Raw genomic sequence first — 57,671 nt, forward strand, 5'->3', positions numbered from 1 at the left:
TCTTGTGATTGACGCGATCGCGAAATAGAGCATTGGCTTTAATCGGTTTAGCCGTTGCAAACGTATTATTAGGTTCACGCATTGAACTATGGTAATTCCTCTTTTGTAATAGGCTGCTTCATTAATAAAAACTAGTGTTGCAACCACTAAATTTTGCAACACGGGAGTTTGGGGGATGAAACCCCATCTTGGGGGTGCAGCCCCCTCCACCCCCTCTAAAACTTTTAAGTTGGTGTACTAGCCCTCTAAATCTCCCAATTCTGGGAGACTTTGACTTCAGAACCCCCCAAATTTGGGGGGCAGGGGGGCAATTCGGTTCGTTATTTCAGTGCCATGCAACCATCGGTTCACCCGGATGCAAAGGTTCATCGTCTTCAGACTGAAGCTGTGTTTGACGAGGTGTCATTAGAATAAAGAATCTAAAACTATATGTCCAATACTTTGTTCGCTTAGATACTATATTCTAAAAATATAGTTGTCCCAGTTCATGGAACTTCGCCATCTCCGTTACTTCATTGCTGTTGCAGAAGACTTAAACTTTAGTCGCGCAGCAGAGCGACTGCAAATTGCCCAGCCTCCCCTGAGTCAACAAATTCAAGCCTTAGAAGCAGAACTGGGAGTACAATTATTCGATCGCACAAAGCGCCCCCTCCAGTTGACCCTGGCAGGACAATCGTTTTTAGAAGAAGCTCGGCTCATTCTGGCGCAGTTAGAACAGGGCATCCGCAAAACACAGCGCATCCACCAGGGTGAATTGGGCTATTTAACCATCGACTTTACCAGCTCAATTGCCAATAGCGTTTTGCCTGACATTCTACGCACCTTTCGAGAACAGTATCCTGACGTCAAATTGATTTTGCGAGAAGAGAACAGCGCTTCCCAAATTCGCAGGTTGCGCGATCGCCAGACGGATATTATTTTTGTCTACCAATACGAACCGTTGACTGAAGCCAGTGATTTATCCATCATGCCCCTGGTGCAAGAATCGCTGGTTGTGGTCTTACCCAAAAGCCATCCTTTAGCAATACGACCTGCCCTTTCGTTAGCTGATTTGATGGATGAAGAATTTGTCATGCCCCTCCACAACGTAGTATCTGGCTTATCTGGGCAAATTTATCATCTGTGTTCGCACGTCGGATTTGTGCCAAAAATTGCCCAAGAGGCGGTCTTTATGGTCACCATTTTGGGCTTGGTGGCAGGCGGCATAGGCATCAGCATTCTTCCTGCCAGCGTCCAGACTCTACAACGCGATGGTGTGGTCTATCGTCCCATTCAAGAACAAACGTCTTCTGCAAAATTATCAGCCGTCTGGCGATCGCATTCTCCATCAGCGATCTTGCAGCAATTTCTGGCGATTACCCGGCGGTTTTGCCAACCTGAAGCGTGATGAACTGTCTCGACGGTTGCTACATATAGCAATCCTATTTGATTTGTGAAAATGATCGGTTGTGAAAGCGCCCGCCCTTCGGGCGGGCGCTTTCACAACTGACTCAGGATCGCTATATCATCTAGTGTTGCAACCACGAAATTTTGCAACATGGGGGTTTAGGGGCTGCGCCCCCTCTAAAACTTTTAAGTTGGTGTACTGACCTGCGATCGCTCAGACGTAAAGAAATCTGTGAAATTTACGGGCGATCGCAAATTCGACGTTTAAAATCAGAATTCGTTTTCGATTTAGATCCGTGAGATTCAGAAGCGGTTTCGTCCGTTCCTATCCCGCGCCAGCATCCCTTAACCCGTCGCAGCCAAACAACAGCAATGAGTAGACAGTCCGGTTACTATCGATTTCCAACAGTGCATGGCGATCGCGTAGTTTTTGTATGTGAAGATGATCTGTGGAGCGTTCCGATTAGCGGTGGCACAGCCATTCGATTAACTTCCAATTTAGGTGAAGTTTCACATCCCTTTTTATCTCCCGATGGCACTCAGTTAGCTTTTGTCGGACGCGAAGAGGGTCATGCCGAAATTTATGTCATGCCTGCGGAGGGTGGCACATCAAAACGGTTGACCTTTTTGGGGGCAAATTCGATTGTGGTGGGTTGGAGTGTAGACGGACACTCGATTGTGTTTGCCAGTATGGCAGCACAACCCTTTCGCCGGATTTATAACCTGTATACAGTCAGTCCGCTAGGGGGACTGCCAGAACGTCTTCCGGTAGGTTTGGCACATCACATTTCCTACGGTAAGGATGGCGGTGTCGTATTGGGTAGAAATACGAGTGATACTGCTCGTTGGAAACGATATCGCGGAGGAACAGCCGGAGTGCTCTGGATTGATCCAACAGGGTCAGGACAGTTTCACCGATTACTCAATTTACCCGGAAATTTAACGTCACCCATGTGGGTAGGCGATCGCATTTACTTTATTTCTGATCACGAAGGCATTGGTCATCTCTACTCTTGCACCCCGTCTGGTGACGACCTGCAACAACACACTCACAAACGCGACTATTACGTCCGCAATGCGACCACCGATGGGCAACGGATTGTTTATCATGCGGGTGCAGACCTGTTTTATTTCGATCCGGCAACCCAGACGGCACACACGATTGCGGTCGAGTTTCATAGTCCCCAGGTGCAACGACAACGCAAATTTGTTGATGCTGCCCGTTACTTAGAAGACTATGCCTTACATCCCGATGGGCATTCTGCGGTCGTTACCTGTCGGGGCAAAAGTTTTTGGTTTGGCAACTGGGAAGGCGCTGTAACGCAATTGGGTGAAGCTGATGGGGTACGCTATCGGTTGACCCGTTGGCTCAATGACAAAAAGCGATTCGTCACGATTTCTGAAGCCACGGGGGTCGAAACCCTGGAGATTCACAGTCCGGATTTGGATACGGCACCGGAGCGATTAGAGGGACTGGACTTGGGACGGGCGATCGCCCTGCAAGTGTCGCCAACAGATGATCAGGTAATTTTATCGAACCATCGTCATGAGTTGCTTGTCGTTGACCTGGTTAGCAAACAACGTCGAGTCCTCGATCGCAGCCAACATGGACGGATTGGCGGGTTTTCCTGGTCGCCCGATGGCAAATGGGTTGCCTATGGATTTCCTGAAACCCAACGGACATCGGTGATTAAATTGTGCCACCTGCCAGAGGGCAGCACCCATCGGCTGACCACCCCCCAGTTTGTTGACTTTTCCCCTGCGTTTGACCCCGATGGCAAATTTATTTACTTCCTGTCCTATCGCGAGTTCAACCCGGTCTACGATAGCCTGTATTTTGACCTGGGCTTTCCGCGTGGCATGCGACCGTTTCTAATCACTCTCAAACAAGAAACGCCGTCACCCTTTGTGCCACAGCCTAAACCGCTGGTTGATAAAAAAGATAGTAAAGATAACGCGGCTAAAAAAGCAGAAGAAAAGCCGGAAGCAACGGCTGAAGAATCCGCCACACCGTCTGAATCGGAGCCGTCTGCCAGTGCCGATAATAAATCCGATAGCAAAGCAGTCGCCGCCCTTGAAATAGACCTGGATGGAATCGAACATCGAGTCGTCGGTTTTCCGGTGCCAGAGGGTCGCTATCGCCAGATTTGGGGACTTTCAGGAAAAGTTTTGTTTAGCTCGGTGCCCATTCAAGGTAGCCTGGATCACGATCGCTTTGCGGAGGAAGCGGAAGCGGAAACTCTGCTGGAAATCTACGACTTTGATAAACAAAAGAAGGAAACCATCACTACCAACATCACCAGCTTTAAGGTGGCAAACGATAAGGAAACGTTGATATATCGATCGGGCAATCATCTGCGCGTTTGCACCGCTACACCCCAGGCTAAAAATGGCAAACCCGACGATGAACCGGGGCGCAAAACAGGTTGGCTCGACCTGCGACGCATCAGAGTTTCGGTTGTGCCTGCGTTAGAGTGGCAGCAAATGTTTCGAGAAGCATGGCGATTGCAGAAGGAACATTTTTGGGTCGAAGATATGTCAGGGGTTGACTGGGATCATGTTTTCCAACGCTATCGACCGCTGCTAGATAAGGTATCGACTCGCTCTGAATTTTCGGATCTGATTTGGGAATTACAGGGAGAATTAGGCACCTCCCATGCGTATGAAATGGGGGGCGATTATCGTCGCTCTCCACGATATGTATTGGGATTTTTGGGCGCAGATCTCAGTTACGATGAAGCGTCAAATGCGTATCGAATTGAGCATATTGTTCGGGGCGATTCGTGGAATGAACGCGCCGATTCGCCGCTCAATCGTCCAGGAACAAATGTTAAGGTTGGCGACCTAATTTTAGCCGTAGGCGGACGCCGGGTAAGCCGCGATCGCTCTCCCCATGAACTGTTGGTACACCAGGCAGATACTGACGTTACTCTGACCATTCGCAGTGCTGAGACCGACGAAACGCGCACCGTTACCATTAAAACACTGGGGCATGATATGCGCGCCCGTTACCGCGAATGGGTCGAACGCAATCGCCAAATCGTCCATGCTCGCACGAATGGACAGGTCGGCTATGTCCATGTGCCCAATATGGGACCCGATGGCTATGCCGAATTTCATCGTTCCTATGCCGTTGAAGCCGAACGGGGCGGTTTGATTGTCGATGTTCGTTACAACGGTGGCGGTCATGTGTCGCAGTTGATTTTAGAAAAGCTATCGCGTAAACGAATCGGCTATGATGTCTCGCGCTGGGGCAATCCCGAATCGTATCCTGCCGACGCCGTTGCCGGACCCCTGGTGGCAATTACCAATGAACACGCCGGATCGGATGGCGATATTTTCAGCCATTGCTTTAAGTTGATGAAACTCGGCACCCTGATTGGCAAACGCACCTGGGGCGGGGTAATTGGTATTTGGCCGCGTCATTCCCTGGTCGATGGCAGCATTTTGACCCAACCGGAGTTTTCTTTCTGGTTTGTTGATGTCGGCTGGAAGGTTGAGAACTACGGTACAGATCCCGATATTGAAGTCGATATTGCGCCGCAAGACTGGGCAAAGGGCGACGATCCGCAACTGGAAAAAGCCCTTCAGGTGATTTTGGCACATCTAAACGAAAATCCCGTTACAATCCCTGATTTTGGCGATCGCCCCCAACTCACCTTACCGGACTAAAAATCACAGCGCTATACAAGTAGGATCATTTTTTCCCGTGCGGTAAGAAATCTGCTGTAAAACTACAATAGCCCCTGAAAAACATCTCAATCGGGGGTCGTCACGTTTGCTTGATCCGGTGGAGTTATGCCAGCATAGCCCCATCGGATCAACCGTTTAGGATAAACCTGCTTGGTTATCGGAGGCTTCCTTGAGTTACACGCCAGAGCCGATCGACACATCCCATATCATCCTGTCATCGGAGTATCAACACCTGGCAGAGCAACTCGCCAGCCATAGCCATGATCGTTGGGCAAAAAACTTGATGGAGCAAGGCTGGCAGTATGGCACATCCTACAACGAGCGATCGCACCGGCATCCTAATCTGGTGCCCTATGCAGATCTCCCCGAACCAGAACAAAAAAATCGTGCATTGCCAATTTGGGAAACCTTGAAAACCCTGCTGGCACTGGGATATCGAGTAGAATCGCAAGAGCGACATGACCTCAATACAGCGTTATTAGAAGAAGAAGACCTGGTCACCCTGTTACAACATTTAAAGTCCGAGTCGCATTTGAATCTGGCAATGCTGCTGAACCTGCGGCGAGAAACCATTCACTTGCAACCACGCACACCCGAAATTTATCGAGTCTTGGGAGATTCTTTTTTGCAATTGGGTGAACCGTTGATGGCATACGACCTGATTGCCGAAGGGTTAACCCATTGGTCTACCGACTTACGCTTGCAGCAGTTGTTGGCATTGGCATTAGCCCGCAGTGGTTCGACAGTGTCAGCCAATACGCTGTTACTCAAATTGGTCGCGACCGGACAACGGGATGAAGAAACGTTGGGGCTGTTAGCTCGTACCCACAAAGACCTCTGGCTTCAAGCCAGTGACCCCAGCAGTCGTCAGCAGCACTTGAGATTGGCTGCCGAACGCTATCAACAAGCCTACCAACTCAGCCATAGCGTATGGACGGGGATTAACGCAGCCACGATGGCAAGGGTGATGGGTGAAACGGAGCAGGCGCAGGCATTAGCCTGTGAAGTACGCGATCGCTGTTTGCAGGTACTATCACATCGCTCCAGCTATACCAGTGAAGAGTATTGGCTATTGGCAACTCTGGGTGAAGCCGCTTTGATTTTGTCAGAATGGTCAGCTGCCGAAGATTTCTATCGTCAAGCTGTAGAGGTTGGCAAAGGACGCTTTGGCGATCTGAGTTCTAGCCGACGCAATGCGATGTTATTGGTGCAGCATTTATCTGGCGATCTAGAGCAGGTCAAACGCTGGTTTCAGATTCCTCGCGTGGTGGTGTTTTGTGGGCATATGATCGATCGCCCTCAGCGTACCCAGCCTCGCTTTCCTGAAGAATTAGAACCCGTCGTTTATGCTGCAATTCGCGATCGCCTGAAACAACTCGATGCCCGTCTGGGCTATGCTTCTGCCGCCTGCGGGTCTGACATCCTGTTTTTAGAAGCCATTCGAGAGTTGCAGGGTGAGTTGCACATCATCCTGCCCTACGATCGCCAACAATTTATTCAAGATTCCGTTAATATTATCCCCGACACAACCTGGGTCAACCGCTTTGAGCAACTAACCCAACACGCAACCGAGGTGATTATTGCCTCCACCCAAAAACTTCAAGAAAACAATGTCGTCTACGAATATTCCAACCGGCTGCTGCATGGGTTAGCCAAAATGCGAGCCGACCAATTGGGAACCGATTTGGTACCCATGGCTGTGTGGAATGGTAGATCGGGAGATGGCATGGGCGGCACCGCCGACACGATTGCCCATTGGCAACAATGGACAGATGCCATAGAAATTATCGATCTGGAAACCCTGTTGCACCAAACACCCCTCCAGTCGCCCAGCCTCAATCTAACGCCGATGGCGATCGCCACTCCTGCTGCGGAGCCAACCCTCTCCAGCACACCCGCCTCACCCATCGACCAACAAATACGAGCCTTGTTGTTTGCCGATGTAACGCAATATAGCCAGTTATTAGAAAACCAATATATTCCCTTTGCTCAACATTTTTTGGGAGCGATCGCCACGCTGACGCAACAAAAGACGTACCGACCGCTGCTGAAAAATACCTGGGGAGATGCCTTATACTTCGTCTTTACGACAGTGCAGCAAGCAGGACAGTTTGCCCTCGATTTGTGCGATTTAGTACAGCAGATTGACTGGTCCAGTAAAGGTTTACCCGCCGATCTCAATTTACGCATTGCTCTCCACGCAGGTCCCGTTGAACGCAACATCGATCCGATTACCGGACAAATCAACTACGTCGGCACTCATGTCAATCACACCGCGCGGATTGAACCGATTACACCACCCGGTAAAGTCTATGCCAGCCAAGCGTTTGCGGCGATCGCTGCTTCCGAAGAATTAAAAGATTTTACCTGCGATTACGTCGGACAAATGCCCTGGGCAAAACGCTATGGCACCTTCCCAACCTATCATGTGCATCGCCGTTAAGAATTATGGCTTTAATCACCTGTAAGGTTGTGTTGTGAGGCACTGCGATTCTAAGAGATTTCTGGTTCTAAGGACTGTGGATTAAATCAGATCGAAATTAACTCGTTTGCAAGAGCGAACGGCGGTTCGCCCATACCACAAAAAATCGTTACATGCATACCACTACCCAGGATGGGATGGCTATATTTAGGGTCACAAATTAAATAAAACCCGGAAGTTTATTGTTGGAAGCGCGGCGACGCCGCGCTTCCAACAATAAATCTTCGGCTTTATTAAATCCACGATCCTTAATTTGTGATCTTAGAAGCGTAAATCTATAGATAGAGAGACGGCGTTTGGCAGAGAAAGACGTTTAATGGGGCATGTTGCTTACTTTTTTGAAGCGTAGAGCCTGAAAATCGATGGGTGTCTTAAGCATCGTTGATTTAATCAAGCTTAATTTTTTCGAGAGAGTAACGGCTCTGCTGTTGCTCCCTCGAAAAAATGGCAGGCTAATGAATCTGTGATTCTACGCCTCGATTTTTGCAAGGTTTGCATCAATCTGTATTATCTGTAACCGAGAGTAACCGAGGATCCTTATGTCTGACCTACTCCAGTCTGTTCTAGAAAGTGATGAAAAGACCGATCTGCGGCAATTCCTGATTGAGTTGCATCGCCAGGAACCCCGCTACTTCTTGCGGAATGACATTGTCATTACTTTTACGAACTACTGCGAATCTCAGAACAAGCCCTCTAGCTTTCAACATACGTCGCACTTGGGCAAGCTGATTGATGTTACTCAAGAAATTATCTTAGAGAATGATAGTTCGTGTTTGATTATTCGCCCTGAAATTGCCAGTCAAGAAATCTACCGAATCACGGAAGATTTGCGAATGGAACGGTTGAGCAGCCAGGAATTATTAGATTTGCGCGATCGCCTGGTCAATCGTTCGCACCCCAATGAAGGCAATATCCTGGAGCTAGATTTCCAATCGTTTTATGACTATTCGCCCCGCCTGCGCGACCCCAAAAATATTGGCAAAGGGTTGCAATTTCTTAACCGTTATCTTTCTAGCAAACTGTTTCAAGATGCACGGCAAGGGTTAGAGCAGTTGTTTCATTTTTTGAGTTTACATGCCTATCATGGGGCTCAACTGCTGATCAATGAACGGATTAAAAACCAGGAACAACTCTCGACTCAGGTGAAACGGGCACTAACCTTTGTCGGCAATCGTCCGGCAGATCAGCCCTACGAAGACTTTCGGTTTGACTTGCAATCATTGGGGTTTGAGCCGGGATGGGGCAATACGGCTGGACGGGTGGGCGAAAGCCTGGAGTTACTCGATTCATTATTGGATTCACCCGATCACCAGACTCTAGAAGCCTTCCTCTATCGCATTCCCATGATCTTTCGGATTGTGTTGGTGTCGGTGCATGGGTGGTTTGGCCAAGAAGGCGTCTTAGGGCGGCCCGATACAGGCGGACAGGTGGTTTATGTGTTGGATCAGGCAAGAAGTCTGGAACACCAATTGCAAGAAGATATTACCCTGGGTGGGCTAGATTCACTCAATGTCAAACCGAAGGTAATTATTCTCAGTCGCCTGATTCCCAACAATGATGGGACTCGCTGTAACCAACCTTTAGAAAAAGTCTACGGTACAGACAATACCTGGATTTTGCGGGTGCCGTTCCGAGATTTTAACCCCAACCTGACGCAAAATTGGATCTCGCGGTTTGAAATCTGGCCCTATCTGGAAACCTATGCGATCGATGCCGAAAAAGCATTGCTGGCAGAGTTTCAGGGCAAGCCTGATTTGATTGTGGGCAACTATAGCGATGGCAACCTGGTAGCATTTTTGCTGGCACGGCGGTTGGGTGTGACGTATAGCATCGTCGCTCATGCCTTAGAAAAGTCGAAGTATCTGTTTAGTAACCTCTACTGGCATGATCTCGAAGATCAATATCATTTTTCCTTGCAATTCACGGCTGACTTGATTGCTATGAATGCTGCCAATTTTATTATTAGCAGCACCTATCAAGAAATCGTCGGAACACCCGATAGTGTGGGACAGTATGAGTCCTATAAGTGTTTCACCATGCCCGAACTCTATCATGTTGTCGATGGCATCGAACTATTCAGCCCCAAATTTAACGTAGTACCACCGGGGGTAAATGAGGCATACTTCTTCCCCTATACCAACACAGTCGATCGCTTGTTGTCAGAGCGCGATCGCCTGGAGCAAATGCTATTTACTGATGACGACCCAGAGCATATCTTTGGCAGCTTAACCGACCCCAGCAAACGACCCTTGTTTTCTATGGCACGGCTGGATCGAATCAAAAATCTCACAGGTTTAGCTGAATGTTTTGGTAAAAGTGCAGCCTTGCAAGATCGTTGTAATTTAATTTTGATTGCTGGGAAACTGCGAACTGAAGATACTACCGACCACGAAGAAGCTACCGAAATCGAAAAGCTATACGGCATTATTGAGCAATACAACTTGCATGGCAAAATTCGTTGGTTGGGGGTGCGGCTGTCTAAATCTGACTCTGGCGAGATTTATCGGGTGATTGGCGATCGCCAGGGTGTCTTTGTTCAACCGGCTTTATTTGAAGCCTTTGGGTTAACCATTTTAGAATCAATGATTACAGGGTTACCCACCTTTGCCACTCGATTTGGGGGTCCCTTAGAAATCATTCAAGATCAGGTCAATGGGTTTTATATCAACCCCACCCAGCACGAAGAAATGGCAGAAATCATTGATACATTTGTCAGCAAATGCGATCATCAACCCAATTATTGGCTGGAAATTTCGCAACGAGCGATGGAACGGGTTTACAGTAGCTATACCTGGAAGATTCATACCACTCGCCTGTTGACCCTGGCACGGATCTATGGCTTCTGGAATTATATTTCTCAAGAAAATCGCGAAGATATGCTGCGCTATGTGGAATCATTATTTCACTTGCTCTACAAACCCAGAGCACAAGCCTTAATGGAACAACATATGCATCGATAAAAGCCCCGGGTAAATTGCGTGACGTCCAAATTGTTGAGAGAGAGCCACGCTTCGCGTGGCTCTCTCTCAGCTACCGTAATCTCGGTAGTACCTTTGGGGGAAGGGTCAACAAAATAAGACGGCTTATGTGAAGAGCAATGCACAGGTGGGTTGCGATCGCTCAGCCATTCATTACTGATATCGGCAGGTTTAGCTTCATAGGCAACGGCTAACCCTTTGAGCAACTGCCTGTTAAATAAAGCATATTGGGACAACCACCTGTAGAGTCAAGTATTATATTGCTCAACCATTGCTAATAGTTCTTGTTTGAAGCGATCGCGCACCTCATCGGGCGACACAATCACACATTCAGAGCCGTAACGTCGCACTTCCCGCATCAGCCAAAAGGGATTTACAACCCGTCGCATAACTTGTCGTACACCATCAATTACTTCATCTTTCAAGTCATCAGCTTTAGGTTCATAGGCATTCACTAACCAGCTTTTGAAGTGTAGCTGTACTGTAATTGCATCAAAGCAATCTCGCCACTCTCCACTGATTGGAAAAATAGCCTGGATGCGATCGAGTCTGAGACAGCGGTTATGCCTAAGTTCAGGTAAATCGTTGCTATCCTCGGTTTCATCACACCAAATTTGAAGGTAATAACGTTTTTCGTAAAAAATAACTTCGGCATAGCGAACCCTGTATTCCAGGGGGCGTCCCTGAGAGTTCTGGTAAACCAAATGAAAGGGCTGCTTTTGAGCAATAAGCTGATCGACCTGAATTCGCCAACCTTCTAACGGTTGGCTAATTTGCTGAATAAGGCTCTGACGTAAAGGAGCCTCCAGTTCTCCACGCTCGATTAAAAGTGTAAGTACACTTCTGGCTTCTTCAACGTGTCCCGCATCGATCAAGTCTCGGACACCCTGGCACAAAGCTTTAACTTGAGCCGCATGGAGTCTAAATGGTTGCCCCACTTCAACCTCCTGTTGGGCAATGGCAGCAATTAGACCAGATGCACTGGGATTGTTGCCCCAACGGATATCCAGACGTTTTGCGATCGCTTCCAACTTTTCCTTCGTTCCGGGTGGAACGGATAGGGTTAAGGTTTCCTTTTTTCTAGGCATTTTCTAGGAAAAATTAGAATACAATTGCACTCATGAGAAAGTTATGTAATACTCTCTTGTTAGAATTACATTCTACCACTTTAACACCGAGTTTAAGTATGCTTTTTGGCGTTTGAGCCAGGGAGATTGCAATGACACAGTTAGAAAAGCTGTCTGCGGTGCTGGCGGATGGTCACTGGCACTCAACGGGAGAACTGGTACAGGAGGTGGGACACCGCTTTTCTGCCACTATGTATACGGCTACCAAGAAACACGGCTACTGCTTTGAGAAGCGAAGTGGGGGCGATCGCCAGTATGAGTACCGAATGATGGTGGGGCGATCGGTTGTTTAGCGATCGTTGGTTCTACTGCTCTATTTGATGATTAAGCAGTTGTAATGATTAGAGCTTCTAATCTGAACTGTGGATAAACTGTGTCCACAGTGGATATTGGAAGCGGAGATTTAAAGAGGGCAGGATTGGTTAGACGAGCTTTCGAGATGTAACTATGTCTATCTATTCAATTACACTTAAGCCTGTTTACTCTGAAACTATTGTGACACCAAACAATGTTCATGTTCCTGACGGATGGTCACTATCTTGGCATCAAGTAGAAACGTTAAAAGCTTTACGTGACCCGCAGATTGATGTTGTGTTCAATACAGCAATGACAGGTGACGGTAAGAGCTTAGCGGCTTACTTAGATGTGCTTCAAGGTGAATGTTCCGCCATTGGGCTTTATCCAACCAATGAACTTGCTCGTGATCAGGAAACGCAAACAAGAAACTATATTGCACAATTTCAGCCACTGAATGATCCACGGGTCACTCAATTAAGCGGTGCGGAATTAGAGATTTATGCGGAAAATGAAGGGCTACGAAAAGGAGCAGCGATCGCAACTCGCACGAATCAGTCTGAAGTTCTGCTAACCAATCCTGATATCTTTCATTACTTACACCGAGGTGCGTATTTATTGCCAGATGATAGTCCTGACAAACTCTGGGGACGTATTGATAAAGACTTTGATCTCTTTATATTTGATGAATTCCATGTTTTTAATGCTCCGCAGGTTGCCAGCGTTCTCAACACAATGCTGCTGATCCGATCAACCAACCGCCGCAAAAAGTTTCTTTTTCTTTCAGCTACGCCAAGCAAACAACTTCTACAACGTCTTGATGCTGCTGGAATCCGATATAAACAAATTGACCCTAATTTGGAGGGCAAATATCAGTTCCCTGATTCGCTAGAACAAATTCAGCAGTTGCAAGCACATAACTATCGATTAGTTGCACGGAGTATCCAGTTGAAGTTCGTTCCACTGGAGTCTAGCCCAAAAGCATCTGAAGCATGGTTACGAGAGAATAGTGATTTAATTCTGGCTCAGTTTCTACAGCATCCTGGCACGAAAGGCGCGATCATTCTCAATTCGATTGCAGCAGTTAAACGCCTCACACCATTCTTTCGGCAACTTCTAGAACCCTATGGTCTGACTGTTGGAGAGAATACAGGGCTATCTGGGAAAGAGGAAAGAGCGCGATCGCTAGATGCTGATTTAGTTTTGGGTACTAGCACCATTGATGTAGGGGTTGATTTCAAAATTAACTTTTTAATTTTTGAGTCAGCTGATGCCGGAAATTTTATTCAGCGACTAGGGCGGTTAGGGCGGCATGACGGTTATGAACAAAATGGTCAACAGATCCAGTTTGATGGTTTTACTGCCTATGCTTTAGTCCCCAATTTCTTGATAGAACGATTGTTTGAGGACAGTGCTGCACCCTTACAGGACAATGGCACTTACGATCGCCCGTTTTTCCACAATGCAATTAACGAAAAGTACAGACAGATCAATGATTTTCGAGGGTATTACCGTCGCTGGGGTGCAGTGCAGTCTCTATATCTTGGGCGTAAACTAGGCGATCGCACCATTCAGCAGCAGTATGCAGGTAGCTTGGAACTATTCAAGCAAACGTGTGAGCAAGTGTTTGAAACATCGTTGAATCGAGTAGCAGGTCAGGTGAGCGGTTGGGCAAAAGATTGGCAGCAGCTTTCGGGAAAAAATGGCAACCCAATTTATGAGGATGCGTTGAGTTTTCGGGGTTCTAGCCCATTGCAGTGCGGTCTTTATGATTTGACGGAAGCGAATGAAGCGGAGCGCTTCAAGACGTATGACTTACCAGGAATTTTAGGCAACCTGGAGATCGAAATGATGACAGAAGCAGCGTTTATGCGATCGCTCCAGGAAACGAAAGAACGTACCGGACAGCCCATTCCTAAAGGGCGGTTTGCTCACTGCCTTGCGTTCATGAAGCTGCGATCGTACCGAGAGGAGCGGTTGAACTGGAAGTTTACCTATGCTGGGGATTTACAGCCTATTGCTGATGCTTGGAAAGTACAGGTTTTAACAGGCATCCAGGTTTGGCAACCCGATAACCGTTGGGCTGGTGAAATCAACAAACGGTTATATAAGGAGGGTTTGGTCAGCTACGTTGTTCGTCGCCCTGTGAGTGAGGTACGACAACGGTTGCGCTTGCCAATGCACTTTCAGATTTACCCTATTAGCGATCAGTACAGCGTCCATGATGCGACTGCACCTCATGCGATCGCCTTTGGGCAGAGTGCATTGCTACTCGATACGTTGGCTTTTCAGTTTAAGAATGAGGGAGGCGAATTATGGATCGCCTAGTTTCAATCCCTGAAAGGGTTTTAGTGCGCTTATATGCGAGAAGAGGGCGTAAGCCTCCAAGTTCAGCATCGGAAGTTTCAATCCCTGAAAGGGTTTTGAGAATACTAACAGCATTCTTGCCCTCTTTGTTTCATGATACAACTTAAAGGGGTCTTCCGTAGCTGAACTTCATGAAGCTGTGCTATGGTCTACTTGGTGGCGTAAGCCTTCAAGTACAGGGACGGAGATTCGTAGCTCGAGACGGGTATGTATTACTTTACTTACTTTGTCGATTGCAACGCTAATACGGCTCTAGAAGTCAAAGCCGCCATCTGGAAAACCTTCACTATGAGGTAAAGCCAATGGCTAATTACGAACAGCTTGAACTCTTTGATCTGAAAGCTCATATATCTGGAAATCATCCTCCAGATATTTATGTCGTGGTACAGACAAAGCAGTTTCAAGGAGTTGAGAGTGAGCAACTTGAACTCAACCTCTTCCCAGATGAGCCTGATGAAAGTTACTTCGACTTGAAGCAGGCAGCGTAACTTTTGGATGGGGACAAAGAACTTGACCTGTTCAATGTTCCCTTCTTCAAGACCGTCAGGAAATGAATTTTCTGGCTTATAGCAGAAGTCTTCTAAAGAAGACTGAGATTAAGTTCCAGTCCATTTTAATGGACTTTAGCTCTTAGCCCGGAATTTATTCCAGGGCTGAGGTCGAAGCATTAGACCGCCAGGAAATGAATTTCCTGGCTCATAGCAGAAGTCTTCTAAAGAAGACTGAGATTAAGTTCCAGTCCATTTTAATGAACTTTAGCTCTTAGCTCGGAATTTATTCCAGGGCATTCTGAGGATAGAGAACAATGACAGTCCAAATCTTGCGAAAAAAATTTACGGTGGGGCAGTATCACCAGATGATTGAGTCGGGGATATTGACCGATTGCGATCGCGTTGAACTGATTAAAGGAGAAATTATTGAGATGTCCCCTGTAGGTCGGCGGCACGCGGCTTGTGTTGACCGTTTGACGGAATTGTTTGTTTTGCGTTTGGCATCTAGGGCAATCGTCCGCACTCAAAACCCAATTCGGCTCAGCGATGATTCTGAACCTCAACCTGATTTGGCTCTTTTGAGGAGACGAGATGACTTCTACGAAACGGGGCATCCTAAGCCGGAAGACATTTTTTTAGTAATTGAGGTATCTGACACAACCGTAGACTTTGACAGAGAGATTAAGATTCCAACTTATGCTGAGGAAGGTATTGCTGAAGCGTGGCTCATCGATTTAAATGCTCAAATCATTGAAGTTTATCAGCAACCTGTCCCGTCAGGTTATCAAAGCAAGCAGCAGTTTGATCGGGGGCAATCTATAACACTGCCTGGTTTCTCTGATATTCAGTTTGATATTGAGCAATTGTTAGGTTGATTGACTTCAGCTCAAAACAGATTAATCACTCCATTCACTTCACTGGAGGCATGAGATGGCTAAACAGCCGCAAGGTTCGCATGAGGAAAAACAGTTATCTTTGCTGAATCAGGATGCTGCGGAACTGGTGGCAGAGGGCGATGATTGGTTAATAGATGACTTAGGAGACGTAGAAGCAACTGATCGCACGATAGAACCTGCCCAACGGGAACTTCTAACGTTAAAGCTATTGCGCGAAGCAATTCGATCGCAGAATTTAGACGATTTGGTAATGCAAGATTTTGCAGAATATGTGTTGCCAAATTTGTTAAGAGTGGCGATCGGTGTAACTGCAAAGGGTGGCAAGTTTTTTGATGAACTGGATCAACGGCGAGAAGCTCAAGGCAAAGAAAAAGTTCGACGAGATAATGCGGCTGACCAGTCTCTCAACACTCACTTGCTCAATGGGCTATTCCCAGCGAATTTGATTGAGAAGCGTTTAGAGAAACTAAATACTACTGTTCGACGAGTTGTGCGAGAACGGGAACGTAGGTTAGTAATTTCTGCTTTCATTCTGCATGACTTTGAAAAATTTCCTGACACTCCAGACAATTGTCGCAAATTGCCACTGGAGCAGCATCGTCAAATTATTGATGAAAAGGTTCGTCAACTGGGTTTAGATCGTTTTATTGACCCTAATGATCCAGAAGCATACCAGATGTACCTGGATGACTTGTTGTGTATGGCATATAATGCCCAACGTCGCTGGGACACGAATTGGAACTTTTCAGAGTTTGGGTTAAATCCATCCCTGAAAGACCGTACCCTTCGTAGTCTTTCTGACCTGACTTGTTTGGCAGATTCATTAGCGTCGATTGTCAAACACCCTCAGGATGCGGAGCATCCACGTTTAAAGGAGTTAATTCACAGCCTCAGTGACGGACAGCTTAAATTCACCTATCACAGTATTGCTGAAAATCGGGGTGTTCTCACCAATGTTGTTAACAATGCTTTGATGGAGGCACACACGGGCTTAAATACCCCTGAGCATACTTACTATGAGGCACTGCTGTACTTGCCAACAGGTGTCATTTACTTAGCCGATCGCAATGCTCCTATTATTGATCCAAGAGACTTGCCCGGTCGTGTTGTGGCTAGCATCAAAAATCTCTGTGCAGGTCAATTGCGTCTTCGGCTAACAGGCTTTGGACGAGATGGCAAGGGGATGAAATATGCAGAGTATTACAACTTGTTTTTTGATGATCCAGGATTGATGCAAGTTGCTTTGGATGCAACCCTGCGGATTCTCAATCCAAATAAGGGTTCTGTTGCCAAGAGTCGTAGCCAAAATCTAACCAAGTTTCAACAACAGAACGTCTTACCAGCCAACTACAGCTTTGAGTTTGAAGACGATATCCGGATTGACCAACTTGCAGAATTTGGTGATTTGGTTAGCCGTAAGATTTGGGGTGAGCGGTTTATACGCCTTGAAGAAGCTCGTAAAAAATATGAAGCCGAACGCAAGAAGAAGAAAGAATTACCCGAACTTAACCCAGTTGATTTATTGCCGGAGCAATTAGTTCATAAAGTTGCTGAGTTTTGGCAGTTAGGCGAGTATTCACCTCAAATTGAGAAGATTCAAAAAATTAATGAGAGCTTGAAAGCTAATAAATTAACAGGCAACACAGGGGGAGTACCTTATGAGTGGTATTATCTGGCAGCAAAATACTTGGAACGTAATCCTGGAATTGAAAATTTACGAGACGTTTGTAGCCAGATCATTACTTATCTCTCTAGCCTGACTCAGCCATTTGTAGAACAGTATCAATTACCGGATGGTTGGAATGATTTGCGCCTGTGGGTTGAACGCATTGTTATGCTTCCTGCTGCAATTCAAAACCAAACGGTTGCTGAGCAGGCATCTCCTTTCTTGAAAGAACTAGCAGGCTACAACGCTGCTAAAAAGCCTGGTCGGGGAAGACAGCTGATCTGTTCTATCTCAAACTCTGCTTATACCGTGACTGAGCAGATGGAATCGGCTGTTCTATTTACTCCACAGGTTTATACCAACAAGCAGCATTTGGGTGGCTCCAATGCTAAACGCAATATCTCCAGCATCGCTGGGATCGAGATGATGTTGCGGCAGATTTTGATGAATCAAACGCAAGCTGTGGGTAAGCGATTTGAGGATGGAAAATATCGTTATCTCTACTTCTATCCAACGTATTACTTCACTCCAGAAACGAATAAGTTTTTGCAAAAGGCATACAGTGGCATTGCCCAGACCCGCTTTGATACAAGCATTCGTAATCACTTTGTATCCAAGGATATGCAGGCTGACTTAGGGCGCGATCGCTACCAAACAGTTGATGCCTTTTTGATTGACGAGGACTTGGAGCGCAAGAAACAACTTCCTGAAAGTGACCCACAGTTTAAGCGCGATCGCACCTTCAAATTGTCTTACCCCGATGATCAGCCTTTGACCTTCTACTTCATGGCACTTCCACCAGGGAAAGACCCCACGGACACCGAATCATGGGTGATGCCAGCTTGGTTAGCTTTTGCATTTCCAATGATTTTAGATGTCAAAACAGTCGTTTCAGAATCTCCAATTCCTCCCTTCAATGATGGGGCTGAATTTGAAGAGAGCGTCTTTCTTGATAGTGCGCCTCAGGCATTTCGAGTACTAACAGGGAAAGATCGATTTCGGCTTGATCATATTTTAGAAGGCTGGAATTCGCCAGATGGAATAAAGCAACCTGCACCACTCAACGTGCTAACAACTACTTACGCAATTCATCTTGATGTGAATGCTAAACAAGGAAAAGGAGGTTATGACGCAAACTGGGGCAGGCTGGCTGAACTTGCTAAAGATTTTGAAACAAGCCCCCTTTACGTTTTTAGTTACTTAAACCGTTGGGTGCGAAATCAGGGAGTCGAAACCGCTCGAATTGAAAAGATTCGACTTTATGCTTACCACTTCTATCCCTGTTTTGACCCTTATGCTCAATTTGATTCCGATTTGGAGGCACTAATTGTGGGAGAAGAATCACCATTGAACCATCCACAAAAATTGACAGAACTCTACCGCCGCTTCTACCGAGCGGGAAAACGGTACAACCCAAAATCTAATGCTGTATTAAAACCAATTGATATTGCGGCTGAAACCATCTTGAAAGCAGATTCAACTGTTTTTCAAGGGGAAACATTAGTCGCTGCTGTCGCTGCTGAAGTCTTTAAGCTAATGGATCGGGTTCATGCTTCAACTGCTGAGGGACGTTGGGTGATCAGCAAGCGCGAAGAGGAACGGCAGGCAGTTTTAGATTTTGCTCAGTATTTTGTGAAGGACGTTTTTGAGCTTGCTTTTGCAGGAGACCGTGCTCGTTTAGCAGGTCGGCAACTCAATCTGATTCGTGATACTTGCGAGTTTCTGTATCGCCTTGAAGATGATAAAGAGAACCAATCAAAAGGCGATCGAGCATCTCAAGAAATAGAGGAATAAGCCAATGGCATTTTGGCGGTTGTACTACCACTTTGTTTGGGCTACGAAAGAACGCAATCCAATCATCACTGCTGATTGTGAAATCAAGCTACACCAGTACATGATTGGTAAAGCTGATGCACTTAAATGTATTGTTTATGCCATTAATGGAACAGAAGATCATGTCCATATCATTGCTTCAATTCCACCAACTCTCTCTATTTCTGATTTTGTCAAAAATATCAAAGGAAGTAGTGCTCATCATATGAATCATGCTCTATCAAATCCACCCAAAAGTTTCGTATGGCAAGCTGGCTATGGGGTTTTCTCATTAGGCTCTAAACAACTTGATCAGGCTATTGCTTATGTGCAGAATCAGAAGACTCATCATGCTAAAGGCAGCATTATTAAGTCATTGGAACAAGAAACAAACGATGATGATATGCCTAAACGATGGCACTGACACATCTGGATGTCCTCTTTTCAGCTGGTGCTTTCCTTAGACCACCAGGAAATGAATTTCCTGGCTCATATCAAAAGTCCTCTGAACAGGACTAGCGCTATTTTCAGTCCATTGAAATGGACTTTGGCTATAAGCCTAGAAATTTATTTCTAGGCGCATTGGAAACCCATAAACCACCAGGAAATAAATTTCCTGGCTCATAGCATAAGTTCCCTAAAGAGGACTAGCGCTGTTTCCAGTCCATTTCAATAGACTTTGGCTATAAGCCTGGAAATTTATTTCTAGGTGCATTGGAAACCCATAAGCCACCAGGAAATAAATTTCCTGGCTCATAGCATAAGTCCACTAAAGAGGACTAACGCTGTTTCCAGTCCATTTCAATGGACTTTGGCTATGAGCCTAGAAATTTATTTCTAGGCAGACCAGCAATAAACCCTTAACCTACATGGAGATGAAATATGGCACTTTTAAAAACCGTAGATTCCAAATTCTTTCATCAGGAAATTCCCTACAAACCGATGGGCAAATACGTTCACTTTTTGACTATTCGCATCACAGAATCCTATCCACTTTTTCAAACAGATAGTGAGTTAAATAAGGCACGAGTGAGGGCAGGAATCGCAGACAAAACAACAATTAGTCGCCTTTCCATGTTCAAGCGAAAACAATCTACTCCAGAGCGTTTAGTGGGTCGAGAACTGCTTCGAACCTATGGTTTGATGACGGCTGAAGAGTGCGAGTACAACGTCAGCTTTGCTATGAATAACCCAGATTGCATCATCTATGGATTTGCGATCGGGGACTCTGGTTCGGAGAAATCCAAAGTTGTTGTAGACACTGCTTTTTCGATCAGTGCATTCGATGAGTCTCATGAAACATTCACTTTGAATGCTCCTTACGAAAATGGAACAATGAGCAAACAGGGGGAAGTGACTAGTCGGATTAATCAGCAAGACCACATCAAGCCTCAAGTATTCTTCCCTAGCATTGTGACTTTAAAAGACCCGACTGAAGCAAACTTCTTGTATGTATTCAACAATATTCTCAGGACGCGCCACTATGGAGCGCAAACAACACGTACTGGGCGCGTTCGTAATGAGTTAGTTGGTGTTGTGTTTGCAGATGGTGAAATTGTGAGTAATTTGCGCTGGACGCAAGCAATTTATGACCAAATGAAAGTAGATAAAACGCTCAAGACCCCTGATCCCTTAGATGAAGACGATGTGATGCAAGCAGCCAGATCAACAATTGAATCACTCATGTCTCAGGAATTTATCGTTCACACAGATTTTATTGGTGAGGCTTTCACTCCTTTACTCAATGAAGTTAAAACCTTGACAGGGAAAGAAGAAGGAATCAAGCAAGTCTTACAGCAAGCGGATCAAGACGCTAAAACCTATTTTGCTAAGCATGTTGAGAAACCCAAGAAGCCTGCTGCAAAAGCGGGGTAATTCCTATGACCCACATCTATCGCTGCACGTTAGAGTTGCATGACTCAACGTACTTTGCCACTCGTGAGATCGGACGACTGTACGAAACAGAGCCAATTTTGCATAACTATGGATTGTGTTATGCATTGGGACTGGTGGATAGCGATCGCCACTCCACCACTGTTCCGGAAGAACACACCTACCGCTACTTCTGTCCTGAACAAGTTCCTAAGTATCAGGAACACCTCACACCGCTCAACCAGCAGGAGATTTATGTCACTCCTGCACGAGCCATCAGTCATGCAACGGTTCTCAATACCTGGAAGTATGCTAACAACAACTACCATGTTGAGATGGAGAAGACTCAGAAAAATATCCCTAGTTTTGGTCGAGCTAAAGAGATTGCTCCAGAGAGCCAGTTTGAGTGTTTTATTCTAACTCAGCAGTCTCTAGCTCTACCTCGATGGGTGCGGCTTGGAAAATGGGCAAGCAAAGCAGCAGTTGAAATGAAGGAACTATCTAATATCAAGCAGTCTGAGGGAGAGTTTACGTTTCCTTACCCGCTTAATCCGCTGGATGTGATGTTTACCCATCAAGTACTTAGCTATGACACGGTGAATATGCCACCTGTTAGCTTAATTCGTAATGTGCGATTGCATGGGCACTATTACGAGGTGGAAGGCTTAAAAATTCCAGCACGGATGTCTTATCGCTTTGGAAATTCATAGACTATGCCACACAGCCTCATTCTTAACCTGCAACCCCGATCGCCCATTCCGCCAAACTACAACACAGGCAAACATCTCCATGCTCTATTTCTAACTCTAGTCAGTTCAGTGGATCAAAGCTTGGGCGATCGCCTCCATGGGCAGAAGACCGACAAAGCTTTTACCCTCAGTCCCTTACAAATCGCCCATCACTCGCAACGAGATCACCTATTGCAATGGAATCACAGCCGACCTATTGCGGTTGAAACTCCGTGCTGGTGGCGCATTTCCTTATTGGATGATGCTTTGTTTGGACATCTCACCTCACTCTGGCTCAACCTCAACCCCAGCCATCCCTGGCATCTTGGTCCTGCTGATTTACAAATCACCAGTATTTTGGGTACGCCCCAATCTACACAGCCCTGGGCAAATTTTGTTAGTTATGCTCAACTCTATGAACAAGCATCTGATTGCGATCGCCAAATTGATTTCATTTTTTGTACACCAACCAGCTTTCGTCAGAGTCAATTTGACTGTGCTCTACCGACACGCGAGCATGTGTTTAACAGCTTGCGCCGCCGATGGAATCAATATAGCGGCATCGAATTCCCCGAGACTTTACTGGAACCCATTTTTCCCAGCTTTTTTGATATCCGAACTGAATTGGCGACCGACTCTCGCAGCAAGTTTATTGGCTGTGTGGGAGCGATGACCTTTCGTATCTTAGGGGATGTAGAGCAACTTACCATTAAGCAAATTAATACGCTGGCTGATTTTGCCCTTTACAGCGGTGTTGGACGTAAAACCCCGATGGGGATGGGAATGACAAGGCGGTATCCACTTAAAAAAGTCTCATGAATGAAGCTGACTATGTGCCGATCGCAGCCCTGAATCAATACAGCTATTGCCCGCACCGTTGCTGGCGAATGTTTTGCATTGGTGACTTTACTGACAACCAATACACCATTGAAGGCACCAGTCTACACGAACGCGTTCATACGGTTGGTGAAGGACATCGGGAAGAGACCTGGCAGATTCGAGCAGTGTGGCTCAAGAGCGATCGCTACGGCTTGATTGGAAAATCGGATTTGATCGAAGCATCCAGCGGACAACTTTATCCCGTTGAATACAAACGAGGTCATCGCGGCGAGTTCGATAACGACGAACTGCAAGTCTGTGCCCAGGCTCTCTGTTTAGAGGATATGACGGGCAAGACGGTGACTCAAGGGTTTATCTACTATGCCCAATCTCATCAACGTCAGCCTGTAGAAATTTCAGAGGCATTGCGAGAGGAGGCGATCGCCACACTTCAATTGGTTCGCACACTACTCCAAACCGAAACAATGCCCCCTGCTATTTACACACCGCGCTGCAAAGGATGTAGCCTCCATTCACAATGTCTGCCTGAGGCTGTTGAAAAAGTCAACAAGTATCGAGAAATGTGATTTGAGTGAGCGGGTAACGGGCGATCGCTCAATCGAGTCAATGCTATAATCTGGCTAAGCCGCGCAATCGAACCTTGAAAACTTTATACAGTAAGGCTTTCAAATGCCAGGGGTTCCAAAACCACCAAATCCCTCACAGGGATTGAAACAGTTTTGACTGATTTAACCTGACATCAATTTCAACGTTCCAAAACCACCAAATCCCTCACAGGGATTGAAACGGGAGGGATAACAACGGTTGGGGTGTGAGCCTCAAATTCCAAAACCACCAAATCCCTCACAGGGATTGAAACTTTAGATATCGCCGCCCAACAGCAAAAGATCGTGTTCCAAAACCACCAAATCCCTCACAGGGATTGAAACAAATTAGTGATTTCATCCGGCTCAATCTCATCGCCGATTCCAAAACCACCAAATCCCTCACAGGGATTGAAACCTTGCTACCCTGGTTCGGCGTTTGGCTGGTTGATTATTCCAAAACCACCAAATCCCTCACAGGGATTGAAACAACTCAAACCACTCTTGAACCATCAACTGATTGAAATTTCAAAACCACCAAATCCCTCACAGGGATTGAAACTGATGCCCGGAGAAACAGCGACGGGCGCGGGTGAAGTTCCAAAACCACCAAATCCCTCACAGGGATTGAAACCGACACCTGATAAGTAATGCTCACGCCATAATGTAGTTCCAAAACCACCAAATCCCTCACAGGGATTGAAACATACCTCAGCAATTGCAAGGCACCGAACGACCGATGTTCCAAAACCACCAAATCCCTCACAGGGATTGAAACGGGTTTTTGTTTGGTGTGGTTGGAGCTGCTGTTAAGGTTCCAAAACCACCAAATCCCTCACAGGGATTGAAACGCGATTTGGGACTGGGGTTTTTGGATTGCAGGATGTTTAAGGGTTCCAAAACCACCAAATCCCTCACAGGGATTGAAACGAGATCGAGGGGGTGACGGACGGCTGCACAATGCTATGGTTCCAAAACCACCAAATCCCTCACAGGGATTGAAACTATGGCGAATATGGGTCAAGCGCTGGAAATCCTATTCGGTTCCAAAACCACCAAATCCCTCACAGGGATTGAAACATCGTAATGCCAGCGGATGCAGAGCAGGGTAAACACCGTAGGTTCCAAAACCACCAAATCCCTCACAGGGATTGAAACCGCATTCTCTCCCACGTACCCAAATAATTTGGCAGGTTCCAAAACCACCAAATCCCTCACAGGGATTGAAACGTATGTACCTGATGCAGTAATAGCGATCGCCCTTGGTTCCAAAACCACCAAATCCCTCACAGGGATTGAAACAAGCCCCTCTGCTCTGAAGTTCCCAAACACCGACCGTTCCAAAACCACCAAATCCCTCACAGGGATTGAAACGTATCGCGATCGCCTGTAGCATCCGCAGATAAGCGTTCCAAAACCACCAAATCCCTCACAGGGATTGAAACAACAGTGACTTCACGCTCACATTGCTTAACAAGCCAGCGGTTCCAAAACCACCAAATCCCTCACAGGGATTGAAACGGCTACTAACTGATAGATATCATTGCAATCAAAAGGTTCCAAAACCACCAAATCCCTCACAGGGATTGAAACACGGGGTTAAAGAATACGATCGCTACCCTACGGGGTTCCAAAACCACCAAATCCCTCACAGGGATTGAAACCGCTTAATTCCGCTTTACCTCTGTGCCCGATTTGAGTTCCAAAACCACCAAATCCCTCACAGGGATTGATCACAATCCATATTGGGATTAATTAGTTTTTTTGGAAGAAATGGCTCTTACTCAAACGGTCTAACGTAAAATCAAGACTAAGCCTATTTGAATTCTTAAATCATAGGAGTCATAGAGATGCCAAAGTACACAGTAGACGAGGTTTTGGCAATTATAGAGACATTGACTCATGAAGAGAAAATTCAGTTAAAACTTCAACTGCCAACGGTTCTAGAAATAGTAGATGAAGTCGATGCAATGGCAACTTCATCAAAAATAACACAACAGCAAAATCGTTCTATGTCTGTGAGCGGTGATTTTAGGGTTAGTGGGAGTGGCATAGCTATTGATCTGAGCCAAGCGCAGCAAGCATTTGGAGGACAGGATATCCCTTCGCGTGCTGCTCCAGTTGCTCAAGAGATTCAAGTACAAGAGCTTCTAAGTGCACTGGAAAATTTAAAGGAAGCGATCGCCACCCATCCGTCTTTGAATGTCATCGAGAAAGACACGGTGGCAATTCCGTTAAAAGCAATGGAACAAGAATTACAAAAACCTAAACCCAATAAAACATTCGTCGAACAAGCGATCGCTACGCTCCAGAAGGGTTTAGAAGGCGTGCAAACCCTGGCTGAACCAACGATGAAAGTTGCTGCATTAGTTGCTAAAGCCTGGACAATTTTATGAGCCAATCATCTGACCTTCCTGACAAACAACGTCAGTCTCAAGATATTACTATTGGTGGCAATCTACAAATCGAAGGGCAGTCGCATCATCTTGATTTTTCGCAAACCAATATTGACCTTTCCCAAGCTCAGATTGTTCAAACACAAATCGTCCAGTTTGCTTCAACTGAAGAAATCAAGAATCACCCACTGATTGAATCCTCACCCTACAAGGGATTGAAGAAATTTGAATCAGAAGATAAAGATTATTTTTTCGGTCGAGATGATCTAGTTCAGGCGATCGTACAAGATCTAGAGCAAAGCAATTTGCTCTTGTTATATGGAGCTTCTGGCAGTGGCAAGTCTTCCGTGGTTCAAGCTGGGTTGATTCCCGAGTTACGCCAACGATGGGGCACCGTATTTGTCGAATTAACAATGAAACCCGATCGCAATCCTTTTGTATCACTGTTTGCAGCCTTGCTGCGACGCGGCTATGGGCAAACTGCGGCAGAAATCGCTTTGACGGCTCAATCAGACACCTTACAGCAGGTGGTCAAAACTTTGAAGAGACCATCAGAACAATGGTTATTCTACTTCGATCAGTTTGAAGAAATCTTTACTCTTAGTGAGCCAGAAAAACGAGACACGTTTGTTCAAAGTATCGTATCTTTGTATCGCGCTCTGGAGAAATCTTTGGATCGTTCCGTCAAGCTAGTCATGACCATGCGGGCTGAATTTTTAGATCGATTTAGCCCTGACCTGGACAATGTGACTCGACGTAATCTGCGATTAGTAGGAGATCTCCAACCCAACGACTTGCGATTAGCAATTACAGAGCCTGCTAAACGGCATGGTGTGGTGTTTGAAGCAGAATTGGTCGATATCATGATTGCTGACCTGAGCCAGCAAACCCATCGAGGTTTTCTACCACTATTGCAATATACTCTCGACCTACTGTGGCAAAAAAGCAAAGATCATCTGGAAAACCGCCTACTTTTGATCCAGACCTACCAATCGTTAGGAGGCGTAAGAGGAGCGCTCCAACAGCATGTTAATAACATCTACGAGAGCTTGACGCCAGCAGAACAAGCCATAACTCGACGGATATTTCTACGATTGGTAGATATTCAAACCATGACTTCTGAACCTGATGAAGCAGGGCAAGTTGTTAGCCATCGGGCAGAGTTAACAGATCTGGGAGATGCTTCGATTAAACCGATTCTGGATAAGCTAATCAATGCCAATTTGCTAGTGAGTGACCGTCCCCAAAGAGTAACGATTGAGATTGCTCACGAAGCCCTGATTGATGCCTGGCCTGCACTTAAACACTGGATTACTGAAAGTAAAGCCGTTATTAAACTCAACAATCAATTAGAGGAAGATGCCCGAAAGTGGAGTCATTTATTGAAGCAAGCACCTGCCCAAGCAGATGATGAACTTTGGCGGGGTTCGCGCTTAGAGAAAGTGTTGGAACTGGAACAGGACGACCTATTTCAGATTCAATTGGGCGGATTAAGCCCCGAAATTAAACAGTTTTTGGCAGCGAGTATCAAGCTACGCGATCGTCAACAGCGATTTTATCGCAATGTCGCAGTTAGTGCAGTAATAGCGATGGTTTGTATTTTAGGTGTGGGAACGTTAGCGATCGCTAAATGGCGTGCTGCCGATCGGGGAGAGATTCGTGCCTTGATCACATCATCGGACGCCAAATTTAACGAAAATCCAGACAGCTTTGATGCTCTCATTGAAGCCTTAAGCGCTAGCAGACATCTACAAGACTCACTCTGGTTTCGACACAACCCCCAATTTCGGGCAGAAGTCATGCAAGTGTTGGGACAGGCAGTATATTGGGTACGAGAACGCGATCGCATTGTTGGACATACCGGCTCCGTTCAACATGTGAGCTTTAGTCCAGATGGACAGACCATTGCCACCAGCAGCTATGACCACACCGTCAAACTATGGAACCTGGATGGCACTGATAAACCCATCGTGATTCAGCATACAGGTGCTGTGGTCGGAGTGAGCTTCAGCCCCGACGGACGGATAATCGCAACTGCCAGTCAAGATGGTACTGCTCAACTCTGGGATGCAGCAACTGGTAACCACCTCCATACTCTCGATAACCACGTTGGTATAGCCGTTCGCAGCATTACTTTCAGCCCGGATAATACTCTGATTGCTACAGGGAGTGACGACGGCAAAATTCGATTGTGGACAAAGGATGGACAACCACTTCCTTTTGTAGATCCTCAATCAAACACCTCTGCAATCCTCAGTCTCAGCTTTAGTCAAGACGGTAGTAACAACATTATCGATGGTCGTGCTAATGGTATCGCTACACTCTGGACAAAACAAGGAACCTTGATCAAGTCTTTGGATAGGCACATTCGTTATGCTTCAAACTATGTGTCAGTCAGTAGTTCAAAAAATTATATTGTGACTGCTGATATCCAGGGAGCTGTGCGACTATGGAGCAAAGATGGGACCTTTTTACAATCTCTGGCAGAACCTAATTCTTTACAGCCAACTAGAGGGTTTACTCAAGTACAATTCAGTCCTGATGGCAATACTATCGCTGCCAGCGTCACCGACGGCAGTGTAAAAATGTGGGATCTGGAGGGCAGAGAAATTGCTACGCTACGGGAACATGATGACCGGGTAAATGGCATCAGCTTTAGTCCGACCGACCATCACTTATTGGCATCGGTTAGTAATGACCAGAGTCTCATTCTCTGGCAACTCGATTACCAACCCCGGTTGCAGGTATTGACTGAGCATCGAAGCGATGTTTCAGCAGTAAGATTCCTCCCCGATGGACAAGCAACCGTTTCCGCAGGTGCAGATCGCAGCATTTTACTTTGGAATACTGAAGGAGCGAGCGAGCGTCAATTAGGGTGGCATGACAATTCAATCTTGAGCCTCAGTATCGATCGCACCCAACCTAGAATTGCCAGTGCCAGCAGAGATCGTACCGTTCGGATCTGGAATTGGCAAAGCAATCAGCTAGTTCATACACTTCCTAAGCAAAACAGCCAGGTCAATAGTGTTAGCTTTAGCCCCGATGGTCAAATCCTCGCATCTGCAAACGCAGAGGGTGAAGTCAAACTCTGGAATCCTCAGAATGGCGAGCCAATCTCAACTCACGTTCCTAAACAAGACAAGTCAATATTAGGCCTTTCGTTCAGCCCCGATGGAGAATTCCTTGCAACTGCCAACGACGATAGCACCGTAAAGCTATGGCGTCTTGATGGAACTTTGAGTAATACGTTAAGCGGACATACGGCTGGAGTTTGGGATGTTAGTTTTAGCCCTGATGGACAACAAATTGCTACCGCTAGCAAAGATGGGACAGCGATCATTTGGAGCCGCAACGGCAACATCCTGCACCATCTTATCGGACATACCGCCGCCATCTCTAGAGTGAGTTTTAGTCCTGATGGTCTTATCCTTGCTACCGGCAGTGATGATAAAACCATCAAATTGTGGGATATCAATGGCAACTTAATCACAACCTTAACAGGTCATCAGAATGCCGTAAATGATTTAGATTTTGATCCTCAAAATGGCGATCGCCTAGTTTCTGGGAGTGCTGATCAAACCGTAATTTTATGGAATCTAGCCGATCTTGACCTGACACGAGCAACCAGGTCTGGAGATTTGCCAGATAATTTGATCAAAATAGGATGCTTATGGTTAAAAAATTACGTGAATCACAATCCAGCGGCACCTCAAGATATCTGTGATTAACATTTGTGTCAAATACAGGCGCTTAAATCTAGATCGGCTAAATCTTATAAAAATCCAGCGTAATGAAGGATGCCAGCATGTTTAGTCAAGAACCAGAAAATACTAGAGAAAAAATTGATTGGAAAAGAAAAGGTTTAGGTTGGATTCCAGATTATCCAGACATTAGAGATTACCAATTAAATAGTACAAATTTACAACAGAGTGGCAGATTAAAAAGAGATGAAATAACGGAATCGATTGAAGCTCTAGCTAAGACTTTAATTGATGCTCTCAGAATTTTTCAGTCTACTCAACAATTGAAAGAGGAAAATTTACAAAAGACAATAGAAACCTTAGAAAATACAGTTCTTGGTGATATTGTTTTTGCCACGATTACATTTCACAAAATTTTGAGAAAAGGAGTTCAAGATCCCATTATTTTAGAAGTCAAGAAGTGTCTAAATATTCTAAGACAATTAGATTTTATTGACTCGAACATATCGGGATTGAATGAATCTAAGAAACTTTTAGAATGGTTAAGTAGTGATTACTTTGATGATGACACTGAACAATTAATTAAAGCTTTTCAGAGCAATATCGGTGTGGACGATCAAGATCAAGACGGAGTCATTGGTCTCGAAGTTTACACAGCATTAAGAGATTGTTTTCTCGAACCTGAAAAACTAAATAAAAACAATGGGGAATCACTTAAAGATTTCCAGTATCAAACGACACTTATTCCAGTACCTTCGTTATTGCCAAAAGAATTTTTTGAGATCATTCTGAGACAACTTGAATTATTTTCAAGCGATCGCTTAAACGATAACTTTCAAGCTGAGTACAAAGCTTTTGTAGAACGATATTATCCAGATGTAAAATATGCCCTCGAAATTCCTCTAGAGTTAGCAAAACAATCTCATTTCAATTCAAATTTGGAAACAGATACATTTACTGAGATATTCCATAATGAATTTTCGATTCTTGATCCCATCATTTCTGCAATCGTTCAAATTGTTGCTCCGTTAGCAGCCTATAAAGATTTAGAAACGGCGATTGAGGAGGGATTTAATACATTAACTAGCTGTCTCAAAGAAAACAATTCAGAAAACTTAGGTGAAAAAGAATTAGTCATAAGTGCCATTAAAACGGCAAGCCAGATGTTTCCTATTTATGTTAAACAAATTATAGAAGAAGGCGAGAAAATTAAAAGTTCACAAAACAAAAAAAAGGACGAACAACAGAAAGATTTTTTTTACACTCTCTATTTCTATTTCCTGCTGGAAAAGCTTCTGATCCAGGGCAATTACCAGGAAATCACCGATCAAGATATGTTCAGGAAGAAAGAATTATTCGAAATTGAACCACCTACTCAATTTGCTTCAAACCAAACCGAACTAAAGCAAGATTGTTGTATCAATTTTCTACCGCCAATCACCTTGCAAATTCCAGTTGCCTACAGTCTCTATAAAACCAAACGTTGGCAAGTTGAGCGGAGCAGAAAATATTTATTTCTACCTGGAGCTGTAGATTTAAGCTTTTGGTGTTCTACAGTAGAAGATCAACAATCCCTCGATGCTTGTACTGCTTTTGCGGGTATTGCCCTGATCGAATATTTCGCAAACCGAAGTTTAGGGGGATATATCGATGCTTCACCCTTGTTTCTTTACAAAGCCACTCGCAATCTTATGAATCTGGTTGGCGATACAGGTGCATCCGTGCGAGAAACAATGAAAGCAATGGCACTATTTGGGATTCCCCCCAACGAATATTGGCCCTATACAGAAGATCGGGTGGATGAGGAACCTCCTGCGTTCTGTTATTCGTTTGCTCAAAATTATCAAGCACTCAAATACTTCCGTCTCGACTATTCTGACATTCCAGAAGAACTCTTACTCTGCCAAGTAAAAGCTGTTTTAGCCGCAGGTTTTCCCTGTATGTTTGGACTCACTCTCTATAGTTCTGCGTATGAAGATTTCAACATTGACAACGGCTTGATTCCAGTTCCCCATAAGAAGGATAGGGTGGTTGGTGGACATGCACTGGTGGCTGTGGGGTACAGTGATTACAAACAAGTAGAACCCAAGAGTAAATCACGGGGAGCTATTTTAGTCCGAAACTCCTGGGGAACTTCATGGGGGCAGCAGGGATATGGCTGGTTGCCCTATGAATATGTTTTGAAGGGACTGACCGCAGATTGGTGGTCTTTGTTCAAATCAGAATGGTTCGATAAAGAACACTTTGGTTTAGGCGCACGAGCCTGGAGTATTGGCAGTGATGGAGAAAATGGTCAGCAAGATGCCGGTGGAGGAGGCAAAATTTCTGGAAAGACCTCGTAGTACATTGTCACCTGACACCAATCATTGTCAAATGGCAAAGGCGGAAAATAGTGACAGCAGGAGAACGCGATCGTTCATACCAGGGCGTGTTTTAAAACTCGCTAAGAGGGTTGTTTTTTCGAGCGCGAAGCGCTCGAAAAAACAACTTCTAAAATAGACCCTGGTAGTTTAATGAAGCTTGGAGATTCTTATCCCGTCTAAGCTATAGCAATTTATCTGTTTCCTTCCCGTGATAAAAAAGTCAAAGCTACTTTTTTCGTTCTGCTCTCTGGCGATAGTTTCACTACTCACCTTATCTGCTTGTAAAACCATCGATCGGGTTTTGCCTGCCAAGTCTCCTGTGCGACCAACCCGTGCTTCAACTCCAACCCAAGTCACGCTGACGGCGATCGCTCATTTCAACGGCAGCAATGGCAGTGATCCAATCGGGGTGGTGCAAGGAAAGGATGGCAATCTGTATGGTGTGACTGCGTCGGGCGGAAATCCTGGAGCCGGAACAGTTTTTCGCCTGACTCCCGACGGACAGCTGGAAACGCTGGTCACCTTCGATGCTCAAATCAATGGCTATAACCCCAATGCTCCTTTAATTGTTGGGCAAGACGGAAATTTCTATGGCTCCACTACGGGCGGTGGAGAAGCGGGCGGTGGTGGATCTGGCAGCATTTTTCGGGTGACGCCAGCGGGACAATTTACTACCCTTGTCGTGTTTGATCACACCCATGGTGCACGACCTGAACGTCCCCTAATTCAAGCAAAAGATGGGAATTTCTATGGCACCACTTATACGGGTGGGACTAACCAGCAGGGAACGCTGTTTCGGCTCACACCCAGCGGTCAACTGACAACCCTGGTTCAATTTAATATCGACTTTGGTGCTGCCTCTCCTGTAAAAGATCGCCCCGGTGGATTAGATGTCTTTGAGGATCAAAACGGCAACTTCTATGTGACGCACGGCAATTTCTATGGCACGGAATACATGGCAGATGGAGCAGCTACTATCTTTCGGATCACTGCCGATCGCACACTGATTCCCCTAACTACATTTCCAGGCTTGAATCAAGGAGTGAATCAAGACGCTTATCCCAACTCACTGATTCAAGGCGATGATGGTAGCTTCTACGGGGTAACTTTGATGGGAACCTTCTTCCGCCTCACCCCGCAAGGGCAACGAACAACAATAACCACTTTCGATCAGGATCTCTTCCCCAACAGTTTGATTCAAGGACGCGATGGTAATTTCTATGGAACAGCAATCGGACGGGAAGAAACGATACCCGGTGCCGTCTTTCGCCTCACCCCTCAAGGAGAAATCACCCTTCTGGTTCGATTCACGGGTATGAACGGTAAATTTCCCCGCAGCCTGATGCAGGCGAGTGACGGCACATTTTATGGCACGACTGGGCAGGGAGGAGAAAGCGATCGCGGTACAGTTTTTCGGCTAACCGTGAATTGAGCAGTGCTTTATATCTATCACTGGCAATGAAGTTTGGAGAGAGTGCCGCACGAAGCGCGGCACTCTCTCCAAACTCCTGGATAGAGGAATGAATTTGAAACCAAAGGTTTCAAATTCATTCCCAAAATCAGCAGCGCTTAATTTCCCATCAATTGCCCCCGAATTGCACCATCTGGAAACTCAGGGTTGTGTACATTAATGTAAAAGTTCTCAGGGTTGGCCAAAATGCGCTGAACAATTCCTGCTTCATTAGTAGGAAACTTGCCTTCTTCCCCCTCGGTCAAACAGTCTCCCGCATTGCTATCTTCTGGACCAGCCAGATTCACTACAACTGGACCGTTTTCACCCGCTGCCCCCTCATGGATATGGGCAGCCATACCTTCAGGAACCGGAACCAACTGAAGTTCTGAGACTTCCAAAACGTAGCACAGAGTTGTTAGATCACCATCGACGCCAAACACATAGGCTAAACCTGTGCCATTTGGGTCACCCACCATGCGGTTATTGCTAGCCTCGCTGGAGACTTCCGCTCTGCCATCTAGCTCTGTTGATAGCACCGCATTGGTATGACCGGCTCGGGCAATCTGAGGCACAGCAGCCCCAACCAGCAATACAGATAAACCCAGAACGCATCTGATGCCAGACAGCTTGATTTTCATATTTTTGATCTCTAACTAATCGCAATTGTTGGTTACATTCAAGATGGTTGTCTGTGCAGACAAACTCATCCAGTCTGCTTCCAGTACGTTTAAGCTGCGAGTTTGGATTCATGAGAGTGGCAAATTCAGCTCGGCACAATCTAACAAGTGAAATGCAGGCTTTGAATTGATTAGACTTAACGAATTCTAAGGTACCCGGCTTTTTCCAAAAGGGACTGTCCTTCGTCAGAAAGCAAGCACCTCGTTGGATGGCAACCGAGAAGCCAGCGAAAAAGCTACTTTGCCCTGAGCGAGTAATTCTAGTCCGGATTGAGTGGAAGGTGCTACTCCCTCTTGCTGAACATAGTTCAAGCGAAACTCAGGTCTTGCCTTCTGAATTTCCAGATCAACAGCACCGTACCAGGAATACAGCCGTCCGGATCAATGGCACAGAGTCTTATGGACGGCATTCTAGCTCCCTGGTGCCCGACCTCAGGACGGATCTAAAATTGCCCCTATTCTGCTCACATGATAGGTGTTGTCATCCTGACATTTGCCTCCTACCAAGCGGCTCTATCCCCTTTATTTCAAGCTCTGCTGGATTTCCGGATAAAACTTAAAATCTTGGTACAGTTAATGAACTCTAACTGTCACATGTTTTATGGATGAAAACGTCTGAAAAGATAGATGCATCCTCACATCTGCTGCCACAGGGATAGAGTCTCCGTACCCTGTGATAAGACGCTTGGCGATCGCCATATCGGCTTGCCCCCGGCAGAATTTTACACAAATTGGTCTTAGGAATTGGAAGATGAAGTTCGCTATCCGCACCCTCACTGCCCTTGCCATTACAACGACTGCTGCCTTTGCTAACCCCTTGATCGCCCCTATCAAACCGGCTGCCGCTGTCCAGTTCCAACAACAAGAAGTCAGCCAAGATCAATTTGTCGTTGTTGCCGCACCCGCCGGTAGTGTTGGGCATCAACTTTTAATTCTCGAACAAGTCAGCAATCAACGCCCCTGCTGGCGGGATAGTGGTAATGGCTTGATTGATCCGCTCCTGGTCGATTTCGACTTTACAGGCATCTGTGGTCGCAGCACCGATAGTAATGGCTACTCGTTGCGGGTGGGGGGAGAAGATTTAGGATGGCGCTATAGCTTACGGGTCGTAGAAGATGGCAGTGATTTAGTTTTGGTTGCTAATTCAACCAGCGATCGCAATGCTCCACCGATTGAAATTGGGCGGACTCAGGGTGCCGTGGGCGATTTTGCGCGGATCAATCTAGAACCCGGTTGGCGTTTGACACGACGCACCTACAACGGTCAATCGGTAGGGCACCTTTACTTAACCAACGATCAAGATTTAGAAACCTTGATTGCATCGGCAACTCCGATTCATCCGCCTGCCACCATCCCACCAATTACCACCCTGCCCCGTCCGCTACCCAATCCGCTACCCAGCCCCACTCGCCCGACCCCATCGACCCCGATTCCACCCTCGACAGGTCGCCCCAGCAATCCCCCAACCGCTTCAGATGATCTGGCGTTGCAATTGGGCTTTAGCTACCGCGTAGTGGTGCGTCCTCGCTCCGATGCCGATCAAACACGGGTAAGAGCGATCGTGCCAGATGCGTTTTGGGTATCGATGGATAATGAAGAGGTCATCCAGGCAGGGCTATTTCGCAATCGCGACGATGCTCGCACGCTTGAACGCAGATTAGAGCGAGAGCATTTGAATGCGCGTGTAATGCGGATTGAAGGCAACCCCTCAGGAAACACCGCCAGCCGCCCAACCCAACCGTCTACCAATCCACCCCAACCCGCTCCTCGTCCAACCCAGCCGTCTACACCCAGCAGACCGACAACTCCCAGCACCGATTTACCCGAAATTCCCAACAGTCGCGTTGTTGTGATGGTTGATCCCGGACATGGGGGTGTAGATGTTGGCGCAGTCGGCATTGGTGGTCTGCAAGAAGCGTCTATTAATCTAGATGTCGCTCGGCAGGTTGCGTCTTTGCTGGAAAGACAGGGGGTAGTGGCGATCTTAACTCGCCAGGATGATCGCGAAGTCGAGTTAGCCCCCAGAGTCTCCCAGGCAGAACGGGCAAATGCGGATATCTTTGTCAGCATCCATTCCAACTCGGCAACCAGCGAAGCCAATGGTGTAGAAACCTACTACTATTCGTCAGGGTCTCGACTGGCACAAAGCATCCAAAACAGTATTACCAGCCAGCTTGATGTGGTTGACCGAGGTGTAAAACAAGCTCGTTTTTATGTCTTGACCCAAACCTCTATGCCTGCGGCATTGGTCGAAGTCGGCTTTGTGACCGGGCGGCAAGACGCGTCCCGCCTGAGTACACCGTCTTTCCGCAGTCAGATGGCAGATGCGATCGCCCGTGGCATCCTGCAATACATCCAGCAAAATGGATACACCGCTAACAACTAAGGATCACAAATTACAGCGCTTCGCGCTTGAATATGGTTAGATTTTTTGTTGTGTGCCTCGCGGAGCGAGGCACACAACAAAAAATCTGCGGCTTAATCAATTGAAAATGGCTGTAATTAAAACCCCCGGTATGGTGTGGCGCGGCGAAGCCGCGCCACACCATACCGGGGCTTGATTAACTATCACATCCCTGAGTAAGACTCCCATCTTCAATAGCGTTCACAGCAGGCGTTGCAAATCTGCTTGGGCAGCTGCATAAATCTGAGCATGACTAAAGTGTCCTGCCGTTGCATCTGCAACATGGGTCAGCGACACAAACCCCAAGGTTTGGGCTCTTTGAGCCAGTCTTTGATCTTCGCCCGACAGCACATCATTTGGACCTGCACTGGTAATAATTAACGGCAATGTATCTCGTAATTGGGCGATCGCTTCTAGCTTATCGTGGATACTAAATCGTCCGGCAATATGTTTGGTGATAAACCCTGCCAATCGTGCCAACCCCGTATATTTCAATCCTGGATTAACACCTTGATGAGCACTAGCCGCCGCTCTGGCACTGGTCATTGCCCGATCTAAAACCAGTCCTTTGACATTGATTCCCCGAGTTTCAGCCCGCAACACTATTTCTGTGGCAATGGGACCACCCAACGAATATCCATGCACCAGAATATTGTGGGCAGCAACACCGTGAGTATTCATTACCCAATCCAACATGGCATCTGCATCGTCGTAGAGGGCATCTTCACTTAAAGTAATGCCAGCATTAGGATTACCCCCCGCCACAAAATTGGCTGCTGTACTGCTGCCAAATCCTCGATAATTAATGGCTACGACTTGAGACCCATCCTGACAATAATGTTCGGCAAGGGGCTGGGTGTATTGTTCACTAGAGCCATGACTACCAGACACGATCAGCACAGTGGTCTGGTTCGTCACACCGCCAACAGGGGTATAAACCCTGCCACGTAACGCCTGAGCATTGGCAGTGATCGTAACGAGTTGCACATTAGCAATGCCGCTAGCGGTTTGCGTACCCGCTCCATTTAGCCCCATATTCGTGCCCCACCATTGCCCCGCACCACTAAATCCCAGCCCGCCCCGTCGGTCGGCTGCATCTCCCACCAGGTTTTCAATAAAATCAGCTTGAAGATAGGCATTGGGCGATCGCAATACGGATGCTGTATTTTGCTGAACAACATGGGTCAATTCATGTGCCAACAATTGCAGCCCCTTAGAGCTTGCGGGTTGATAGGCTCCCCGTTGGAAAAAGATATCGTTCCCAGATGTAAACGCATAAGACTGAAGGGTGCGATTGAATGTATCAGAGCGATCATCTGTATGAATGCGGACACCACTAAAATCTGCTTTAAATGCGTGTTCCATTGGCTGTTGCACCGACTCGGAGAGCGGTTGTCCGCCATTAGTTTGGGCGATCGCCACTGCCAACTCAGGCGAAACAGGCATACCCCCCTCCTGCGATACGGGTTGAGCCGTTACTGGATGGTTGCAAAGCTGATGCTGATGACCCTCTGGCTGATGTCCGTCCGTCCGTTGAGGCTGGATCGACTCACCCGGCGGAATGCTATGGGGAGTTGGAGAATGAATCTGGTTGACCACTTGAGCGGCTACGCGATCGGCTTCTTGCTCATAGGCATCTTGAGCAGGTCGAATCATCAGTTTTGCTTGAATGGGTTGAAAAGTCTGAGCAACAGTCCCCCTAGGGAACCACTCATGGGACAGCCCCCGAAAGTTTGGTTTTACCGGAGTGGAGGGCAAATGGTGATGTGGCTCTGTCCATCGTTGGGTGACGGTGCGATCGCCATCTGTCACCTGCTGTTGGTTCGTAAAGTGTTCTGAAAAACGGGCAAAAGACGATGTCTGTTGCGAGTCGGGCGAGGGATGAGCACGGTTTTGCCGGAGACGATAGATACTCATAAATTCATCTCTCTTGAAACAGTTAACCTGTCACTGATTTACCGGAGGTGTAATGCTGTGAGGTGCGTCGTAGCGTCATTCCACTCTAGAAAAAACAGCACAGTCACATAAAGCCATGAGACATCGCTGATTTCAGGGATGAATCTGAACGTGAACCCAAAGGGTTCACGTTCAGATTCATCCACCATTAAGCAATGCCAAGCAGTGCCAAAAATGGATGCAAAACGCTACAGATCTAACAAATTGTGATTCTAATTCTAGTACACCAACTTAAAAGTTTTAGAGGGGGTGGAGGGGGTTTTACCTCCTCTTGGGGGCGCAGCCCCCAAACCCCCATGTTGCAAAATTTCGTGTTTGCAACACTAGTAGACCCAATTAAAAGTTTTACAACGGGGTGCAGGGGTTTCACCCCTGCGTGGGGGCGCAGCCCCCACATACCATGTTGCAGAATTTAGTGTTCGTAACACTAGACTGTTTGTAATAGATGATCTGAAGAACTGACCCAACCCACAATCCCATTTTCTGACAGCAACACATCAATAGCCGCTTGATGCTCCTCAGGGTTGAACGCCGCACAACAGTCTTCTAACAACAAGCAATAAAACCCTAAATCACTGGCATGACGGTAAGTAGCCAGCACACAACACTCGGTCGTCACCCCTGCAATTAGCAAATGCGTGACATGATATTGATGCAAAATGGACTCGATATCAGAGTGAACTAAAGCCGAATGGGCAGGTTTGTTTACTTCATATTCACCCGCCAACGGTTGCAGTTCGTCAATAATTTGAGACCCCCATTCCCGTTGCACGAGATAGCGTCCTCGTTGATTTATGGCACCCACATCACATCCGGCATTGGCATACCGCAACTTCTTACTGGGTGTGAGATCGGATAGATCGGGGTGATGGCTCTCTTTGGTAAAAATAATGAGGAGTTTTTGTTGGCGTGCCCAGGCTAAAAGTCGTTGCACGTTGGGAATGATGCGACGAATCGTAGTTAGGTCAAAACCGGCATCGGCAGAGAGACTTTCTGGATGGCAGAAATCATTTTGCATATCGATGATCAACAGAGCCGTTTGATCTAAATCGATAGGAAAAGGATGGTTACGGGTTGAAATCAATAGCGATCGCATAGGTTAGAAGCTGAGAGCGATTAGGCTGCAAAAGGTTACCCGTTAGCATAACGCAGAGAAACAGCATCCAAGACCTGAAAAATGGCAGCGATCCCCATGCTGATCAAAATCAACTTTTGAGCACGAGTAGATATACCTCTTGAGAGATTTAGCAACCCATCCTTCTAGTCCATGCTTATCTCTATAAGCTCCCAATCAAGCACTGCTAAATCCCGGCATGAACCAGCATGGAAAACCTCAGATTTTCCCATGCTGATTCATACCTGTGACTCGCAGTACCCCAACAAAATACAAACTATTGGAACTCATTTGGAGGTCATTTTATGGTTCAACGTGGCTCGCAAGTAAAGATTCTCCGGAAAGAATCATACTGGTATTTAGATACAGGAACGGTTGCCTCTATTGACCAAAGTGGCATTCGCTACCCCGCAATTGTGCGGTTTAACAAAATCAACTATGCAGGCGTCAACACCAACAACTTCGCTCTTGACGAACTCGAAGAAGTTAGTGCGCCTAAAGGAAAAGTAGGAACACCTGTTGCAACAGGGGGTGGTAAGCAAACTCCGGTCGAAGCCGCAGCCCGCACAACCAGCCAACGGGAAGACACGGATGTTAGACCCGGTGCCGCCGCTGATGCCCCAGGTGCCGATAATCCCGTTGCTCCAGGTCATCCCAATCAAGGTACAGAATCTCGGTAGTTTTGGCACTCATCTCCCATCGAGACGGATATATTTCTGTGGTGTGTGGTGGGCTTCACACGGCACACACCACAAAACTAATCCAGTACTACGATCTTCGAATGCCTTAGAAACTTATCGTGCTCTTAATTCAAATTGGTATCATGTGGTTCTTAATGCCATCAGTCATATCCTAGTACACCAACTTAAAAGTTTTAGAGGGGGTGGAGGGGGTAAAACCCCCTCTTGGAGGCGCAGCCCCCAAACCCCATAGTGTAAAATTTAGTGTTTGCAACACTAGTACACCAACTTAAAAGTTTTAGAGGGGGTGGAGGGGGTAAAACCCCCTCTTGGGGGCGCAGCCCCCAAACCCCCATGTTGTAAAATTTAGTGTTCGCAACACTAGAAAATACGATCTGCCCAAAAAATGGATTGGTTTACCGATTGAATAATATCGGGCAAATAGATAGCTAAATCGCTGCTATAGTAGCCCGAAACCTTATATCTCTTGGTAAACCATGCTGGAACTGACGAACTGCATTATTTTGCATGGCTCTGATTTACAGCCCCACCATTGCAACCGTTTTGTAGTTGAACAAGACACGATTCGGCAGATCGACCTGGGCGATCGCTGCTGTGCCATGGATCAGGGTGCCTTGGTTATCATGCCAGGAATGTACAACTGCCACACTCACATGGGTGATTCGTGCTTGCCCGACGGGGCAACGGGGATGACTCTGGAGGAAGGATTCTTTCGCCCTCATGGGTATAAGTATCGGGAACTGGCGCGGCAGTCGGAAGCAGAGCACTTTACCCATATCTGCAATCACCTGCGGTATATGGCAAGGACGGGCACAGTCGGGCATATTGATTTTCGAGAACAGGGGGTCTATGGCAGTCAGTTGCTCAAACGGGCAGCCGAAGAAACGGGAGTGCGATCGCTCGTTTTAGGGCAGTTTAATCAATTGCCGTTTACGACAGAGCAACTCCAGCAAAACCAGGTCAGCCTGGATGCAACGGCGTTAGATGAACTGGCTAAAATCTTAGCCGTTGCCGATGGGTTTTCGGAAAGCACCATGAATGACCTGACCGATGCGGCTTGGCTACAAATTTATCAACTGACGCAGCAACTCGGTAAACTACGGGCTATTCATTGTTTAGAAAATCACGGTTACCGCGATGTCAGTCTGGCAATAACGGGACGGGGAGATCTAGACCGAGCGATCGCTCTCTATCATCCCGATCTGGTGATCCATGCCACCGTTGCCAATGCCGAAGAAATCGCCATGCTCTCGGCACATCAGACCAATGTTGTTCTCAACCCCCGTGCCAATGCCAACCTGGGCTTGCCCCTACCCCCGATCGCCCAACTGATGAATAGCCAAGCCAATTTGCTACTGGGAACAGACAACGGCTTACTCAATAGCCCCAATTTGTTAGCCGAGCTGGACTTTACATACAAAGTTGCCAAAAGTCAGTTTGGTGATGCTATCCATCCCCAGCCAGCCAGTGTACTGAAAATGGCAACGAGTAATGTCCGTCCGGTTCTCGGCGGCGATACGTATGGTTATCTGGAAAAGGGACTGCCTGCCGATTTTGTCGTGCTCGATTTCACCCAACCTCACCTATCAGCCAGTCGCCATATTCTGGCATCCATCGTCTCTCGGGTCACCCCGGACGATGTTTTGATGACCGTGCTAGGCGGAAGGATTTTGTACAGAAATTCGTACTATCCTATTCCGAAATAGCTAGGCGATCGCACGTAGTATTAAGGTATGGGGAACTGAAAAGCCTGAGGCTTGACAGTAATTTTGACTAGAATTTCTAAACCTTAATTTTAGCTATTATTAACTAAGGTAACTTTTTGTCAGTATCAATCGTCTGCTTAGCAGCAAATGCAGCTTCGTTCTGGCAAAGCCAAATCTTAAGTTACTACAAGTGCAATTGGGGCATCGTATTGAGTCGGGTTCGAATCTATACATCGGCAAAACATCGGCAAAACCGAGTGCTTCAGAAACCCGCTGAAGGTAACTACCGTCACTAAGTTTGTCTTGGCATTGATCAAGACGTATCGGATTCTGGTTATGAAACTCTTAACTCCAAACCTCTCGTCTGCCTTACTGGTCACCACACTCCTGTTATTGGGAGGCTGCAACAAACCCATTCTAGAAAATTTGGCAGAAGCGTCTGCTTTGTTACCGTCGGCTCAAGCATCTTCATTGCAAATCGATACGCAAATCGATACAGTCCCGACGCCCACGGCTACGCCTCAGGCACCTGATCTGGATATGGTAGTTGTTCCAGGGTCACGCCTGGGCCCCGTGACGGCAACCACAACCCACCGTGATCTGGTGAGTTGGTTTGGGACAGAAAAAATTAAAGACGACAACATCACGCCGTCTGCTGGAGTTTCAATTCCAATTACGACAGTAAATTTGGGTGCCGAAAAGTCGTTTACGGTTGTATGGTCGAACGATAGCCGCTCTCAGGTGACATCGGTTCGCAACATCGGCACGGCATGGAAACTAGCCGAAGGAATTGGCGTTGGCACATCGTTTGCCACCCTTCAATCCAAGCTGGGAGACTTTTGGGTCTATGGACTGGGTTGGGATCATGGCGGAACTATTGCACTGGATGGCAGTCGATTAAGTCAATACAAAGACGTGCTGGTCTTACGAATTCAAGTAGAGGCCGGTGCAGAAGAGCGATCGCCCAGTGATTATGGAGCCGTATCTGGAGCCGGACTTTACCTTTCAAATGATCCTCACTATCAAGCGTTGAATCCAAGTGTCGGAGAAATGATTGTTTACTTGACACCGCCAACAGAGTAAATGCCCAGCATTGCCCGCTCCAGATCGGGGTTCGAGTAGAACCCAATGCTTTTTGAGAGAATGATGGTGAAGCCATCACTTTTTCAAAAAGAATCACAGGTTAACTCATTCGAGATCCTTGAGGTTATAGATTCAATAGAACCCGAAGATTTATGTTTGGAATTGCGGCGTCGCCGCAATTCCAAACATAAATCTTCGATTCTAATCAGCCCACCATCCTGAGGCCATCATCCTGAGGATTGTATAGCCGCCAAAGGTCTGGTCAGGACAGGGACGCAGGGGACGTGCCCCCAGATAGGGATTCCACCCGGCACTCCGGCATACTTAATTAGTCAATTGCTATAGATTGGGTAAAACCGGGGATGTATGTTCGTAAGCGTGGTGACACCGCATTTCTGAATCCAAATCTCCGCATTTTATAAAATCTGTGACCTTAGATAGATGACAGATGCATAGTTCTGTCTCAAGTGCCGAGATAGTAGCTCTATGAGAGGCTGAAGCATCGGTTTAAAGATCAGCCTAAAGCTAGATAGGTTTGATTAAAAGGATGTGCATTAAGGGCTTGTGCTTCATCGCAGCGGAGGCAGATAGTACTTGTGTGCAGATTTAAAACCGTCCTAAGGGGGGATTTTGTAAACCGACATGGGCAGTAGATTTTATACAGCAACGGACTTCAAGGTCGCTGAAGACCTCCTGAAGTAATCTGCATCTACTGCTGATGGTCTGTGTAGCTTTGGTATCTGGCACATTGCTTCCTGTTTGAATTTCAACAATGGCGATGATGTAAATGTGTCCGTCCTCTAACACCAATACACCCCAACTCAGCGTACTTGAGAAATCTGAACCAACTCCTAGTCATTGCAGGAAACTAATCAACAATGCAAGCGTCATATAAAGACGGAACCTCTCAAAGCTCAACTCTTCCGATGGGTCATTCTCTGACCTTGGCTTGGAATAGCAATCAACAAGCAGTAGAGCCCCAAGAAGTGGTGCAAGCTGAAAAGCTGTCAAACTACGACCTGATTTTGCAATGTCAGGTTGGAGTTCGTCCCAACAAAATGGTCTTTGCTGAATTGATTCGTCGTTACCAGTCGCATGTAGAGAAAATTCTCTATCACCTCGCTCCTGATTGGTCAGACCGTGCAGATCTATCCCAAGAAGTTTGGATTCGGGTGTATCGGAATGTTCGACGACTCCAGGAACCTGTCAAGTTTCGGGGGTGGCTGAGCCGGATTGTGACCAATCTGTTCTACGACGAACTACGCAAGCGGAAACGGTCGAATAGCCCAATTTCGTTAGATGCGCCCAGAAGTGTAGAAGATGGCGAAATGGAATGGGATCTTCCGTCTGATAATCCCGGCCCTGATGAAGAGTTGGCAACCCGAGAGTTCTATGACCAGTTACGTACAGCGATCGCTGATTTACCCGAAGTCTTTCGTACCACGATTGTGTTAAGAGAAATTGACGGTATGGCATACGAAGAGATTGCGGAATTAACAGGCGTCTCGCTGGGTACTGTAAAGTCACGCATTGCTAGAGCCAGACAACGGTTGCAGCTACAACTTCAGGAATATCTAGAAAGCTAACCTTCAGGAGTATTTGGAAAACTAGGTGGATTCGATAGAATCTTAGGAACTAGCCCCCTGAATCACTGATGGATAGCTTGCTAGAAAAACGGATCTCGCAACTTCATAGCTTCTTCAAAGAGGATTAATTTATTTCGGCTAGAGTTATGATCGGAGTGGAGATTTTTTTTCGGCTCGCTGTACGTTACTGGTTCATTCGCCTTACACTTAGTTCTGATTCTTCTCGTTCTGAACATGGCTTCCAATTTTGACGCTTGTAACGATTTTCATCAGCAGTTTCCAATGGATCTACCAGTCAAGAGTGAGGAGGATTGCTGCCTGCCTCTAGATACCGTCGATAACTTAAAGCGCGATCGCTTCGAGCTACTCAGTGCCTATCTAGATGGTGAGGTGACAGCCGCAGAGCGTCGCCAAATAGAAGACTGGTTAACTAATGATCCCGCCGTTCAATGCCTTTATGATCGATTGCTCAAGCTGCGCTCTGGAATGCGATCGCTCACCGTGCCTACAGCAGATCACGCCGTAGAGCAGGTAGTCAACCGAGTCATCACTCGTGTCGATCGTCGTCCTCGACTAACAGTGATGTGGGGTGGAGCAGCGGCTGCCGCTATTCTTTTAGGGTTCTTGTCAGACATTACACCGCTGTCGCACCAGTCAACGCAGCAAATTGCCAGCCAGGGTTCTTCTGTCACTGCTGAATCCTACCCAGCGGTTAACTCAGATGCATTAATGATTGCGCTCGATCGCCCCATCATCGAAATCCCTAATGCGTCTATGTCACTACCCTCGAATGCCCATTAATCATACACAAAGCTGATATGACGCAGCGCACGGCATATCAGTGGGCAAAACCATTACGTCTAGAACTGGATAATACTGATTATCTGGTCTGGGAGAGCAATGCTCTCCCAGACCAGATAATTGCTTTCTGGGTTTCATAGCACTTCGCACGATGGTGATGTGAGAGCCTCGCGGAGCAATGCTCTCACATCACTACTTGGATTGTGTAGAACCGTGCTTCCCGCAATTGGGACATGCGATTGGGAATTGTTATAGGTAGCGGTGTACAAGTTCGTTCAGTACAGAAACGGTGTTGTGGAGTGCTCCGCGCCCCACAACACCGTACGGAATCAACCTGTCCAGCGCTCTAGTACAGCAAAACGAAAGTTTTGTAAGGGGTGAAGGGGTGGAACCCCTTCTTGAGGGCTTCGCCCCCAACCCCCCATGTTGTAAAATTTGGTGTTTGCAACACTAATTTACCTATTCAATTTACTTATTTGCTCGCTGATTGCGTCGCCGCATCAGGAAACCCGGAATATCCAGACGGCTAGCCAAGCGCACCGCCGGTACTGGTGCTGACTTATTAGCTTCGGGGGGATTGTCTGGCGGAGCCAACATCTCAATGGCGTTTAATAATTCTGATAGTTCCGCAGGCAAGGCGATCGCCTGGGGGTCTGCCGGATGAGATACCGCCGCTTTGACTTGAATGGCTAACTGTTTGAAATACGTCATGTGCTGTTGACTGGCAAGACACCGATCTTTCCAATATTGCACAGCTGCCTCATATTCCTCAGATTGTTTGGCATGCTGGAAAATTTGCTCTTGCAGTTCAGCACCCTGCTGCTCTAAATGCTGAATTCGACTCTGGTTTATCTCCTGGGTGGTTTCTGCTTCCTGATAAGCATGTTGCCATCTGGCTTGCAACGTCATCTGTTTTGCCAGTTGAACCTCTAATTCCTCAACCTTAATCTGGGCGATCGCCAAATCTTTTTGCAACGACGCAAGGGATACATTCCGTGCAGCCGCGACATCTTGAGGACGACGCGATGTTAATGTTGGATTTTCGTGGTCATCCCAGTCTGAATGAAGATGGGCTAATGCCTGCTCCAGTTGGCTCAGCTTCACCTGATAACTCTTCAGGCGATCGCTCATATCTTGAACATCTTGCTTTGCCTGAGCCAGTTGGGTTTCTAATTCTGCCTTGTTCGCTTGTTCGGTTTGCAACCGGGCTTCCAGGTCAGCAACCCACTGTTGACTAGAATCCAACGATTTTTGTAATTCACTGAGCTCCTGAGCACGGGTTTGGATTTCGCTTGCCTGAACGTCCAACGTTTGACTTTGCTGACAAAGCCGCTGCTGTAACCGCGCTACTGCTTTTTGCTGAACATTGGCAAAATTTTCTGTTTTTGCCAATTGCGTTTCCAGCATCGCTTGGTTTTGCAACTGAGATCTCAGCTCACCCAGACACACCAATGCCTGGTCTAAGGCTTGTTCTAAATGATGAATGCGACCAATTCTTTGCTGATTGAGAATGTGCGCCTGTTCTAATTCCCGCAGCAGCGTAGCGTGATCTCGGGGTGTGGTTTGCAGCGAAAACTTTCCTGCCCATAGAGAATTTCCCGGCTTTTGAGAGGCTTTATTTTCCGTTGGTCGGAAGTTATAAGCCACATCAGGTTGCGACATTTAGAACCTCCCAAACGCGACATAGGACAGTGTCAGTTAAGAGCATTTACCCTGCCAATGCTCTTCCAGAGAAATTCCAGACAGTATCACATCTACGATCTCAGTATACTTCGTCACCCATGGGGGTTGGAAATGGAGGCGCAGAAGGCAGTACCCCATCCTCTCTCATTTTTCTAAATTTTGCACGGTATTGCTCAATCCATCCATGAAATTTGGTGTGATTAGCGGATTCACTACGATGTTGTGGGGCGCAGAGCGCCCCACAACATCGTTTCTGTACTTAACGAACCTGCACGCTGTAATGATTTTTTGTGGCGCGGGCGACGCCCGCGCCACAAAAAATCATTACCTGACTACCATTACCCCTTTTTAATTCAGCGTATCTTCATATAAAAACCGTGGGAGTGCCGCGCTCTGCGCGGCACTCCCAGCAAATTTTGCTTCTTAAAGAGTGTAGGTGTGGGAATTGCGATCGCTTTCTATCTTGAGAACCGAACCCCACCTCTATCAAAGGTTCGATAGATTGATATCAAGAGAACGCTCTTGGAGACTATGCATTATGACACTCGTTCGTTGGTCACCGTTTCGTGAAATTGAAACTCTACAACGTGAAATGAACAATTTGTTCGATACACTTTCCACCGACACTGTCAGCAGTGACCCAGGAAAAACGTTTGTACCATCTGCTGAGATACATGAAACGCCTGAAGCGGTTCAACTTAGAGTCGAGCTTCCGGGAATGCGTGCCGAAGATCTAGATGTCCAAGTGACCGCAGAAGCTGTTTCGATTAGTGGCGAGCGCAAGTCGGAAACAAAAACTGAAGAGAATGGCGTATTCCGTTCTGAGTTCCGCTATGGTTCGTTCCGCCGCGTTATTCCATTGCCAACTCGCGTCCAAAACAACAAAGTTGAAGCCGCGTATAAAGATGGCATTTTGAACTTGAAATTGCCCAAAGTCGAAGAGGAGAAAAACAAAGTCGTTAAAGTAAATCTTGGTTAAGCGATCGACGTTACGTGAATTTCGGTTAAGCGATCGAGGTTAAGTAAATCTTAGTTCTGCGATCGCTAGGGAGAGTGGAGGATGTCCCTCCACCGCTCCCAGACCGTAAGTTCGCCCCATCAATTCGCGAGAAAAAGAGCACATCCTCTAAGAGGATGTGCTCTTTTCACTATTTTCTCATTTGCGCTTGCCAGAAGTAATCCTGAGGGCTGATATTACTTCAAGCTTTAATGTGCTTTAATCTTCCCAGTAGTGACTGGAAGAAAGTAATAAAACTTTTGATCCTATTGACTCTGCATGCTCTAGATGGCTGAGTTGCGACCCCGTTGAAAAGAGAGGCGATCGCCTGGTCAGTACCGTATCAGATCGCGGAAAAAAATACCTTAGCGTCCAGCTGCCACGGGTAAATCATCCATTTCATCTTCTGATACACGCAAGCTAGGGAAGAGAAAATGATTCTCTTCAACATACTGAGCACCAAATAGCCCTTTTTCAGCCCAAAAGTAGCGGTCTGTCGTATGCTCGTTCCGCTTAACCAGCAATAATGCCGGTGGCAAAATGCCTTCTGCGTGAATGAACTTACGAGCGGCTGTAACGGGCTTATCCTCACCACATTCAATGCTAAATTGGGGCACCAATTCCAGAATCCTGCGCCCTTCCAAACGACGACGGCTTTTACGCTTGCGTCTCCTTGCCAACCTCCTTACCTCCTCTCTTTAAGTCTATCAGGTGTGTAGTCTTAGTTACAAAATACTAAGAACGTGGCAAGTATACCGACTTGACTTCAAGATTTCAACTTCTTTTAAACTTTTGATACAAACTCTAAAAAAATGATAAAGAAAGTATTAACTGGCAGCAATTTCGGCTTGAGTCACTCGCCTCGAAATGCCCTGTGGTCGAGTTTGTATCGTCACCGTCGGTATGCAAGCCTAACTGGTACAGTCGGGCTTTTTTCTTGCCTCGTCAATGAAACCCTCATTTGCAAAAGTCATGCAAAAATAGCGACCTACCTAACGCTGCGCTCGGTTTGACTCGATGGCGTTAAATAACTGCATCAGTTCTCAGTGACTTATAACATAGTAAAGTAGAGCATCTGGAATAGTAAACTCATTGATGCAATATTTGCATAATTTGGATAACAATTCTGCTTGAAGGATCGTGAAGTTGTCTGGGTGGGGCTTTAAGTTGATGAATTTTGCATTCAAGTCCCCGTCTGCTGCTTGACTGGTCGCTACAATTCCTGCTCGCCCATCTTGTTTGCTCTCATGCTCATGTCCGCTAGCGCAGAATTTGTTTCTCTTTGTCAGTCTCAGGTCATGTTGTTGACACAGGGTCTGGGTGCTTCTTTAACAGTGGTGTATCTGACGGAAGAATTTACCGAGGGACTGGATGCAAAACTGGTGCCCATTGTGGCGTATCCAGAGGCTGCTTCGACCTGGCAAGCAGAACAGGTTTTGTCATTACTTTCCAGACGGCAACAAACCCATGACGGACAGCGCTTATTGCCTGCTGATGCCAGTGCCGGAACCCCGTCGGCACCCGTTTTAGCATTACCGGGTTCCGATCGCTCAAGCTTGAAGGCGGCTGAGCCTCCACCGTTAAACGAAGCTGATTCGACGACGGCTTCTCCGCCCGTATTGCCTGAAGATTTCTTGTTAGAAGAGCAAATTGTTTTGCCCTTGATTTATGAAGGGGTCGTGATGGGGCTTTTGGTTACGGCTCGTTCGGATCGACCCTGGAGTGAGTTGGAACAAAGCCAAATTGATCGGATTGCCCGAACGTTGGCGATCGCCTGTGTGTTAGACCAACGGGGGCAATGGTTGAACCATGACTTGCAACAACAGCGGTTACTGCAAGCACAACAACACGATGTGTTTGATACATTGCTGCATCAGTTTCGCAATCCCCTCACCGCTCTGCGAACCTTTGGCAAGCTGATGGTAAAACGGTTTTTGCCCAGCGATCGCAATCGCGAATTGGCAGAAGGCATTGTGCGAGAAAGCGATCGCTTACAAGATTTATTGCAACAGTTTGAATCTGCGATTGATTTAGGCGATGCCAATTTATTGCAATCTCCTGCCGCCTTGCAACCTTCGCCGATGTGGGATGCCCAGATTGAAACAAAAGCAACGACTGACATGGACGCGAGTTTGGCTACGCCAACCGCACCCAAGCCAATGCTGCCATCAGGGGTCGCCTATTTAACGGGTGCAGAGGTGCAGGTAACTCCCTATCCGGTAAAAGCGGTGCTGGAACCGTTGTTGAGTTCAGCCGGAGCGATCGCACAAGATCGGCAACTTCACCTTAAAGTTAATCTGCCTACGGATTTACCCCCTGTGCAAATGGATATTAAAGCACTGCGGGAAGTGCTGAGTAATTTGATGGATAATGCGTTGAAATATACTCCCCCAGATGGCAAGGTCTATTTGCGAGTCGCACGATTGGCAGCCGAACATCGGCAAGCAATTGTGATTGCCGACACGGGACCCGGCATTCCACCTCAAGACCTGGAGCATTTGTTTGAACCTCATTATCGTGGCGTGCAGGCAAACACAGAGATTCCAGGAACAGGGCTCGGATTGGCGATCGCCCGTAATTTAATCGCGGAAATGCAGGGTGAAATTAATGTGGTGAGTCCGGCGCAGAAAAGTCATCTGTTAGGAAAATTTCGCAATGATTTGATCCAGAACGGTAACCCAGGCACAGCCGTAATTGTTTGGCTTCCCGAAGCCTCTACTGAAGCGGAAAGAGAGGAGTAATTTTTGCGTGGCACGGGCTTTGCCCGTGCCACGCAAAAATTATTTTCTTCGTCCGAAAATACGCTATCAAAACCTAATCTGAAACATCAAAAAACTATCCCTCATCCACTGCAATAGCGCTTAAGAGTACGTAATTATGACGATTGCGATCGCACATGATTGAGTCATCTAAATTACGTCCCGCAAAGACTGTGAGCGACCGAGTTAGACCCCAAAATAATCGATTCGTTGCGATCGCTTTTAGGATAGGTCTAGATCCATAGCCTGACGTAATGATATTAGAACCGATAACGTGTTGGAGAGCGTCGCGAAGCGACACTCTCTAAACATTACTATCCTGTTTTTGAGCGTGTGCTGTGCAGGTTGATTCAGTACGGTGTTGTGGGGCGCGGAGCGCCCCACAACACCGTTTCTGTACTTAAAAAACGTGCAATCCCGCTATAAGCAGATCCCTTCGTGGTTTAAGAGCCACTGTTTGCGTTCTAATCCGCCTGCATATCCCGTCAATTTACCATTCGCCCCGATTACTCGATGGCAAGGAAGGACGATCGCAATGGGGTTAAGGGAATTGGTCATGCCGACTGCCCGTTGAGCTGTGGGTTTGCCAATCTTTTGGGCTAGTTCACCATAGGTCATGACGGTTCCCGGTGGAATAGAACGTAAGGTTAGCCAGACCTGATGTTGAAATGGGGTGCCACCTGGATTGACCGGAATTTCATCCAGGCTATTTAACTCCCCAGCAAGATAGGCGCGTAGGCGATCGCCATAGCCTGATTGTTTCGGTTGGGCAATCAATGACACAGAAGCATAGCGTTTTTCAAGCAGCTTCATTAGTCGTGATTCATAGTCTGCAAAGTCCAATGCTACAAGCGTTTCACCCTCTGAAACCAGCCAAATTTGCCCCAGTTCAGACTCAATTTTGTCGATCAAAAGTTCTGTTTTTGTCATAAGAATCATACCCATTGCTGAAAGCTGAGCTACGTATAGAAATCCAGAAAGTGCAGGGGGTACAGCGTCTTAGAACCCAATTCCATCCCCTACGAGAACGAGGTGTACTAAAGCATTGACCATAGATACATTGCTGCATAGGCTCGCCAGGGTCGCCAGACTTGGGCGTATTCTACAAACTGAGTTTTGCTGAGGGGGTGTCCCAAAGTTTCCATGGCTCGTAACAGTCCCAGGTCGGTGGCAGGAAAAGCATCGGGTTCGCGTAATCCGCGCATGGCAATGTAATGAGCAGTCCATTCGCCAATGCCGGGAAATTGGCAGAGGGTTTGCACTGCATCGTCTAGCGACTGAAACTGGGTGAGCAATTGCGGAGTGTCAGCAACGGCAGTCGCTAATGCTGCGATCGCCCTGGCGCGAGCGTTGGGGATACCTAACCCGGTCAGATCTGCGGTGGCTAAGACATCGGCTTGGGGAAAAAGGAATTGGATATCCAGATCAAAAGGCATCGTTGCTGCGATCGCTAAGGGGGTTCCGTAGGTGGCGACTAAGCGACTTGCTAATGTAGTTGCAGCGGCAACACTGACCTGCTGACCTAAAATGGCTCGGACTGCCAGTTCAAAAGGATCCCAACTGCCGGGGATGCGTAAGCCAGGTCGAGCATTCACCAGAGGTGCCAGGATGGGATCGTGTTGGAGATGGGCGGCAATTTCAGTCACATTGGCATTGAGATCAAACATTCGCCGCAATCGTTCTACGATTTGTGACAGTAGGGCTACTTTGGGAAAGCAAATGTTTGCCAACAGATAGGTTTCTCCAGGAATAGGGGAAATTTCCACGATGCCATGCTGTCCATCTAGAGCGATCGCCCGTCGATAGCGGGCTATGTTCACCGACTCCAACCCTGGTGTAACTCTAGGCGTGAGAAACTGAACCAACGCTGCCCAATCAAAGGGGGGAGTGTAAGCAAGTTTGAGCGTGAGTGTGGCAGGTAAGGGTGCATCTGTAGGATGGCTGGACTGTCGTCGCAGGTCGCTGGGCGATCGGCCATAGGTTTTGTAAATCACATGATTAAATCGACGCAAACTGCTGAACCCTGCTGCCATGGCAATATCAGTCATGGGTAACAGCGTTTCATCAATCAGTTGTTTGGCAAACAATAGCCGTCGGGTCTGGGCAACGGCAATGGGTGACGTTCCTAAATGTTGGTTAAATAATTGTCGTAGGTGGCGATCGCCCATGCCTAAACGAGTTGCCAGGTCTGTAACCGTTCCTTGATCTAATATGCCTTCTGCAATCAGCCGTAAAGCACGGGACACGGTAGACGTTGTGCCCACATAGGCAAACAAATGGGGCGATAGCTCTGGACGACAGCGCAAACAGGGTCGAAAGCCTTCCTGCTGAGCCGCTGCCGCATTGGAGAAAAACGTACAATTTTCTCGTTTGGGGGTGGTTGCCGGACAGATGGGGTGGCAATAAATTCCAGTCGTATACACGGCAACAAAAAATTGACCATCAAACCGGGCATCTTTGGTTTGAATGGCACGATAACACACATCTGGATCAAGGGTTGGCGTCATGGAACACTCTGAATGCCTGTCCTCAGCATAAAACAGGTGCCCAGACGACACTCGCCATTTTCGGATCAGAAGCTTTTGCCGAAAAGTTATGTTTAGCAGCGCGGCGACGCCGCGCTGCTAAACATAAACGTCTGGGTTTATTTAATATGTGATCCTGCGCCACTTGACTTATTCAAGTGGGTTTCGATTCAGCCGAGTTTCTTCTTCCAGCAGTTCTTGACTGAGGAAATAGTTGAGGAACGTACGGATTAATGCGATCGCTCCTAACTTACCCAATTCCGCAAACGAGGGGGCAATGGTGGTGGATAAGATATCTGCCCCAAGCTGAAACTCAAGCGCCAACGCCCACCAGGAACCTAACCGCAACCGCAGATTGAGAAATCGCTCAGACTTTAAGCGTCGGGGCTGCGACAGCATCAATTGCACCACCGACAGCAAACCCAACAAAATACAAAATGCGGCGATCGCTTCCAAGCAAAATTCCAGCAATTCTACGACCGTTTGCAAGCCCAATCTTAGATTTGTCAATAACGTCATGGCGGTTAGAGCAATCCTTGAGGTCACAAGATCTATGAACCTGTGATTGGTCTTGAGTAGCGACGGCAGCTTGTTGCTCTTAAGACCAATCAGGTGTGGTGAAATCCACGAGCCTGAGGCAATGTGTAGTTTTACAACAATGAAAAAGAGTTTTGTCATCCGTGGGAACCCTGACAGCATACCATCAGGGCATTAGGACAGCATCTATGACTACTGCTACCTTTGCAATCTTTCAAGTCAACGATACCCTTTTGAGCGCGCACAACACCCACAAACTACTGACCTGGGTAAATCATGTCTTGGAAACCGGGCAAAAAACATTGCTGATCGATCTTGAACAGACCGCCTTTATGGATAGTAGTGGACTCGGTGCCCTGGTAACGGCAGCAAAAAAAGCAAAAGCAGCCAGTGCAACCTTATCGCTCTGTTCTTTAAATGGGCAAGCAAGGTTGTTGTTGGAAATGACAGAGATGCAGTCTATGTTTGAAATTTTTGCGAACCCTGAAGACTTTTGTAACGTTAGCTGAAAGTTTCTATAGCAATTTTCAATTGAGAGCTGCGCAGAGCGCAGCTCTCACACAGCAATCTGGCGTTGCTGATTTTGGGGATGAATTTGAACGTGAACCCTTTGGGTTCACATTCAAATTCATCCCGCTATTAAGCAATGCCAACAATCTCAATCTATTCAAGCCGCGAAGCGCTATACCGTGCCACTGTTAACTGTTTGGAAAGGCGTGCGCCTTTCCAAACAGTTAATAGATCTAGACCATCACTTATCAAACTGTGACTGGGTAATGAGGATATGACGAGGTTGCGATCGCACTCGGTCTAACCAGGCTTGAATCTGTGGATAAGCATCCAGACTAAAGTTGCCTTCGTGCGCTACATGGGTATAGGCATAGAGGGCAATATCGGCAATAGAGTAGCGATCGCCAACGAGATACGGATGGTCGGCTAACCGTCGTTCCATTACCCCCAACGCAGCATATCCGGGGGCTTGCTTTTCTGCCAGTGCTTGTTGTTTTGCCTCTGCCATGCCATGTTGCAACCAAAAGCGAGAAGTGGCAATAAACGGTTCGTGGCTATATTGTTCAAAAAACATCCATTGCAATACCCGTGCCCGTTCTAGCTTATCTTCTGGTAAAAACGGGGTACCTTCACTCAGGTAAACCAGAATGGCATTGGATTCTGATAAATAGACTCCCGGTTCTATTTCCAAAACAGGAATGCGACCATTGGCATTTTTTTGCAAAAAGTCAGGGGTGCGGGTTTCGTGTTTGAGAATATCCAGCTGGATCAACTCGAACGGGATGCCCAGCTGGGTGAGCAGTAGCCGCACTTTGTAGCCGTTGCCCGAAGGCAGAAAGTCATACAGGCGATACATCAGGGTTTACTTTTTCTTTTTCTTACTGTCGCTCTTGCTGGCTTTGGTTTCGCTTTTCTTTTTATCGCTTTTCTTGTCGTCTAAGGCACCGTTGACCAAACCGTTTAAGCCATAAACTTCACGGCTACCCGCTAACGCAACCAGGGTCACGTCACGTTCGTCACCGGGTTCAAACCGAACGGCAGTTCCGGCAGGAATATCTAAGCGCATTCCTTTTGCTTTTTCGCGATCGCACTGGAGGGCTTTGTTCACTTCGTAAAAGTGAAAGTGAGACCCAACTTGAATCGGGCGATCGCCTGTATTGGCAACCTTCAGGGTGATAGTGGGTCGCCCCTGGTTTAACTCGATCTCACCGGCTTCAACCCATAATTCTCCAGGAATCATACTCCCCCTCTCTTTTGTAGTGATCTGATTGATCTGAATATATAGCGGTACCCGCTTAGGTTAAGTGTGGGGTGTGGGGGTAGAACCCCCACGCAGGTGGCACCGCCCCCTGCACCCCGTGTACTTAATCAACTTACACACTCCCAAACCATGCGGTACGTAGCAATCTAGCTTGAGAATTGGTAACGCCAATGGGAATTGAGATAGATTCTACGTTCCCCAAAAGCCTAATTCTGTTAAAAGCAACAAGGTATCCCAACTGGTCCAGTGCTCCATCATTTTGCCCTGCTCAATCCGAATCATGCTCAGACCAGGAATCGTAATCGGATTTCCGGTGGCTTGAATGTCTTTTAGGCTACCGTGATGCGTACCATTGACCGTCCAACGAACGGCAACGCGATCGCCCTCTGCCACCATATCTTCGATCGTAAATTGCAGGTCAGGAAAAGCCGTGATATACGTTTGGATAAACTGTCGTACCCCTTCTGCACCCAGTAGCTTCGTTGGCAGACCTGAATCATAGCGGATATGGTTGGGATGAATCATGTCCGCTAGCAGGTCAAGCTTTTGTTGGTTCCAAACCTCCTCGTAATAGCGACGTACAAGTGCTTTGTTGGCATCTGACATTATCTCCACCTCTCCTGCTATGGGGTTGAGCGATTAAACTCAAGCGCTAGCGAATGGGATCATGGACGGTTACAAGTTTGGTTCCATCCGGAAACGTTGCCTCTACCTGCACTTCATGGAGCATCTCGGCGATGCCATCCATAACCTCTTCGCGATTGAGCAACGTGGTGCCATAGGTCATCAGGTCAGCTACCGTCCGCCCTTCTCTGGCTCCTTCTAAAATAGCGGCAGAGATATAGGCAACCGATTCTGGGTAATTGAGCTTCAGACCCTTAGCCTTACGACGTTCTGCCAACAGAGCAGCCGTGAAGATCAGCAGTTTATCTTTTTCCTGGGGCGTTAGTTGCATAGTCTCAGTTTTGCAGGTGTACTCAGCCGAATGTAGAAGCGATTACCGTATTTTCCAGGTCAAGCGCTAATTTGTAGTTGCCTTTTTCGTTTTCTTTATACTTCTTCTCAATGGTCTGTTGTGTCAACCCGGTAGCAATTTTGGAATACCCAATTTACTCCCCATAGCCATTGATATCGATTTAAAGCCCAGATAGGGCAGATATTTTTTGAGAGGCGCGCGGAGCGCGCCTCTCAAAAAATATCTGCCACTAGGATGAGTAGGTGGTTAGGACAGTAGGGGTATGGGGGCTGTGCCCCCAGCAGGGGTTCCACCCCTGCACCCCGTTCAACTCGCCTCTCGGCTGCTATCGTATAGCGGTGACAGAAACGGTGTGGTGGCGCGCGGAGCGCGCCACCACACCGTACTGAATCAACCCACACAGCGCTATGGTAGGACTTTTACCCATGCCTAACCTGAATGTGAGTGCTTTATGTCACATAACACGTTAAGGAAGATATAGGAATTTCCTATAGTCGAAAAAAGTCTGGTACGCTGGCAAAGTTTCCTAAAAGTTGTCGTGGTGCGATCGCTATTCTCTTCTCTATCCCCCTGGAGTACAAGATGATGCAGCACTGGTTTCAGCGTTGTGGTTTAAGCGTTGTCGTGTTAACCGGAGCGGTCGGCATTGGGGTTGTGATTCCCCCGATTGCGATCGCCCAAATTCGTCCTGATAGCTCGCTTGGCTCTGAAGGTTCCATTGTGGTGCCCCGTGCATTAACTCGGCAGGGTCGTATTACTCGGATTGATGGCGGTGCGATTCGGGGTAGCAATTTATTTCATAGCTTTTTGGATTTTAATGTCGGGCGGGGGCAGTCGGTTTACTTTGCCAATCCCAACGCCATCCACACCATCATCGGGCGGGTGACGGGCAATAGTCGCTCCGATATCTATGGCAGGCTAGGCGTTTTAGGGAATGCCGACCTGTTTTTGTTGAACCCCAACGGCATTGTGTTCGGGCCCCAGGCTCAGCTTGATATCCAAGGTTCGTTTGCGGCAACGACCGGCGATCGCATCGTATTTCCCAATGGCTATGCCTTTAGTGCCACGGATGCCAATGCTCCCCCCCTGTTGGCGATCGCGTCACCGTTGGGGTTGGGCAGTTGGTTGCCCAATCAGGGTACCCTTCGCAGCAGGGGATCGCTGAGGGTCGGACAGGATCTTACCTTCGCAGCACAAACGTTGGATATCCAGGGACAGATTCGGGCAGGTGGCAATCTCAATCTGTTTGCATCGGATGTTCTGCGG

Annotated in this window: 43 protein-coding genes and 1 CRISPR repeat array (2 of these 44 only partly in view); of the genes, 29 read left to right on the forward strand and 14 right to left on the reverse strand. The window is 47.1% G+C overall.

Annotation, left to right across the window (positions count from 1 at the left end):
• Positions 1-82: the 5' end (the start) of a S8 family serine peptidase gene (locus ACR6Z4_RS02720; protein ID WP_479715673.1), read on the reverse strand. 1,211 nt of this gene lie to the left of the window's left edge; 82 of the gene's 1,293 nt are visible here — the first part of the coding sequence; it begins with the start codon at positions 80-82; its stop codon lies beyond the left edge, outside the window.
• 188 nt (positions 83-270) lie between these two features.
• Here ACR6Z4_RS02720 and ACR6Z4_RS02725 point away from each other — a divergent pair, with 188 nt between their 5' ends.
• The 5 genes from ACR6Z4_RS02725 (at position 271) to ACR6Z4_RS02745 (ending at position 10,521) form a co-directional block, all read left to right on the forward strand.
• The gene (locus ACR6Z4_RS02725; RefSeq protein WP_479715674.1) at positions 271-414 is read left to right on the forward strand and encodes a hypothetical protein; all 144 of its coding nucleotides are present in this window, start codon (positions 271-273) and stop codon (positions 412-414) included.
• Between the two features lie 73 nt (positions 415-487).
• Entirely contained in the window at positions 488-1,387 is a 900-nt protein-coding gene (locus tag ACR6Z4_RS02730) for a LysR substrate-binding domain-containing protein (RefSeq protein ID WP_479715675.1), read from the forward strand.
• 371 nt (positions 1,388-1,758) lie between these two features.
• Positions 1,759-5,058, forward strand: a complete 3,300-nt coding sequence (locus tag ACR6Z4_RS02735) for a S41 family peptidase (protein ID WP_479715676.1) — start codon at positions 1,759-1,761, stop codon at positions 5,056-5,058.
• A 190-nt stretch (positions 5,059-5,248) separates the two neighbouring features.
• A complete protein-coding gene (locus ACR6Z4_RS02740; RefSeq protein WP_479715677.1) occupies positions 5,249-7,522 on the forward strand; it encodes a TRAFs-binding domain-containing protein in 2,274 nt (757 codons plus the stop codon).
• 578 nt (positions 7,523-8,100) lie between these two features.
• The gene (locus tag ACR6Z4_RS02745; protein WP_479715678.1) at positions 8,101-10,521 is read left to right on the forward strand and encodes a sucrose synthase; all 2,421 of its coding nucleotides are present in this window, start codon (positions 8,101-8,103) and stop codon (positions 10,519-10,521) included.
• Positions 10,522-10,787: 266 nt separating this feature from the next.
• Here ACR6Z4_RS02745 and ACR6Z4_RS02750 read toward each other — a convergent pair whose 3' ends face one another.
• Positions 10,788-11,627 (reverse strand): helix-turn-helix transcriptional regulator, encoded by an 840-nt coding sequence (locus tag ACR6Z4_RS02750; RefSeq protein WP_479715679.1) that lies wholly within the window; start codon positions 11,625-11,627, stop codon positions 10,788-10,790.
• 131 nt (positions 11,628-11,758) lie between these two features.
• Here ACR6Z4_RS02750 and ACR6Z4_RS02755 point away from each other — a divergent pair, with 131 nt between their 5' ends.
• From ACR6Z4_RS02755 to ACR6Z4_RS02820, 14 genes are all read left to right on the forward strand, one after another.
• The gene (locus tag ACR6Z4_RS02755; protein WP_479715680.1) at positions 11,759-11,959 is read left to right on the forward strand and encodes a hypothetical protein; all 201 of its coding nucleotides are present in this window, start codon (positions 11,759-11,761) and stop codon (positions 11,957-11,959) included.
• A gap of 154 nt (positions 11,960-12,113) precedes the next feature.
• Positions 12,114-14,288, forward strand: a complete 2,175-nt coding sequence (gene cas3 / locus ACR6Z4_RS02760) for a type I-D CRISPR-associated helicase Cas3' (protein WP_479715681.1) — start codon at positions 12,114-12,116, stop codon at positions 14,286-14,288.
• A gap of 341 nt (positions 14,289-14,629) precedes the next feature.
• Positions 14,630-14,815 (forward strand): hypothetical protein, encoded by a 186-nt coding sequence (locus ACR6Z4_RS02765; protein ID WP_479715682.1) that lies wholly within the window; start codon positions 14,630-14,632, stop codon positions 14,813-14,815.
• A gap of 317 nt (positions 14,816-15,132) precedes the next feature.
• Positions 15,133-15,693: a Uma2 family endonuclease gene (locus tag ACR6Z4_RS02770; protein ID WP_479715683.1), complete on the forward strand. Its 561-nt coding sequence runs from the start codon at positions 15,133-15,135 to the stop codon at positions 15,691-15,693.
• A 55-nt stretch (positions 15,694-15,748) separates the two neighbouring features.
• Positions 15,749-19,174, forward strand: a complete 3,426-nt coding sequence (gene cas10d / locus ACR6Z4_RS02775) for a type I-D CRISPR-associated protein Cas10d/Csc3 (RefSeq protein WP_479715684.1) — start codon at positions 15,749-15,751, stop codon at positions 19,172-19,174.
• Between the two features lie 4 nt (positions 19,175-19,178).
• Complete coding sequence (tnpA, locus tag ACR6Z4_RS02780) at positions 19,179-19,616, forward strand: IS200/IS605 family transposase (protein WP_479715685.1); 438 nt, start codon at positions 19,179-19,181, stop codon at positions 19,614-19,616.
• A gap of 458 nt (positions 19,617-20,074) precedes the next feature.
• The gene (gene cas7d, locus ACR6Z4_RS02785; protein WP_479715686.1) at positions 20,075-21,067 is read left to right on the forward strand and encodes a type I-D CRISPR-associated protein Cas7/Csc2; all 993 of its coding nucleotides are present in this window, start codon (positions 20,075-20,077) and stop codon (positions 21,065-21,067) included.
• A gap of 5 nt (positions 21,068-21,072) precedes the next feature.
• Positions 21,073-21,774 (forward strand): type I-D CRISPR-associated protein Cas5/Csc1, encoded by a 702-nt coding sequence (cas5d, locus tag ACR6Z4_RS02790; RefSeq protein ID WP_479715687.1) that lies wholly within the window; start codon positions 21,073-21,075, stop codon positions 21,772-21,774.
• Between the two features lie 3 nt (positions 21,775-21,777).
• Positions 21,778-22,611, forward strand: a complete 834-nt coding sequence (gene cas6, locus ACR6Z4_RS02795; RefSeq protein WP_479715688.1) for a CRISPR-associated endoribonuclease Cas6 — start codon at positions 21,778-21,780, stop codon at positions 22,609-22,611.
• Positions 22,608-23,198, forward strand: coding sequence for a CRISPR-associated protein Cas4 (gene cas4 / locus ACR6Z4_RS02800; protein WP_479715689.1), 591 nt, complete (start codon positions 22,608-22,610; stop codon positions 23,196-23,198). Before cas6 ends, cas4 begins: the two co-directional genes overlap by 4 nt.
• 111 nt (positions 23,199-23,309) lie before the next feature.
• Positions 23,310-24,952: direct repeats of the CRISPR family, unit length 38 nt; unit sequence GGTTCCAAAACCACCAAATCCCTCACAGGGATTGAAAC.
• Between the two features lie 114 nt (positions 24,953-25,066).
• The gene (locus ACR6Z4_RS02805; RefSeq protein WP_479715690.1) at positions 25,067-25,612 is read left to right on the forward strand and encodes a hypothetical protein; all 546 of its coding nucleotides are present in this window, start codon (positions 25,067-25,069) and stop codon (positions 25,610-25,612) included.
• Positions 25,609-29,340 carry an NACHT and WD repeat domain-containing protein gene (locus ACR6Z4_RS02810; protein WP_479715691.1) on the forward strand — a complete coding sequence of 1,244 codons (3,732 nt, stop codon included), beginning with the start codon at positions 25,609-25,611 and terminating at the stop codon, positions 29,338-29,340. Before ACR6Z4_RS02805 ends, ACR6Z4_RS02810 begins: the two co-directional genes overlap by 4 nt.
• A gap of 77 nt (positions 29,341-29,417) precedes the next feature.
• Positions 29,418-31,655: a C1 family peptidase gene (locus ACR6Z4_RS02815; protein ID WP_479715692.1), complete on the forward strand. Its 2,238-nt coding sequence runs from the start codon at positions 29,418-29,420 to the stop codon at positions 31,653-31,655.
• Positions 31,656-31,995: 340 nt separating this feature from the next.
• Positions 31,996-33,108 carry a choice-of-anchor tandem repeat GloVer-containing protein gene (locus ACR6Z4_RS02820; protein ID WP_479715693.1) on the forward strand — a complete coding sequence of 371 codons (1,113 nt, stop codon included), beginning with the start codon at positions 31,996-31,998 and terminating at the stop codon, positions 33,106-33,108.
• Between the two features lie 137 nt (positions 33,109-33,245).
• Here the strand turns inward: ACR6Z4_RS02820 and ACR6Z4_RS02825 are convergent, their stop codons facing one another.
• Entirely contained in the window at positions 33,246-33,767 is a 522-nt protein-coding gene (locus tag ACR6Z4_RS02825; protein ID WP_479715694.1) for a CHRD domain-containing protein, read from the reverse strand.
• Between the two features lie 790 nt (positions 33,768-34,557).
• On the opposite strand from ACR6Z4_RS02825, the gene ACR6Z4_RS02830 reads away from it, so the two are divergent.
• Positions 34,558-36,192 carry a DUF3747 domain-containing protein gene (locus tag ACR6Z4_RS02830; RefSeq protein ID WP_479715695.1) on the forward strand — a complete coding sequence of 545 codons (1,635 nt, stop codon included), beginning with the start codon at positions 34,558-34,560 and terminating at the stop codon, positions 36,190-36,192.
• A 219-nt stretch (positions 36,193-36,411) separates the two neighbouring features.
• Here ACR6Z4_RS02830 and ACR6Z4_RS02835 read toward each other — a convergent pair whose 3' ends face one another.
• Both ACR6Z4_RS02835 and ACR6Z4_RS02840 read right to left on the reverse strand, forming a co-directional pair.
• Positions 36,412-38,127 carry an alpha/beta fold hydrolase gene (locus tag ACR6Z4_RS02835; protein ID WP_479715696.1) on the reverse strand — a complete coding sequence of 572 codons (1,716 nt, stop codon included), beginning with the start codon at positions 38,125-38,127 and terminating at the stop codon, positions 36,412-36,414.
• A gap of 466 nt (positions 38,128-38,593) precedes the next feature.
• Positions 38,594-39,262, reverse strand: a complete 669-nt coding sequence (locus tag ACR6Z4_RS02840; protein WP_479715697.1) for a cysteine hydrolase family protein — start codon at positions 39,260-39,262, stop codon at positions 38,594-38,596.
• A gap of 323 nt (positions 39,263-39,585) precedes the next feature.
• On the opposite strand from ACR6Z4_RS02840, the gene ACR6Z4_RS02845 reads away from it, so the two are divergent.
• From ACR6Z4_RS02845 to ACR6Z4_RS02865, 5 genes are all read left to right on the forward strand, one after another.
• Positions 39,586-39,960 carry a photosystem I reaction center subunit IV gene (locus ACR6Z4_RS02845; RefSeq protein WP_479715698.1) on the forward strand — a complete coding sequence of 125 codons (375 nt, stop codon included), beginning with the start codon at positions 39,586-39,588 and terminating at the stop codon, positions 39,958-39,960.
• Between the two features lie 497 nt (positions 39,961-40,457).
• A complete protein-coding gene (locus tag ACR6Z4_RS02850) occupies positions 40,458-41,687 on the forward strand; it encodes an amidohydrolase family protein (protein ID WP_479715699.1) in 1,230 nt (409 codons plus the stop codon).
• Positions 41,688-42,023: 336 nt separating this feature from the next.
• Positions 42,024-42,770, forward strand: a complete 747-nt coding sequence (locus tag ACR6Z4_RS02855) for a hypothetical protein (RefSeq protein ID WP_479715700.1) — start codon at positions 42,024-42,026, stop codon at positions 42,768-42,770.
• Positions 42,771-43,696: 926 nt separating this feature from the next.
• The gene (locus ACR6Z4_RS02860) at positions 43,697-44,356 is read left to right on the forward strand and encodes a sigma-70 family RNA polymerase sigma factor (protein ID WP_479715701.1); all 660 of its coding nucleotides are present in this window, start codon (positions 43,697-43,699) and stop codon (positions 44,354-44,356) included.
• 282 nt (positions 44,357-44,638) lie between these two features.
• Entirely contained in the window at positions 44,639-45,157 is a 519-nt protein-coding gene (locus tag ACR6Z4_RS02865; protein WP_479715702.1) for an anti-sigma factor family protein, read from the forward strand.
• Positions 45,158-45,625: 468 nt separating this feature from the next.
• Here ACR6Z4_RS02865 and ACR6Z4_RS02870 read toward each other — a convergent pair whose 3' ends face one another.
• A complete protein-coding gene (locus tag ACR6Z4_RS02870) occupies positions 45,626-46,819 on the reverse strand; it encodes a hypothetical protein (protein WP_479715703.1) in 1,194 nt (397 codons plus the stop codon).
• Positions 46,820-47,378: 559 nt separating this feature from the next.
• Here ACR6Z4_RS02870 and ACR6Z4_RS02875 point away from each other — a divergent pair.
• A complete protein-coding gene (locus tag ACR6Z4_RS02875; RefSeq protein ID WP_479715704.1) occupies positions 47,379-47,819 on the forward strand; it encodes an Hsp20/alpha crystallin family protein in 441 nt (146 codons plus the stop codon).
• 383 nt (positions 47,820-48,202) lie between these two features.
• Here the strand turns inward: ACR6Z4_RS02875 and ACR6Z4_RS02880 are convergent, their stop codons facing one another.
• Positions 48,203-48,517, reverse strand: coding sequence for a DUF3155 domain-containing protein (locus tag ACR6Z4_RS02880; protein ID WP_479715705.1), 315 nt, complete (start codon positions 48,515-48,517; stop codon positions 48,203-48,205).
• Positions 48,518-49,090: 573 nt separating this feature from the next.
• On the opposite strand from ACR6Z4_RS02880, the gene ACR6Z4_RS02885 reads away from it, so the two are divergent.
• Entirely contained in the window at positions 49,091-50,578 is a 1,488-nt protein-coding gene (locus ACR6Z4_RS02885; RefSeq protein WP_479715706.1) for a GAF domain-containing sensor histidine kinase, read from the forward strand.
• A 438-nt stretch (positions 50,579-51,016) separates the two neighbouring features.
• On the opposite strand, the gene ACR6Z4_RS02890 is transcribed toward ACR6Z4_RS02885, so the two are convergent.
• The 3 genes from ACR6Z4_RS02890 to ACR6Z4_RS02900 form a co-directional block, all read right to left on the reverse strand.
• Positions 51,017-51,541 (reverse strand): methylated-DNA--[protein]-cysteine S-methyltransferase, encoded by a 525-nt coding sequence (locus ACR6Z4_RS02890; protein WP_479715707.1) that lies wholly within the window; start codon positions 51,539-51,541, stop codon positions 51,017-51,019.
• 92 nt (positions 51,542-51,633) lie between these two features.
• Positions 51,634-53,103 (reverse strand): AlkA N-terminal domain-containing protein, encoded by a 1,470-nt coding sequence (locus tag ACR6Z4_RS02895; protein ID WP_479715708.1) that lies wholly within the window; start codon positions 53,101-53,103, stop codon positions 51,634-51,636.
• A 168-nt stretch (positions 53,104-53,271) separates the two neighbouring features.
• Positions 53,272-53,640, reverse strand: coding sequence for a DUF1622 domain-containing protein (locus ACR6Z4_RS02900; protein WP_479715709.1), 369 nt, complete (start codon positions 53,638-53,640; stop codon positions 53,272-53,274).
• A gap of 206 nt (positions 53,641-53,846) precedes the next feature.
• Between ACR6Z4_RS02900 and ACR6Z4_RS02905 the strand changes: the two genes are divergently transcribed.
• On the forward strand, positions 53,847-54,167 hold the full coding sequence (locus tag ACR6Z4_RS02905; protein ID WP_479715710.1) for an STAS domain-containing protein: 321 nt from the start codon (positions 53,847-53,849) through the stop codon (positions 54,165-54,167).
• A 242-nt stretch (positions 54,168-54,409) separates the two neighbouring features.
• Here ACR6Z4_RS02905 and ACR6Z4_RS02910 read toward each other — a convergent pair whose 3' ends face one another.
• The 4 genes from ACR6Z4_RS02910 to ureA all read right to left on the reverse strand — a co-directional run bounded on the left by ACR6Z4_RS02910 (position 54,410) and on the right by ureA (position 56,384).
• Entirely contained in the window at positions 54,410-55,024 is a 615-nt protein-coding gene (locus tag ACR6Z4_RS02910; RefSeq protein WP_479715711.1) for a glutathione S-transferase family protein, read from the reverse strand.
• Positions 55,025-55,030: 6 nt separating this feature from the next.
• A complete protein-coding gene (locus tag ACR6Z4_RS02915) occupies positions 55,031-55,408 on the reverse strand; it encodes an urease subunit beta (protein ID WP_479715712.1) in 378 nt (125 codons plus the stop codon).
• A gap of 210 nt (positions 55,409-55,618) precedes the next feature.
• A complete protein-coding gene (locus tag ACR6Z4_RS02920) occupies positions 55,619-56,035 on the reverse strand; it encodes an ester cyclase (RefSeq protein ID WP_479715713.1) in 417 nt (138 codons plus the stop codon).
• A gap of 46 nt (positions 56,036-56,081) precedes the next feature.
• Entirely contained in the window at positions 56,082-56,384 is a 303-nt protein-coding gene (gene ureA, locus ACR6Z4_RS02925; RefSeq protein ID WP_479715714.1) for an urease subunit gamma, read from the reverse strand.
• A gap of 603 nt (positions 56,385-56,987) precedes the next feature.
• On the opposite strand from ureA, the gene ACR6Z4_RS02930 reads away from it, so the two are divergent.
• A protein-coding gene (locus ACR6Z4_RS02930; RefSeq protein WP_479715715.1) for a two-partner secretion domain-containing protein crosses the window boundary here: on the forward strand, positions 56,988-57,671 show its beginning. Its footprint extends 3,024 nt past the window's final position; the window shows 684 of its 3,708 coding nt (coding positions 1-684); it begins with the start codon at positions 56,988-56,990; the stop codon falls past the right edge of the window.

Source organism: Calyptranema fuscum S582 (genome assembly GCF_055793305.1).

What these genes read in the sequence shown, in the direction of transcription:
- ACR6Z4_RS02730 (WP_479715675.1), top strand. Translation starts at nt 488, where the DNA reads ATGGAACTTCGCCATCTCCGTTACTTCATTGCTGTTGCAGAAGACTTA.
- ACR6Z4_RS02735 (WP_479715676.1), top strand. Translation starts at nt 1,759, where the DNA reads ATGAGTAGACAGTCCGGTTACTATCGATTTCCAACAGTGCATGGCGAT.
- ACR6Z4_RS02745 (WP_479715678.1), top strand. Translation starts at nt 8,101, where the DNA reads ATGTCTGACCTACTCCAGTCTGTTCTAGAAAGTGATGAAAAGACCGAT.
- ACR6Z4_RS02750 (WP_479715679.1), bottom strand. Translation starts at nt 11,627, where the DNA reads ATGCCTAGAAAAAAGGAAACCTTAACCCTATCCGTTCCACCCGGAACG.
- ACR6Z4_RS02755 (WP_479715680.1), top strand. Translation starts at nt 11,759, where the DNA reads ATGACACAGTTAGAAAAGCTGTCTGCGGTGCTGGCGGATGGTCACTGG.
- cas3 (WP_479715681.1), top strand. Translation starts at nt 12,114, where the DNA reads ATGTCTATCTATTCAATTACACTTAAGCCTGTTTACTCTGAAACTATT.
- ACR6Z4_RS02765 (WP_479715682.1), top strand. Translation starts at nt 14,630, where the DNA reads ATGGCTAATTACGAACAGCTTGAACTCTTTGATCTGAAAGCTCATATA.
- ACR6Z4_RS02770 (WP_479715683.1), top strand. Translation starts at nt 15,133, where the DNA reads ATGACAGTCCAAATCTTGCGAAAAAAATTTACGGTGGGGCAGTATCAC.
- cas10d (WP_479715684.1), top strand. Translation starts at nt 15,749, where the DNA reads ATGGCTAAACAGCCGCAAGGTTCGCATGAGGAAAAACAGTTATCTTTG.
- tnpA (WP_479715685.1), top strand. Translation starts at nt 19,179, where the DNA reads ATGGCATTTTGGCGGTTGTACTACCACTTTGTTTGGGCTACGAAAGAA.
- cas7d (WP_479715686.1), top strand. Translation starts at nt 20,075, where the DNA reads ATGGCACTTTTAAAAACCGTAGATTCCAAATTCTTTCATCAGGAAATT.
- cas5d (WP_479715687.1), top strand. Translation starts at nt 21,073, where the DNA reads ATGACCCACATCTATCGCTGCACGTTAGAGTTGCATGACTCAACGTAC.
- cas6 (WP_479715688.1), top strand. Translation starts at nt 21,778, where the DNA reads ATGCCACACAGCCTCATTCTTAACCTGCAACCCCGATCGCCCATTCCG.
- cas4 (WP_479715689.1), top strand. Translation starts at nt 22,608, where the DNA reads ATGAATGAAGCTGACTATGTGCCGATCGCAGCCCTGAATCAATACAGC.
- ACR6Z4_RS02805 (WP_479715690.1), top strand. Translation starts at nt 25,067, where the DNA reads ATGCCAAAGTACACAGTAGACGAGGTTTTGGCAATTATAGAGACATTG.
- ACR6Z4_RS02810 (WP_479715691.1), top strand. Translation starts at nt 25,609, where the DNA reads ATGAGCCAATCATCTGACCTTCCTGACAAACAACGTCAGTCTCAAGAT.
- ACR6Z4_RS02815 (WP_479715692.1), top strand. Translation starts at nt 29,418, where the DNA reads ATGTTTAGTCAAGAACCAGAAAATACTAGAGAAAAAATTGATTGGAAA.
- ACR6Z4_RS02825 (WP_479715694.1), bottom strand. Translation starts at nt 33,767, where the DNA reads ATGAAAATCAAGCTGTCTGGCATCAGATGCGTTCTGGGTTTATCTGTA.
- ACR6Z4_RS02830 (WP_479715695.1), top strand. Translation starts at nt 34,558, where the DNA reads ATGAAGTTCGCTATCCGCACCCTCACTGCCCTTGCCATTACAACGACT.
- ACR6Z4_RS02835 (WP_479715696.1), bottom strand. Translation starts at nt 38,127, where the DNA reads ATGAGTATCTATCGTCTCCGGCAAAACCGTGCTCATCCCTCGCCCGAC.
- ACR6Z4_RS02840 (WP_479715697.1), bottom strand. Translation starts at nt 39,262, where the DNA reads ATGCGATCGCTATTGATTTCAACCCGTAACCATCCTTTTCCTATCGAT.
- ACR6Z4_RS02845 (WP_479715698.1), top strand. Translation starts at nt 39,586, where the DNA reads ATGGTTCAACGTGGCTCGCAAGTAAAGATTCTCCGGAAAGAATCATAC.
- ACR6Z4_RS02850 (WP_479715699.1), top strand. Translation starts at nt 40,458, where the DNA reads ATGCTGGAACTGACGAACTGCATTATTTTGCATGGCTCTGATTTACAG.
- ACR6Z4_RS02855 (WP_479715700.1), top strand. Translation starts at nt 42,024, where the DNA reads ATGAAACTCTTAACTCCAAACCTCTCGTCTGCCTTACTGGTCACCACA.
- ACR6Z4_RS02860 (WP_479715701.1), top strand. Translation starts at nt 43,697, where the DNA reads ATGGGTCATTCTCTGACCTTGGCTTGGAATAGCAATCAACAAGCAGTA.
- ACR6Z4_RS02865 (WP_479715702.1), top strand. Translation starts at nt 44,639, where the DNA reads ATGGATCTACCAGTCAAGAGTGAGGAGGATTGCTGCCTGCCTCTAGAT.
- ACR6Z4_RS02870 (WP_479715703.1), bottom strand. Translation starts at nt 46,819, where the DNA reads ATGTCGCAACCTGATGTGGCTTATAACTTCCGACCAACGGAAAATAAA.
- ACR6Z4_RS02875 (WP_479715704.1), top strand. Translation starts at nt 47,379, where the DNA reads ATGACACTCGTTCGTTGGTCACCGTTTCGTGAAATTGAAACTCTACAA.
- ACR6Z4_RS02885 (WP_479715706.1), top strand. Translation starts at nt 49,091, where the DNA reads ATGTCCGCTAGCGCAGAATTTGTTTCTCTTTGTCAGTCTCAGGTCATG.
- ACR6Z4_RS02890 (WP_479715707.1), bottom strand. Translation starts at nt 51,541, where the DNA reads ATGGGTATGATTCTTATGACAAAAACAGAACTTTTGATCGACAAAATT.
- ACR6Z4_RS02895 (WP_479715708.1), bottom strand. Translation starts at nt 53,103, where the DNA reads ATGACGCCAACCCTTGATCCAGATGTGTGTTATCGTGCCATTCAAACC.
- ACR6Z4_RS02900 (WP_479715709.1), bottom strand. Translation starts at nt 53,640, where the DNA reads ATGACGTTATTGACAAATCTAAGATTGGGCTTGCAAACGGTCGTAGAA.
- ACR6Z4_RS02905 (WP_479715710.1), top strand. Translation starts at nt 53,847, where the DNA reads ATGACTACTGCTACCTTTGCAATCTTTCAAGTCAACGATACCCTTTTG.
- ACR6Z4_RS02910 (WP_479715711.1), bottom strand. Translation starts at nt 55,024, where the DNA reads ATGTATCGCCTGTATGACTTTCTGCCTTCGGGCAACGGCTACAAAGTG.
- ACR6Z4_RS02915 (WP_479715712.1), bottom strand. Translation starts at nt 55,408, where the DNA reads ATGATTCCTGGAGAATTATGGGTTGAAGCCGGTGAGATCGAGTTAAAC.
- ACR6Z4_RS02920 (WP_479715713.1), bottom strand. Translation starts at nt 56,035, where the DNA reads ATGTCAGATGCCAACAAAGCACTTGTACGTCGCTATTACGAGGAGGTT.
- ureA (WP_479715714.1), bottom strand. Translation starts at nt 56,384, where the DNA reads ATGCAACTAACGCCCCAGGAAAAAGATAAACTGCTGATCTTCACGGCT.